51 protein-coding genes, 1 tRNA gene and 12 pseudogenes (2 of these 64 running past the window's edge) are annotated in these 55132 nt (G+C 68.5%); 41 read left to right on the top strand and 23 right to left on the bottom strand.

Annotation, left to right across the window (positions count from 1 at the left end):
• The 5 genes from K6K41_RS29125 to K6K41_RS29105 all read left to right on the top strand — a co-directional run.
• Positions 1-743, top strand: the 3' portion of a protein-coding gene (locus tag K6K41_RS29125; protein ID WP_261403414.1) for an ABC transporter permease. It extends 79 nt beyond the left edge of the window; the window shows 743 of its 822 coding nt (coding positions 80-822); its start codon lies beyond the left edge, outside the window; the stop codon is at positions 741-743.
• Positions 740-1516 carry an ABC transporter ATP-binding protein gene (locus K6K41_RS29120; protein WP_261403413.1) on the top strand — a complete coding sequence of 259 codons (777 nt, stop codon included), beginning with the start codon at positions 740-742 and terminating at the stop codon, positions 1514-1516. The genes K6K41_RS29125 and K6K41_RS29120 overlap by 4 nt, the downstream gene beginning before the upstream one ends.
• 262 nt (positions 1517-1778) lie before the next feature.
• Positions 1779-2984: an agmatinase family protein gene (locus K6K41_RS29115; protein ID WP_261403412.1), complete on the top strand. Its 1206-nt coding sequence runs from the start codon at positions 1779-1781 to the stop codon at positions 2982-2984.
• Between the two features lie 182 nt (positions 2985-3166).
• Entirely contained in the window at positions 3167-3688 is a 522-nt protein-coding gene (locus tag K6K41_RS29110) for a hypothetical protein (protein WP_261403411.1), read from the top strand.
• Between the two features lie 12 nt (positions 3689-3700).
• Positions 3701-4300, top strand: a complete 600-nt coding sequence (locus K6K41_RS29105; protein ID WP_261403410.1) for a HupE/UreJ family protein — start codon at positions 3701-3703, stop codon at positions 4298-4300.
• A gap of 34 nt (positions 4301-4334) precedes the next feature.
• On the opposite strand, the gene K6K41_RS29100 is transcribed toward K6K41_RS29105, so the two are convergent.
• Positions 4335-4778 (bottom strand): DUF3617 domain-containing protein, encoded by a 444-nt coding sequence (locus tag K6K41_RS29100; protein WP_261403409.1) that lies wholly within the window; start codon positions 4776-4778, stop codon positions 4335-4337.
• A 167-nt stretch (positions 4779-4945) separates the two neighbouring features.
• Between K6K41_RS29100 and ada the strand changes: the two genes are divergently transcribed.
• Complete coding sequence (gene ada, locus K6K41_RS29095) at positions 4946-6049, top strand: bifunctional DNA-binding transcriptional regulator/O6-methylguanine-DNA methyltransferase Ada (RefSeq protein ID WP_378148555.1); 1104 nt, start codon at positions 4946-4948, stop codon at positions 6047-6049.
• 58 nt (positions 6050-6107) lie between these two features.
• Here the strand turns inward: ada and K6K41_RS29090 are convergent, their stop codons facing one another.
• Positions 6108-7271 carry a mandelate racemase/muconate lactonizing enzyme family protein gene (locus K6K41_RS29090; protein ID WP_261403408.1) on the bottom strand — a complete coding sequence of 388 codons (1164 nt, stop codon included), beginning with the start codon at positions 7269-7271 and terminating at the stop codon, positions 6108-6110.
• A 247-nt stretch (positions 7272-7518) separates the two neighbouring features.
• Here K6K41_RS29090 and K6K41_RS29085 point away from each other — a divergent pair, with 247 nt between their 5' ends.
• The 5 genes and pseudogenes from K6K41_RS29085 to K6K41_RS29065 all read left to right on the top strand — a co-directional run bounded on the left by K6K41_RS29085 (position 7519) and on the right by K6K41_RS29065 (position 13165).
• The gene (locus K6K41_RS29085; protein WP_261403407.1) at positions 7519-8388 is read left to right on the top strand and encodes a LysR family transcriptional regulator; all 870 of its coding nucleotides are present in this window, start codon (positions 7519-7521) and stop codon (positions 8386-8388) included.
• 336 nt (positions 8389-8724) lie between these two features.
• The gene (locus K6K41_RS29080; protein ID WP_261403406.1) at positions 8725-9798 is read left to right on the top strand and encodes a tartrate dehydrogenase; all 1074 of its coding nucleotides are present in this window, start codon (positions 8725-8727) and stop codon (positions 9796-9798) included.
• A 194-nt stretch (positions 9799-9992) separates the two neighbouring features.
• Positions 9993-10961, top strand: a complete 969-nt coding sequence (locus K6K41_RS29075; protein ID WP_261403405.1) for a tripartite tricarboxylate transporter substrate-binding protein — start codon at positions 9993-9995, stop codon at positions 10959-10961.
• 194 nt (positions 10962-11155) lie between these two features.
• A pseudogene (locus K6K41_RS29070) lies at positions 11156-12237 on the top strand (tartrate dehydrogenase).
• Positions 12234-13165 (top strand): annotated as a pseudogene (locus tag K6K41_RS29065) (alpha/beta fold hydrolase). The pseudogenes K6K41_RS29070 and K6K41_RS29065 overlap by 4 nt, the downstream one beginning before the upstream one ends.
• A gap of 47 nt (positions 13166-13212) precedes the next feature.
• On the opposite strand, the gene K6K41_RS29060 reads toward K6K41_RS29065, so the two are convergent.
• Both K6K41_RS29060 and K6K41_RS29055 read right to left on the bottom strand, forming a co-directional pair.
• Positions 13213-13764: a GMC oxidoreductase gene (locus K6K41_RS29060; protein WP_261405861.1), complete on the bottom strand. Its 552-nt coding sequence runs from the start codon at positions 13762-13764 to the stop codon at positions 13213-13215.
• Positions 13765-13941: 177 nt separating this feature from the next.
• Positions 13942-14788, bottom strand: a pseudogene (locus K6K41_RS29055) (GMC family oxidoreductase); the annotation flags it as partial.
• A 110-nt stretch (positions 14789-14898) separates the two neighbouring features.
• On the opposite strand from K6K41_RS29055, the gene K6K41_RS29050 reads away from it, so the two are divergent.
• From K6K41_RS29050 to K6K41_RS30910, 13 genes and pseudogenes are all read left to right on the top strand, one after another.
• Entirely contained in the window at positions 14899-15408 is a 510-nt protein-coding gene (locus K6K41_RS29050; protein WP_261403404.1) for a MarR family winged helix-turn-helix transcriptional regulator, read from the top strand.
• Positions 15409-15699: 291 nt separating this feature from the next.
• The gene (locus K6K41_RS29045; RefSeq protein ID WP_261403403.1) at positions 15700-17421 is read left to right on the top strand and encodes an ABC transporter ATP-binding protein; all 1722 of its coding nucleotides are present in this window, start codon (positions 15700-15702) and stop codon (positions 17419-17421) included.
• A gap of 580 nt (positions 17422-18001) precedes the next feature.
• Entirely contained in the window at positions 18002-18646 is a 645-nt protein-coding gene (locus K6K41_RS29040; protein WP_261403402.1) for an ABC transporter substrate-binding protein, read from the top strand.
• Positions 18631-19362 carry an extracellular solute-binding protein gene (locus K6K41_RS29035; RefSeq protein WP_261403401.1) on the top strand — a complete coding sequence of 244 codons (732 nt, stop codon included), beginning with the start codon at positions 18631-18633 and terminating at the stop codon, positions 19360-19362. Before K6K41_RS29040 ends, K6K41_RS29035 begins: the two co-directional genes overlap by 16 nt.
• 460 nt (positions 19363-19822) lie before the next feature.
• Entirely contained in the window at positions 19823-20539 is a 717-nt protein-coding gene (locus K6K41_RS29030; RefSeq protein ID WP_261403400.1) for a carbohydrate ABC transporter permease, read from the top strand.
• Position 20540: 1 nt separating this feature from the next.
• A complete protein-coding gene (locus K6K41_RS29025; protein ID WP_261403399.1) occupies positions 20541-21332 on the top strand; it encodes a carbohydrate ABC transporter permease in 792 nt (263 codons plus the stop codon).
• A gap of 285 nt (positions 21333-21617) precedes the next feature.
• Complete coding sequence (locus tag K6K41_RS29020) at positions 21618-22220, top strand: alpha/beta fold hydrolase (protein WP_261403398.1); 603 nt, start codon at positions 21618-21620, stop codon at positions 22218-22220.
• Positions 22190-22351 carry a hypothetical protein gene (locus K6K41_RS29015; RefSeq protein WP_261403397.1) on the top strand — a complete coding sequence of 54 codons (162 nt, stop codon included), beginning with the start codon at positions 22190-22192 and terminating at the stop codon, positions 22349-22351. Before K6K41_RS29020 ends, K6K41_RS29015 begins: the two co-directional genes overlap by 31 nt.
• A gap of 36 nt (positions 22352-22387) precedes the next feature.
• Positions 22388-22600 (top strand): annotated as a pseudogene (locus tag K6K41_RS30915) (LLM class flavin-dependent oxidoreductase); the annotation flags it as partial.
• 88 nt (positions 22601-22688) lie between these two features.
• Positions 22689-23552 carry an LLM class flavin-dependent oxidoreductase gene (locus tag K6K41_RS29005; RefSeq protein WP_261403395.1) on the top strand — a complete coding sequence of 288 codons (864 nt, stop codon included), beginning with the start codon at positions 22689-22691 and terminating at the stop codon, positions 23550-23552.
• Positions 23553-23663: 111 nt separating this feature from the next.
• The gene (locus tag K6K41_RS29000) at positions 23664-23906 is read left to right on the top strand and encodes a hypothetical protein (RefSeq protein ID WP_261403394.1); all 243 of its coding nucleotides are present in this window, start codon (positions 23664-23666) and stop codon (positions 23904-23906) included.
• Positions 23876-24238: pseudogene (locus K6K41_RS28995) on the top strand (aldehyde dehydrogenase family protein); the annotation flags it as partial. The gene K6K41_RS29000 and the pseudogene K6K41_RS28995, both read left to right, overlap by 31 nt.
• A 115-nt stretch (positions 24239-24353) precedes the next feature.
• Positions 24354-25164: pseudogene (locus tag K6K41_RS30910) on the top strand (aldehyde dehydrogenase family protein).
• A gap of 44 nt (positions 25165-25208) precedes the next feature.
• Here the strand turns inward: K6K41_RS30910 and K6K41_RS28980 are convergent.
• From K6K41_RS28980 to K6K41_RS28950, 7 genes and pseudogenes are all read right to left on the bottom strand, one after another.
• A pseudogene (locus tag K6K41_RS28980) lies at positions 25209-26016 on the bottom strand (alpha/beta fold hydrolase).
• Positions 26017-26435: 419 nt separating this feature from the next.
• On the bottom strand, positions 26436-26879 hold the full coding sequence (locus tag K6K41_RS28975) for a molybdopterin cofactor-binding domain-containing protein (protein ID WP_261403392.1): 444 nt from the start codon (positions 26877-26879) through the stop codon (positions 26436-26438).
• A complete protein-coding gene (locus tag K6K41_RS28970) occupies positions 26804-27103 on the bottom strand; it encodes a molybdopterin cofactor-binding domain-containing protein (protein WP_261403391.1) in 300 nt (99 codons plus the stop codon). The genes K6K41_RS28975 and K6K41_RS28970 overlap by 76 nt, the downstream gene beginning before the upstream one ends.
• On the bottom strand, positions 27079-28527 hold the full coding sequence (locus K6K41_RS28965) for a xanthine dehydrogenase family protein molybdopterin-binding subunit (RefSeq protein WP_261403390.1): 1449 nt from the start codon (positions 28525-28527) through the stop codon (positions 27079-27081). Before K6K41_RS28965 ends, K6K41_RS28970 begins: the two co-directional genes overlap by 25 nt.
• Positions 28524-29511, bottom strand: a pseudogene (locus K6K41_RS28960) (FAD binding domain-containing protein). Before K6K41_RS28960 ends, K6K41_RS28965 begins: the two are co-directional and overlap by 4 nt.
• Positions 29508-30011, bottom strand: coding sequence for a (2Fe-2S)-binding protein (locus tag K6K41_RS28955; protein WP_261403389.1), 504 nt, complete (start codon positions 30009-30011; stop codon positions 29508-29510). Before K6K41_RS28955 ends, K6K41_RS28960 begins: the two are co-directional and overlap by 4 nt.
• Positions 30012-30083: 72 nt before the next feature.
• Positions 30084-30515, bottom strand: a complete 432-nt coding sequence (locus K6K41_RS28950) for a MarR family winged helix-turn-helix transcriptional regulator (protein WP_261403388.1) — start codon at positions 30513-30515, stop codon at positions 30084-30086.
• 365 nt (positions 30516-30880) lie between these two features.
• Between K6K41_RS28950 and K6K41_RS28945 the strand changes: the two genes are divergently transcribed.
• The gene (locus K6K41_RS28945) at positions 30881-31120 is read left to right on the top strand and encodes a DUF6894 family protein (RefSeq protein ID WP_261403387.1); all 240 of its coding nucleotides are present in this window, start codon (positions 30881-30883) and stop codon (positions 31118-31120) included.
• Positions 31121-31520: 400 nt separating this feature from the next.
• Here K6K41_RS28945 and K6K41_RS28940 read toward each other — a convergent pair whose 3' ends face one another.
• The 4 genes from K6K41_RS28940 to K6K41_RS28925 form a co-directional block, all read right to left on the bottom strand.
• Positions 31521-31658, bottom strand: coding sequence for a hypothetical protein (locus K6K41_RS28940; RefSeq protein WP_261403386.1), 138 nt, complete (start codon positions 31656-31658; stop codon positions 31521-31523).
• Between the two features lie 154 nt (positions 31659-31812).
• Positions 31813-32148 (bottom strand): hypothetical protein, encoded by a 336-nt coding sequence (locus tag K6K41_RS28935; protein WP_261403385.1) that lies wholly within the window; start codon positions 32146-32148, stop codon positions 31813-31815.
• 145 nt (positions 32149-32293) lie between these two features.
• Positions 32294-32385: transfer RNA gene (locus K6K41_RS28930), tRNA-Ser, on the bottom strand.
• 103 nt (positions 32386-32488) lie between these two features.
• Positions 32489-32728 (bottom strand): hypothetical protein, encoded by a 240-nt coding sequence (locus K6K41_RS28925; RefSeq protein WP_261403384.1) that lies wholly within the window; start codon positions 32726-32728, stop codon positions 32489-32491.
• Positions 32729-33121: 393 nt separating this feature from the next.
• Here K6K41_RS28925 and K6K41_RS28920 point away from each other — a divergent pair, with 393 nt between their 5' ends.
• Together K6K41_RS28920 and K6K41_RS28915 are read left to right on the top strand one after the other, a co-directional pair.
• A complete protein-coding gene (locus K6K41_RS28920; RefSeq protein ID WP_261403383.1) occupies positions 33122-33745 on the top strand; it encodes a DUF2147 domain-containing protein in 624 nt (207 codons plus the stop codon).
• On the top strand, positions 33742-34044 hold the full coding sequence (locus K6K41_RS28915; protein ID WP_261403382.1) for a hypothetical protein: 303 nt from the start codon (positions 33742-33744) through the stop codon (positions 34042-34044). Before K6K41_RS28920 ends, K6K41_RS28915 begins: the two co-directional genes overlap by 4 nt.
• A gap of 86 nt (positions 34045-34130) precedes the next feature.
• Here the strand turns inward: K6K41_RS28915 and K6K41_RS28910 are convergent, their stop codons facing one another.
• The 5 genes from K6K41_RS28910 to K6K41_RS28890 all read right to left on the bottom strand — a co-directional run bounded on the left by K6K41_RS28910 (position 34131) and on the right by K6K41_RS28890 (position 37247).
• Entirely contained in the window at positions 34131-34625 is a 495-nt protein-coding gene (locus K6K41_RS28910; protein WP_261403381.1) for a phage holin family protein, read from the bottom strand.
• Positions 34625-34912 (bottom strand): ElaB/YgaM/YqjD family protein, encoded by a 288-nt coding sequence (locus tag K6K41_RS28905; protein WP_261403380.1) that lies wholly within the window; start codon positions 34910-34912, stop codon positions 34625-34627. The genes K6K41_RS28910 and K6K41_RS28905 overlap by 1 nt, the downstream gene beginning before the upstream one ends.
• 117 nt (positions 34913-35029) lie before the next feature.
• A complete protein-coding gene (locus K6K41_RS28900; RefSeq protein ID WP_261403379.1) occupies positions 35030-35743 on the bottom strand; it encodes a glutathione S-transferase N-terminal domain-containing protein in 714 nt (237 codons plus the stop codon).
• A gap of 236 nt (positions 35744-35979) precedes the next feature.
• Positions 35980-36696: an anti-sigma factor gene (locus K6K41_RS28895; RefSeq protein ID WP_261403378.1), complete on the bottom strand. Its 717-nt coding sequence runs from the start codon at positions 36694-36696 to the stop codon at positions 35980-35982.
• Positions 36693-37247, bottom strand: coding sequence for a sigma-70 family RNA polymerase sigma factor (locus tag K6K41_RS28890; protein WP_261403377.1), 555 nt, complete (start codon positions 37245-37247; stop codon positions 36693-36695). The genes K6K41_RS28895 and K6K41_RS28890 overlap by 4 nt, the downstream gene beginning before the upstream one ends.
• Before the next feature lie 208 nt (positions 37248-37455).
• On the opposite strand from K6K41_RS28890, the gene K6K41_RS28885 reads away from it, so the two are divergent.
• From K6K41_RS28885 to K6K41_RS28850, 8 genes and pseudogenes are all read left to right on the top strand, one after another.
• A complete protein-coding gene (locus K6K41_RS28885) occupies positions 37456-38241 on the top strand; it encodes a DUF4394 domain-containing protein (protein WP_261403376.1) in 786 nt (261 codons plus the stop codon).
• 174 nt (positions 38242-38415) lie between these two features.
• Positions 38416-39333, top strand: coding sequence for a LysR family transcriptional regulator (locus tag K6K41_RS28880; protein WP_261403375.1), 918 nt, complete (start codon positions 38416-38418; stop codon positions 39331-39333).
• Positions 39334-39446: 113 nt separating this feature from the next.
• Positions 39447-39953, top strand: a complete 507-nt coding sequence (locus tag K6K41_RS28875) for a formate dehydrogenase subunit gamma (RefSeq protein ID WP_261403374.1) — start codon at positions 39447-39449, stop codon at positions 39951-39953.
• Positions 39950-41508, top strand: a pseudogene (locus tag K6K41_RS28870) (formate dehydrogenase beta subunit). The gene K6K41_RS28875 and the pseudogene K6K41_RS28870 overlap by 4 nt, the downstream one beginning before the upstream one ends.
• Positions 41509-41519: 11 nt before the next feature.
• Positions 41520-44355 (top strand): annotated as a pseudogene (gene fdhF / locus K6K41_RS28865) (formate dehydrogenase subunit alpha).
• A 216-nt stretch (positions 44356-44571) separates the two neighbouring features.
• Positions 44572-45409, top strand: a pseudogene (fdhD, locus tag K6K41_RS28860) (formate dehydrogenase accessory sulfurtransferase FdhD).
• 3 nt (positions 45410-45412) lie between these two features.
• On the top strand, positions 45413-45778 hold the full coding sequence (locus K6K41_RS28855; protein ID WP_315855111.1) for a formate dehydrogenase subunit delta: 366 nt from the start codon (positions 45413-45415) through the stop codon (positions 45776-45778).
• 81 nt (positions 45779-45859) lie between these two features.
• Positions 45860-46591: a phosphatase PAP2 family protein gene (locus tag K6K41_RS28850; RefSeq protein ID WP_261403373.1), complete on the top strand. Its 732-nt coding sequence runs from the start codon at positions 45860-45862 to the stop codon at positions 46589-46591.
• 33 nt (positions 46592-46624) lie between these two features.
• Here the strand turns inward: K6K41_RS28850 and K6K41_RS28845 are convergent, their stop codons facing one another.
• On the bottom strand, positions 46625-47086 hold the full coding sequence (locus K6K41_RS28845) for an acyl-CoA thioesterase (protein ID WP_261403372.1): 462 nt from the start codon (positions 47084-47086) through the stop codon (positions 46625-46627).
• A 132-nt stretch (positions 47087-47218) separates the two neighbouring features.
• Between K6K41_RS28845 and K6K41_RS28840 the strand changes: the two genes are divergently transcribed.
• The 3 genes from K6K41_RS28840 (at position 47219) to K6K41_RS28830 (ending at position 49699) form a co-directional block, all read left to right on the top strand.
• Complete coding sequence (locus K6K41_RS28840) at positions 47219-48163, top strand: DMT family transporter (RefSeq protein ID WP_261403371.1); 945 nt, start codon at positions 47219-47221, stop codon at positions 48161-48163.
• A gap of 31 nt (positions 48164-48194) precedes the next feature.
• The gene (thiD, locus tag K6K41_RS28835) at positions 48195-49007 is read left to right on the top strand and encodes a bifunctional hydroxymethylpyrimidine kinase/phosphomethylpyrimidine kinase (protein WP_261403370.1); all 813 of its coding nucleotides are present in this window, start codon (positions 48195-48197) and stop codon (positions 49005-49007) included.
• Between the two features lie 83 nt (positions 49008-49090).
• Positions 49091-49699, top strand: coding sequence for a helix-turn-helix domain-containing protein (locus K6K41_RS28830; protein ID WP_261403369.1), 609 nt, complete (start codon positions 49091-49093; stop codon positions 49697-49699).
• A 25-nt stretch (positions 49700-49724) separates the two neighbouring features.
• Here K6K41_RS28830 and K6K41_RS28825 read toward each other — a convergent pair whose 3' ends face one another.
• Both K6K41_RS28825 and K6K41_RS28820 read right to left on the bottom strand, forming a co-directional pair.
• A complete protein-coding gene (locus K6K41_RS28825; RefSeq protein ID WP_261403368.1) occupies positions 49725-50204 on the bottom strand; it encodes an NIL domain-containing protein in 480 nt (159 codons plus the stop codon).
• Between the two features lie 169 nt (positions 50205-50373).
• Positions 50374-50799: pseudogene (locus K6K41_RS28820) on the bottom strand (ATP-binding cassette domain-containing protein); the annotation flags it as partial.
• A gap of 436 nt (positions 50800-51235) precedes the next feature.
• Between K6K41_RS28820 and K6K41_RS28815 the strand changes: the two are divergent.
• The 3 genes from K6K41_RS28815 to K6K41_RS28805 all read left to right on the top strand — a co-directional run.
• The gene (locus K6K41_RS28815) at positions 51236-52387 is read left to right on the top strand and encodes an aminotransferase (protein ID WP_261403367.1); all 1152 of its coding nucleotides are present in this window, start codon (positions 51236-51238) and stop codon (positions 52385-52387) included.
• 72 nt (positions 52388-52459) lie between these two features.
• Positions 52460-54181 (top strand): adenine deaminase, encoded by a 1722-nt coding sequence (gene ade / locus K6K41_RS28810; RefSeq protein WP_261403366.1) that lies wholly within the window; start codon positions 52460-52462, stop codon positions 54179-54181.
• 123 nt (positions 54182-54304) lie between these two features.
• Positions 54305-55132, top strand: partial view of a glycosyltransferase family protein gene (locus K6K41_RS28805; RefSeq protein WP_261403365.1) — the 5' portion only. Its footprint extends 186 nt past the window's final position; the window shows 828 of its 1014 coding nt (coding positions 1-828); it begins with the start codon at positions 54305-54307; the stop codon falls past the right edge of the window.

Genomic DNA, 55132 nt, shown 5'->3' with positions numbered 1-55132 from the left:
CCGTCTACGTGATCGGCTCGGCCGAGCGGCGCGCCGAAAACCCGAACGACAAGCTGCTGCCGCCGGTCTCGGAGATGGCCGCGACCACCTCGCGGCTCGCCTTCGAGCCCGACCGGCGCACCGGCGAGATCACGATGCTCGCCGACACGCTCTCGAGCCTGCAGCGCCTGGCGCTGGGCTTGGGCTTCGCGACGGTGGTCGGCCTCGTGCTCGGGATCGCGCTCGGCATCCTGCCGGTGGCGAACGCCGGCGGCGGGGCGCTCGTCGCGGTGATCTCCATGATCCCGCCCATGGCGATCCTGCCCATCCTCTTCATCATCTTCGGGCTGGGGGAGCTCTCGAAGGTGATCCTCATCGTCATCGGGGTCGCGCCGCCGATCGTGCGCGACATCGCCATGACGGTTCAGGCGATCCCGACCGAGCAACTGGTGAAGGCGCAGACGCTCGGCGCCTCCACATGGACGACGGTCGTTCGCGTGGTGCTCCCGCAGATCACGCCTCGGCTGATCGAAGTCGTGCGCCTGCAGCTCGGCCCGGCGTTCCTGTTCCTGATCGCCGCCGAAGCCATCGCCTCGGATTCAGGGCTCGGCTACCGCATCTTCCTCGTGCGCCGCTATCTCGCGATGGACGTCATCCTGCCTTACGTCGCCTGGATCACGCTGATCGCCTTCACGCTCGACCTGCTGCTCGCAAAGCTCTCGCGAAAAGCCTTCCCATGGGCCTATGTGGGGGAACGCCGATGAGCACGATCACGGTCGAGAACGTCTGGGCCGAGTTCGGCGACCAGATCGTCATCGAGAACCTCGATTTCGAGGTGAAGTCCGGCGCGTTCCTGTCGGTCGTCGGCCCCTCGGGCTGCGGCAAGAGCACGTTCCTGCGCATGGTGCTCGGCCAGGACCGCCCAAGCCGCGGCCGCCTGCTGCTCGACGGCAAGCCGCTGCCCGACGAGCCCGACGCCGACCGCGGCGTCGTGTTCCAGCGTTACTCGGTGTTCCCGCACCTCACCGTGCTCGGCAACGTCGTGCTGGCCTATGAGCTCGGCCAGTCGCGGTTCCTCGGCAAGCTGTTCGGGGCGGCCAAGCGCCGGGCGAAGGAGCGCGCCGAGGAGCTGATCGTGGCCGTCGGGCTCGGGGCCCATCGCGACAAGCATCCGAGCGCGCTCTCGGGCGGCATGCAGCAACGGCTGGCAATCGCTCAAGCCTTGGCGAAAGATCCGAAGGTGCTATTGCTCGACGAGCCGTTCGGCGCGCTCGATCCCGGCACGAGGGCGCAGATGCACGCGCTCATCAAGCCGCTGTGGGAGCAGGCCGGCATGACGGTGATCATGGTGACGCACGACCTCAAGGAGGCGTTCAACCTCGGCACACGGGTGGTGGCCTTCGACAAGGTGCGCCACGACCCGCAGGCGCCGGGCCGCTACGGCGCGCGCGTCACCTACGATCTCGATCTCACGCGCGAGGGCGCGGTGCCGGTGCTGGGCTTTGCGAGGCCCATTCCGCTGATGGCCGCGCAGTGAGCATGCGGCTCGCGCCCCTCGTCCCGGACTTGATCCGGGACCCAGAACCGACAGCGTATCCGGAAACGCGCTTCGAGCGCCGCTCTCTCTTTGGGAGCCGCATCGGTTCTGGGTCCCGGATCAAGTCCGGGACAAGGGCGCGGCGTTTCCCGCGCATGGTCCCGGCGCCTGTTGGGACGACGCCTCATCACAAGTTCTACCCGCTGATGACGTTCCCGAATTGGCTCGGGAAGACGGCCAGCCTTACCCAAGGAGAAGCCGAATGATCCCGTCACGCGCCAGCCGCGGCCGCGCGGCAGGTCTTGCGCCCTCGCGCGAGCGTCTGCGTCGCCACCATCCCGATTTCTCGAAGATGGAGACCCAAGGCTGGAAGGCGCTCGACGCCGAGAGCCGCCTGCCCGAGACCATGTGGCGGAAAGAGCAGCAATGGGCGCTCGACATGGGCCTGCCCGGCGCCGACTCGATCACCGACAAGTCGATTCCGACCTTCGCGCGCGGCGAGCTTCCGCATTTCGCCGGCATCAACACCTTCATGAAGGCGCCTTACGTCGAGAACGTGCGCGACGTCGGCAAATACGACGCCGCGGTGCTCGGCATCCCGTTCGACTCCGGCACCACCTATCGCCCCGGCACCCGCTTCGGGCCGCAGGGCGTGCGGCGCATCTCGGCGCTCTACACGCCCTACAATTACGAGCTCGGCGTCGATCTCCGCGAGCAGATGACGCTCTGCGACGCCGGCGACGTGTTCACGATCCCCGCCAACCTCGAGAAGTCGTTCGACCAGATCACCCGCGGCGTCTCCCATGTCGCCTCGTCGGGCGCGCTGCCGATCATGATCGGCGGCGACCATTCGATCGGCTTCCCCTGCGTGCGCGGCATCGCCGAATGCACGTCGAAGCGCATCGGCATCATCCACTTCGACCGCCACATCGACATCCAGGAGAAGGATCTCGACGAGCGGATGCACACCACGCCGTGGTTCTGGGCGACCAATCTGCCGAACGTTTCGCCGAAAAACCTCGTGCAGCTCGGCATCGGCGGCTGGCAGGTGCCGCGCTACGGCGTCTCCGAGGCGCGTCGGCGCGACACCAACGTGCTGACGATCGAGGACATCGAGAAGTTCGGCCTGGAAAAGACCGCCGAGATCGCGCTGGAGCTCGCCTGGAAGGACGCCGACGCGGTCTACATCTCGTTCGACGTGGACTCGATCGACTGCGGCTTCGTGCCGGGCACCGGCTGGCCGGAGCCGGGCGGCTTCCTGCCGCGCGAGGCGCTCAAGATCCTCGGCCTCGTCACCGCGCCGGGCATCTGCGGCCTCGAGGTCGTGGAGGTCTCGCCGCCCTACGACACATCGGACATCACGGCGCTGTTCGGCACCCGCGTGATCGTCGAGGCGCTCGGCTCGATGGTGTCGAACGGCACTCTCGGCAAGCACAAGTCGATCATCGACAAGCCGGTGACGTTCTGATGCGCGCGCGGAGATCGACTGCGTGCTTCGAGACGCCCGGCTGCGCCGGGCTCCTCAGCATGAGGGACGTGGAGAATTGCGGAAGCACGCGTGACGGAGGTCTCGTCCCTCCTCATGCTGAGGAGGCGCGAAGCGCCGTCTCGAAGCACGCGCTTGCGCTCGTCCGAGGGAGGATCTGAGCCATGCACAACGGCCACGATCACCATCACGACCATAGCGGCGGCGGGCATAGCCACAGCCATTCGCACTCTCACGGCCACGGCCACAACCAGCCAGCCGCGAAATCCGTGCAGTGGCAGACGCCGCATCTGCCGCACGGACACGCTCATCCGGACGTGGATCCGCGCAAGACCGACCTCGACCTCGTCGAGGCGGCCTTCGTCGAGGCCTTCATGCACGCTTCCGACGTGACGAGCTTCCTGCGCGTCGCGGGCGTGCCGTTTGTGGGCGAGGACGGCTCGGGCAAGCGCCTTCACCTCCTGCGGGTCGAGACCGAGGACCTCGTCGACGTCGGCGCGGTCGCGCCGCTCCTCGGCGGCGCGGGCGTGCGCTACGATCCGCTGCCCGCCAAGATGACCTCCCGCCGCCGGCGCCTCGCCTTCCTGTTCCACGACGGGCAGGCGATCCAGCGGCTTGATCTCGCGTCCGCCAAGTCGCTCGCCGACCGCAGCGAAGCCTCCTTCTTTGAAACCTCGAAGAGCTGAAGGGATAGACCCATGAGCTTCCGCACTCTCCGCCCGCTCCTTGCGGCCTCCGCCCTTCTCGTCCCGACCGCCGCCTTCGCCCATCCCGGCCACGGCGAGGCCGTGGGCTTCATGGCGGGTCTCGGCCATCCGGTCGGCGGCCTCGACCATGTGCTCGCCATGGTGATGGTCGGCGTCTTCGCCTACCAGCTCGGCGGCCGCGCGCTCTGGCTCGTGCCCGCGACCTTCGTGGTCGTGATGGCTGCAGGCGGCGGCCTCGGCATGGCGGGCATCGAGGTGCCGTTCGTCGAGACCGGCATCGCGCTCTCGATCGTCGCGCTCGGCGCGGCGGTCGCGTTCGGCCTCAAGGCGCCGGTCGCCGTCGCGATGGCCGCAGTCGGCGTCTTCGCGACGTTCCACGGCTACGCGCACGGCGCCGAGGCGCCTGAGACCGGAGGCGGCGCGGCCTATGCGGCTGGCTTCATGCTCGCGACCGCCGCGCTCCATGCGGCCGGCGTCGGCTTCGGCGCGCTGATTGGCCGGATCGGCGAGGCGCAGGGGCCGCTCGTCACCCGCGCGGCGGGCGGCCTCGCGGCGCTTGCGGGCGTCGCGATCCTCGCGGGCGCGCTTTGAAACGTCCGGGGGCCGCGCGTTCGGCGCGCGGCCCTCAGTTCGTCGGAGCCGCGGCCTCGCAGTCGCCGACGCGCTTGCCGCGCTGGACCTCGGTCATCGTCATGTTCTTGCCGCCCATGGTCATGGCGATCGAGCCCTGGAACCGGTCGGCCATGATCGAATAGAGCGCGAGCCCGCGCGCCGCGCCGCCGCCGGGGCAGCGGATCTCGAACGAGACGTCCGCGCCTTCGCGCTTCAGTTTGTCGGCGGGGCAGGCGGCCAGCGGATTGTTGGCGCTCAGCACCGGAAAAGCCGAGCCGCCGCCGACGTCCTTCAGGCAGACCTTTCGGGTCTGGACGTCGTGGTTCTCGAGATGCGGCAGGTCGAGGCGGTATTCGACCTCGTAGAGACCGTCCGGCACGGCCGGGTTCTGCGCGAGGACCGGCGACGCAAGCGTCGCGGACAGCGCGAAAGCGAACCCTCGTCCTAAACTGCGCATCGCTGCTCCCTCCCGTTTCCTCTTCCGATCATCGCCCGAACGGCGCTCTCGGCGCTCCGATTCTTGCGCCGGAACTCTTTCGATTGCGCCGCAAGCCGCGGAGCGCGCGGCCGGGCGGCCGCGGTTATCTCAGCGCCATGACCTTCGATCCGGCAAGGAGAGACGCCATGTACGCCGAGAAGATGCATGCTGAGACAATGACCGCCGACCCCGCCTCCACGATCGATCCGGCCGAGAGCGACCCGCGCTGGCGCGCGGTCGTCGAGCGCGACGCGGCCCAGGACGGCCGCTTCGTCTATTCGGTGCGCACGACCGGCGTCTATTGCCGCCCATCCTGCGCCTCGCGGCGGGCCAAGCGCGAGAACGTCGCCTTCCACGCCACGACCGAAGCCGCCGAGGCCGCGGGTTTTCGCGCCTGCAAGCGCTGCCGGCCGAAGGAGGCAGGCGGGCGTCACGCCGACAAGATCGCGCGCGCCTGCCGGATGATCGAACAGGCGGACGAGCCGCCGACGCTCGACCGACTGGCGGAGGCCGCCGGCTTGAGCGCCTTTCACTTCCACCGCGCCTTCAAGGCGGCGACGGGGCTGACCCCGAAGGCCTATGCCGACGCTGTGCGGGCGGGCAGGGTGCGGGAGAACCTAGGGAAGGCGCAGGAGAACGTCACCTCGACCATCTACGCCTCCGGCTTCAACTCGAACGGCCGGTTTTACGAGAGCGCCGACCGGATGCTTGGCATGACGCCCGGCGCCTATCGCGACGGCGGCCGCGACGCAGAGATCCGCTTCGCGATCGCCGAGTGTTCGCTGGGCTCCATTCTCGTCGCGGCAAGCCAGCGGGGCGTCTGCGCCATCCTGCTCGGCGACGATCCGGATGCGCTCGCCCGCGCGCTGCAGGACCGGTTTCCGAAAGCGGAGCTGATCGGCGGCGAGCCCGCGTTCGAAGCGCTGGTCGCGCAGGTGATCGGCTTCGTGGAGGCGCCGGGCGTGGGGCTCGACCTGCCGCTCGACATTCGCGGCACCGCGTTCCAGCAGCGGGTCTGGACAGCTTTGCGCGACGTTCCGATGGGCGAGACGGTCAGCTACGCCGAGCTCGCGCGGCGCATGGGCGAACCTAAAGCGGCGCGCGCGGTCGGCATGGCCTGCGGCGCCAACATGATCGCGGTGGCGATCCCCTGCCACCGCGTGGTGCGGGCCGACGGCGGCCTCTCCGGCTATCGCTGGGGCGCGGAGCGCAAGCAGGCGCTGATCGACCGGGAGAAGGCGGCGAAGTGAGAGAGCCTCCGCCGTCATGCCGCCCGAAGAGCCGGCGTGACGGGGAGGATCGGCGGTCTCAGCTGGCGAGTTCGCGCATGACCTTGATGAGGTCGGACTTGCCCTCGAAGCCGATGCCCGGAAGCTCCGGCATCGTCACATAGCTGTTCTCGACCCGCACGGTGTCCGGGAAGCCGCCATAGGGCTGGAAGAGGTCGGGATAGCTCTCGTTGCCGCCGAGCCCGAGCCCGGCCGCGATGTTGAGCGACATCTGGTGGCCGCCATGCGGGATGCAGCGGCTCCACGACCACCCGGCCACTTTAAGCGCCTCGAGCGTGCGCTGGTATTCGCACAGGCCGTAGGAGAGCGCGCAGTCGAACTGCAGCCAGTCGCGGTCCGGCCGCATGCCGCCGTAGCGCAGCAGGTTGCGCGCGTCCTGATGGGAGAACAGGTTCTCGCCCGTCGCCATCGGGCCGGGATAGAACTCTGCGAGGGCTGCCTGCAGCTGGTAGTCGAGCGGGTCGCCGATCTCCTCGTACCAGAACAGCGGATACTCCCGCAGCGCCTTGGCGTACGCGATCCCGGTCTCGAGGTCGAAGCGGCCGTTGGCGTCGACGGCGAGCTGCGCGTCCGAGCCGATCTCGGCCAGCACCGCCTCGATGCGGCGACAGTCCTCAGGCAGAGACGCGCCGCCGATCTTCATCTTCACGACCTTGTAGCCGCGGTCGAGATAGCCGCGCATTTCGCCGCGAAGCTGCGTGTCGTCCTTGCCCGGGTAGTAGTAGCCGCCCGCGGCGTAGACGAAGACCTTGGGATTCGCCTGCAAGCCGTGACGTTCGGCGAGCAGCCGGAACAGCGGCTTGCCTGCGATCTTCGCCACCGCGTCCCAGATCGCCATGTCGAGCGTGCCGACCGCCACCGAGCGCTCGCCGTGGCCGCCCGGCTTCTCGTTGGTCATCATCGCGGCCCAGCACTTGTCCGGGTCGATGTTGTCGCCGGCCTCGTTCAGCAGCGACTTCGGATCGGCCCCGGTGAGGCGGTCGGCGAAGCGTTCGCGGATCAGGCCGCCCTGGCCGTAGCGGCCGTTCGAATTGAAGCCGTAGCCGACGACCGGCTCGCCGTCCCGCACCACGTCCGTGACCACGGCCACGAGGCTCGAGGTCATCTTCGAGAAGTCGATATAGGCGTTGCGGATGGGCGAGGAGATCGGCTTGGTGACCTCGCGGACGTCGACGATGCGCATGGCATGCTCCTTCGTGTTTCGACGTCGGGTTTGGCATGGGTCCGCGCTCGAACTCCAATGCTGATGCCTGAAGAATCGATGCCGGATGCGCATAGCGCCGGAGGCGTGCTACACCTCGGCCGTCATGCCCGGCGAAGCCGGGTATCCACGACTTGGGCGTCGAGCTCGGCCGATGCAAAAGGAAGTCGTGGATACCCGCGCGAAAGCGCGGGCATGACGGCGGTGGCGGCGGAGACGGTGTCGATCGATGGAACTCGTCTGGCTCGAAGACTTCCTCGCCCTCGCCGAAGCGCGAAATTTCTCGCGCGCCGCCGACGCCCGGAACGTCACGCAGCCCGCGTTCAGCCGCCGCATAAAGTCCTTCGAGAACTGGATCGGCGCCGACATGTTCGAGCGCGGGCCGCGCGGCGTGTCGCTGACGCCCGCGGGCGCGCACGTGCTCGCCCATGCGGGCGAGATCGTCCGGCGCATCCACGACGTGAAGCGCGAGGTGAAGGCCATTTCCGGCCGCGAGGCCCACGCCGTGCGCTTCTGCTGCACCCACGCTCTGTCCTTCACGTTCTTTCCGGGATGGGTGCGGACGGCCGCGCCTGGCCTCGGCTCGATCCGGCTGATCTCCGACAACATGGCGGCGTGCGAGCAGGTGATGCGGCGCGGCGACGCCGAGTTCCTGCTCTGCCACCACGATCCGGAACTGCCGGAACTGTTCGAGGCCAACCGCTTCCCGAGCGTGGTTGTGGGGCGAGACCGCATCCTTCCCGTGTCTTCGCCCGACGGGGAGGGCCGTCCGCGCTTTCCGTGGCCCGGCGAAAAGGGGCGGCGAGTGCGGTTGCTGTCCTACGCCGAACAGTCCGGCATCGGCCGGATCGTGGCGGCGCGCTTCAATTCCCGCGACGCCGAGATCGCCTTCACGAGCCACCTCGGCGCGACGCTGCTCTCCATGGCCTGCGCCGGCGAAGGCCTCGCCTGGCTGCCGCTCGCGCTCGCCGAAGAGCCGCTGAGGGACGGGCGCCTGACAGTTGCGGCGGATATGGATGTCTCGATCGAGGTCGAATCCGTTTGTTTCGCGGGGCGGGGAGGCTCGGGCCCGCGGCGGAGGCCTTCTGGACGTCGCTGAAGGGCTGAGCGCCGCCTGTATTCAGAACCTCCCTCGATCCTCATGCTGAGGAGCCGGCCGCAGGTCGGCGTCTCGAAGCACGCAGTCGCGTTCCGAGGCGGGCGCTCCATGGGCGGACTGCGTCCTTCGAGACGCCCGCTGCGCGGGCTTCTCAGGATGAGGAGCGTCGAGGGCGCGAGACGGGGAGCTATGCCTCTTCCCATGCCGCTTCGGCATGACGCGACGCCATGTCGGCATTGGACCCTTCGGCCGCACCAGGCGGATTGTTCCCTCCGAAATCAACGGACGCGGGCCGCTTGTCATGAGCCGGCGCCAGACCTTCGGGAGACACGCCCCATGCGCGAATACGCCATCGCCAGCATTCCGGCCGACGGCATCGGCCCAGAAGTCATTGCCGCGGGCGAGACCGTGCTGAAGAGCCTTGAGAAGCGGCTCGGCGACGTGACGTTCAACTTCCAGACCTTCGACTGGGGCTCGGATCACTACAAGAAGCATGGCGTGATGATGCCGGCGGACGGTCTGACGACACTCAAAAAATTCGACGCGATCTATTTCGGCGCCGTCGGCGCGCCGGACGTGCCGGACCACATCACGCTGTGGGGCCTGCGGCTGCCGATCTGCCAGGGTTTTGACCAATACGCCAATGTCCGCCCGACCAAGATCCTGCCGGGCATCACCCCGCCGCTCAGGAATTGCGGCCCCGGCGACCTCGACTGGGTGATCATCCGCGAGAACTCCGAGGGCGAATACGCCGGCGCCGGCGGGCGGGTGCATCGCGGCCTGCCCGAAGAGGTCGGCACAGAGGTCGCGATCTTCACCCGCGTCGGCGTCACCCGCGTGATGCGCTACGCCTTCAAGCTCGCGCAGTCGCGTCCCCGCAAGCTGCTGACGGTGGTGACGAAATCCAACGCCCAGCGCCACGGCATGGTGATGTGGGACGAGATCGCGGCCGAGGTCGCGCAGGAGTTCCCGGACGTGACCTGGGACAAGATGCTGGTCGACGCCATGACGGTGCGGATGACGCTCAAACCCCAGTCGCTTGACACGATCGTGGCCACCAACCTCCACGCCGACGTGCTGTCCGACCTCGCCGGCGCGCTCGCGGGCTCGCTCGGCGTCGCGCCGACCGCAAACATCGACCCCGAGCGCCGCTTCCCCTCGATGTTCGAGCCGATCCACGGTTCTGCCTTCGACATCACGGGCAAGGGGATCGCCAACCCCGTCGCGAGCTTCTGGACCGCCGCGCAGATGCTCGACCACCTCGGCGAGACGGATGGCGCGGCGCGCCTGATGCGCGCGGTCGAGAAGGTGACGGGCGCAGGCATCCTGACGCCCGACGTCGGCGGCACGGCCAACACCAAGGAGGTCACCGACGCGGTGGTCGACGCGATCCACTCGTCGAACGTGTGAGGTCTGGCGCGGAAACAACGCCGTCATGCCCGCGTCTTCGCGGGTATCCACGACTTGGGGCAGGAGCTCCACGCCCTCAGAAAGTCGTGGATACCCGGCTCCGCCGGGCATGACGGGGAGACAAGACGGACGGGGACCACCCCGGTGAAAAACAAGAAAAGGCGGCTCGATCCGCCATCATGGGAGGAACTGACATGCGCATCATCGCCGCTCTCGCCGCGCTGTGCCTCATGGCCGGCGCAGCTCACGCCCAGGACGACTATCCGAGCCGCCCCGTCACCGTGATCGTGCCCTATGCGGCCGGCGGACCGACGGACGCCATCGCGCGAATGACCGCCGAGGGCATGGGCCGGGCGCTCGGAAAACAGTTTGTGGTCGAGAACGTCACCGGCGCGGGCGGCACGCTCGCCTCGACGCGCGTCGCGCGCTCGGATCCCGACGGCTACACGCTGATGGTCCACCACATCGGCATCTCGACCGCGCCGGCGCTCTATCGGAAGCTGTCGTTCGACACCAAGACCGCCTTCGCGCCGATCGGCCTCATCTCCGACGCGCCCTCGACGGTGATCACGCGCACCGACTTCCCGGCCAACACGCTCGAGGAGCTGGTGGCCAAGATCAAGGCCGACGGCGACAAGCTGACTTACGCCCATGCCGGTCTCGGGGCGTCGTCGCATCTCTGCGGGGTGCTGTTCCAGTCCGCCATCGGCGCGCAGATGACGACGGTGCCCTACAAGGGCAACGGCCCGATCATGACCGACCTCATGGGCAAGCAGATCGACATGACCTGCGACCAGGCGACGAACACCACCGGTCCGATCACCGAGGGCAAGGTGAAGGCCTTCGCGGTGACTGCGCCCAAGCGCCTGACGCAGCTTCCGAACGTGCCGACCACCGGGGAGGCGGGCCTCAAGGGGTTCGAAATGTCGACCTGGCACGGCATCTACGCGCCGGCCGGGACGCCGGACGCGATCATCCAGAAGCTCTCCGGCGCGCTGCAGACGACGCTCGCAGATCCGGCGCTGCAGGAGAAGTTCGCCAAGATCGCGACGACGGCCGCAACCAAGGATCAGGCGACGCCTGCCGCGCTTAAGGCGCGGCTGATCTCCGAGATCGATCGCTGGGGCCCGGTGATCAAGGCCGCGGGCCAGTTCGCGGACTGACGTCGTGACCTGATAGAAGCCAACAGCGTGCTTCGAGACGCCCGCCCGACCGGGCGGGCTCCTCAGCATGAGGATCGTTTCGGTCTCGATCCTCCACGCTCCTCATGCTGAGGAGGCTGCGCGAGCAGCCGTCTCGAAGCACGCACTCCCTCTCGGCCGCCCGACGGCCACTGAACGAGCAGGATGTGAAGACAATGCCCGACACCAACCGCGTCTACACCATCGCCAACATTCCCGGGGACGGCATCGGCAAGGAGACGGTTCCGGAGGGCGTCCGGGTGCTCGAGGCGGCGGCCAAGAAATTCGGCTTCGAGATCCGCGGCTCCGACTACGACTACGCCTCGGCCGATTACTGGCTAAAGCACAAGCGGATGATGCCGGAGAACTGGAAGGAGGACATCGCGCCCAAGGACGCGATCTTCTTCGGCGCGGTCGGCTGGCCGGCGGTTCTGCCCGACCATGAATCGCTCTGGGGATCGCTGATCCAGTTCCGTCGCGAGTTCGACCAGTACGCCTCGGTGCGCCCCGCGCGGCTGATGCCTGGAGTGAAGTGTCCCCTTGCGGGCCGCAAGGTCGGCGACATCGATTTTTACGTCGTGCGCGAGAACACGGAAGGGGAGTATTCGGCGATCGGCGGGCGCATGTTCCCCGGCACCGAGCGCGAGGCGGTCATCCAGGAGACGGTCTTCACGCGCACCGGCGTCGACCGCATCATGAAATACGCCTTCGAGCTGGCCCGCACCCGGCCGCGCAAGAAGGTCACCTCGGCGACCAAGTCCAACGGCATCGCGATCACGATGCCCTATTGGGATGAGCGCTTCGAGGAGATGCGGGCGCAGTATCCCGACATCGAGACCGACAAGTACCACATCGACATCCTGACCGCCTTCTTCGTGCTGCGACCGGAAAAGTTCGACGTCGTGGTGGCCTCGAACCTGTTCGGCGACATCCTCTCCGACCTCGGCCCCGCCTGCACCGGCACGATCGGCATCGCGCCGTCGGGCAACATCAATCCGGAGCGCAAGCACCCCTCGCTGTTCGAGCCCGTGCACGGCTCGGCGCCCGACATCGCGGGTCAGGGGATCGCGAACCCGATCGGCCAGATCTGGTCGGCGGCCATGATGCTGGAGCATCTCGGCGAAGTCGAAGCCGGCAAGGCGATCGTCACGGCGATCGAGACCGTGCTGGCGGACGAGCGGCTGCGCACCCGCGACCTCGGCGGCAAGGCCGACACACGGTCACCTGCGGCAAGGCGGTGGCGGACGCGCTGTCGTGAGCGAGCTCCGCGAGATCGGGCCGGATCCCTTCCTCGAAGGGTTCCGGCTGGTCGACGTCGAGCTCGGCGACGGCGTCACGATCCGCGCGGCGATGGCGGGCGAGGGTCCGCCGCTCGTGCTGCTGCACGGCCACCCCCAGACGCATATCACCTGGCGCAAGATCGCGCCCGAGCTCGCGCGGCGCTTCACGGTCGTCTGCCCGGACCTGCGCGGCTATGGCGACAGCCCAAGCCCGAGGGCGGCGAGGGCCACGTCAACTATTCCAAGCGCGCCATGGCCGCGGATGTCGTGGCGACCATGCGGGCGCTGGGCCACGAGCGCTTCGCGATGGTCGGCCACGACCGGGGAGGGCGGGTCGGCCACCGGCTCGCGCTCGACCATCCGGAAAGCCTGACGAAGCTCTGCGTGATCGACATCGCGCCGACCGCGACGATGTACGCCCGCACCGACAAGGATTTCGCCAGCCGCTATTTCTGGTGGTTCTTCCTGATCCAGCCCGCGCCGCTGCCCGAGCGCATGATCCTGGCCGACGTCGAGTTCTTTCTGCGCGAGCACGTCGAGCGCCAGAACAAGATCCCTGGCGCGACCGAGGAGGCGGCGTTCCAGGAATATCTGCGCTGCTACCGCTCGCCCGAGGGCGTCCACGCGGTCTGCGAAGACTATCGCGCCGCCGCGACCATCGACCTCGAGCACGATGCGGCCGACGCGGAAAGCCGCGTCGCATGCCCGCTCCTTGCCCTGTGGGGCGCGCGCGGCGTGGTCGGCCGGACGTATGACGTCCTCGAAACCTGGCGCGAGAAGGCGGTCGACGTCACCGGCCGCCCGCTCGACTGCGGCCACACGCTGCAGGAGGAGCTGCCCAAAGAGACGCTTCGGGCTTTGCTCGACTTCCTGTCGTCCGAGGGCGCGTCCCCGCGATCGGCCTGAGCGGTCGCCGATCGTCCGGCCGCGACGGCCTTGGGCGCCGCCGCCGCTCACCAGCGCGGCGCGAAGCCAAGGTCTCCCGCGATCAGGTCGGACGCGCGTTCGCCGATCAGGACGCAGGGCGCGAGCGTGTTGCCGCCCGCGATCGCCGGCATGACGGACGCGTCGGCGACGCGCAGGTTCTCGACGCCATAGACCTTCAGGCTGCCGTCGACGACGGCCATCGGATCACGCCCCATCCTGGCGGTGCAGGACTGGTGGAAGTAGGTGCCGGCCGCGTTCCGCAGGAAGGTCAGCTGCTCCGCGTCGGCCAGCGGGCCGGGCATTAGCTCGCGCTTCACGAAAGGCCGCAGCGTTTCGGAATTGCCGATCTCCCGGCAGAGCTCCAGCGCGATCCTGAGCGCCGCGACGTCCGCCGCCTCGCTCAGGAAATTGGCGTCGATGCGGACCGGGTCTTCAGGGCGCGCGCCCGTGAGCGAGACGCGGCCGCGGCTCTTGGGACGGATCAGGCCGGGCGCCAGCGTGAAGGCCAGCGACGGATCGGTCGGCAGCCCATAGGCGGGGCCGGTCACCTCGGAGCCGAAGGCCGTCTCCTCCAGCATGGGCTGGAGGTCGGGCGAGGGCAGAGAGGCGTCGCTTTTGCAGAAGAAGGTGAACTCCGCCGAGTTGTTCCGCGGCGGCTCCGGGGTCCGGTATTCGAACACGCAGCCGCCGACGAGGATGTGGTCCTGAAAATTGCCGCCGACGCCGGGCAGGCGTTGCGCGACCTCGATCCCGTGGCGCTTCAGCTCCGCCTCGTCGCCGACGCCTGACAGCATCAGCGTCTTCGGCGTGTGGATCCCGCCAAGCGACAGCACGACCTCGCGACGGGCCTCCACGAGCCGGATTTCGCCGCCGGACTCGAATTCGACGCCTGTGGCGCGGCCGCCTTCGATCCGGACCCGGCGGACGGTCGCGCCGGTCAGGACGGTCAGGTTCGGCCTTTCCATCTGCGGGGCGAGATAGGCGCGCGCGGTCGAGACGCGCGTTCCGTCCGGCGCGACGTTGACGTTGGCGATCGCGCAGCAGCCGTCGCCGGCCATGGCCTCGGCGTTGTGGTCGTCGACGCGCGGGATCCCGAGCGCCGAGGTCGCCTCCAGCAGCGCGCCGACCACCGGGACAGGATCCTTCGGCAGCGTGATGGTCATGGGCCCGGACGCGCCCCGCATCGCGGAAGGCGGTCCGTCCCAGCTCTCGATCCGCCTGTAGAGCGCCACCGCGGAATCAAAGCCCCAGCCGGCGTCGCCGGTCTCGGCCTCCCACAGATCGAAGTCCGCCTTGTGGCCGCGCCCAGACGAGCCCGTTGACGCTCGATCCGCCGCCGAGCACGCGGCCCATCGGCAGCGGCGCGCGGCGGCCGTTCAGCCCGGCGCAAGGCTCGGAGGCGAAGCGCCAGTCGCGCTCGGAGCCGATGTTGCGCATCCAGATCCTCGGATCCGTCACCTCGACCACGTCGCCCGGGCCGCCGGCCTCGAGAAGCAGCACGCTGACCTCGCCAAGCGAGGCGAGCCGCCCTGCGATCACGCAGCCGGCCGCGCCGCCGCCGCAGACGACGACGTCATAGGACTCTTTGACAGGCAGGGTCATGCGCAGGCCACCGGAGGTTCGAGGCGGAAAAGATCGCGGGGCGCGACTTTTGCAGGGTTGATCACGCCGACCCGCCATGGCGAGGTCGCGTGGAGGAGCCGACCGAGCCGATGAGCGTGACAGAGCCGGAGATCGCCGAGCCGACCGAGGAGGCCGCCGAAGGCTGGCGCCTTCGGCCCCTGCAGGCGCGGCCGGGCTTCCTGATCCGCCGGCTGCACCAGATCCATGTCGCGCTGTTTCTCGAGGAATGCGCGTCCGAGGGACTGACGCCGGTGCAGTACAGCGTGCTGACGGCGCTCGACCAGATGGGCGCGGTCGAGCAGGCGGCGCTCTCGCGCGCCGTGGGGCTCGACCGCACCAACGTCGCCGAGGTGATCGTGCGGCTGGAGCGCCGCCGCTTCGTCCGCCGCAAGCTGTCGCCCGAGGATCGCCGGATGAAGCTCGCGATGCTGACGGACATCGGACGAGCGGCGCTGAAACGCGTCGAGCAGAGCGCCTCGCGGGCTCACGAGCGCACGCTCGCGGCCCTGCCGCCGGAACGGCGCGAACGGTTCCTCGAGGATCTGGCGGCGCTCGTCGAGAACAGCAATTCGATGAGCCGCTCGCCGGTCGTCGGCTGACGGCCGCGCCGCGCGCGAAGCGCCACAGCAGGCTCTCCAGTCAAAATCATCAGTACCATGACGATTGCCTTTCGATGAGGCGCCGGGCGTGAGCAGGCGTCACGATTCTGGTCATGGCCGCCCGACAGGTTCCCGCTAGACGTCGCCGCTAGCCGGCCGCGCCCGCTGTTTCCAGCGCTTGGCATGCAACTTGATTGCCAGAATTTGTCTAAGTCGGCTTCCGGATCGGTCCGGCGTCGCCCGCCAGGCGCACGTCCGCGACTGCTCCGACGACAAATAGGACGTACACTGATGACTGTGGTGCGGTTCGAGGCGGTGACGAAACGATACGCCGGCGTGGAGACGCCGGCGGTCGCCGATCTCAACCTCGTCTGCGGCGACGGCGAGATGCTGGCGCTGCTCGGGCCGTCCGGCTGCGGCAAGAGCTCGACCCTCAAGATGGCGGCCGGGCTCGAGGATCTCTCCGAGGGCGAAATCCGCTTCGACGACGAGCCGGTGTCGCGGCTCGAGCCCGGCGCGCGCAACATCGCGATGGTGTTCGAGGACTACAGCCTCTACCCCCGCATGAGCGTGCGCGAGAACATCGCGTTTCCGCTCTCCGCCCGCGGCGTCGATCGCGAGACCGCGAAGGCGCGCGTCGACGACGCGCTCGCGCTGCTCGGCCTGACCGGCATGGCCGACCGGCCCGTTGCGGGGCTTTCGGGCGGCGCGATGCAGCGCATCTCGATCGGCCGCGCGCTGGTGCGCGACCCGCGCCTCATCCTCTTCGACGAGCCGCTCTCCCATCTCGACGGCGACCAGCGCGTCCAGCTTCGCACCGAGATCAAGCGCCTGCAGAAGACGCGCGGCGTCACCTCGATCCTCGTCACCCACGACCAGACCGAGGCGACCGCGATGGCCGACCGCATCGCGGTGATGCGCCACGGCGTGCTGCAGCAGGTGGATACGCCCGAGGCGATGTATGAGCGGCCGGCCAACGTGTTCGTCGCGAACTTCATCGGCGAACCGCCGATGAACATGCTCGCCGGCCGGCCCGCCGACGACGGCGCCGTCTTTGTCGAGGCGTTCGGCCGCTCCTTCGCCGTGTCGCCGCTGAGGGCGGCGCTCGCGCAGGCGCGCGGCGACGACCTCATCGTCGGCATGCGGCCCGAGCACCTTGCGATCACGCGATGCGACGGCGTGAAAGCCGACGCGATCGTCAGCTACCGCGAATGCCGGGGCGACGCGGACTCGCTGGTTCTCGAGCCGAGGACCGGCGCGGACGTCGACATCCTCGTCGAGATCGCAGGTCCCTCGGACGTCCGGCCCGGCGACTTCGTCTGCGTGTCGATCGCGCCCGAAGGTCCACCTGTTCCATCGCGCCAGCGAACGCAACGTGGAGCGGCTCGCATGAGCGGCCTCGCGCTCTCGGGCGTCGCCGAGCGCTTCGGCGAGACGCTCGCGCTCGACGGCGTGAGCTTGTCCGTCGGCCCCGGCGAGGTGCTGGCGCTGACCGGTCCCTCGGGCGCCGGCAAGACCACGCTCTGTCGCGTCGTCGCGGGCCTCGAAAAGCCGGACGCCGGCTCCGTGCGGCTCGGCGGGCAGTCGATGGAGGGCGTCGCGCCGGGCAAGCGCGGCGTCGCGTTCCTGTTCGAGTCCTACGCGCTCTATCCGCATCTCACCGTCCGCCAGAACGCCCTGTCGCCCCTCCAGGCTCCCGGAAGCGCGGTTCCGCGCGACCGTCATGACGCGACGGTCAAGGAGGTGCTGACGCTGCTCGAGATCGCGCATCTCGGCGATCGGCTTCCCGTCGCGCTTTCCGGCGGCCAGAAGCAGCGCGCCGCGCTCGCCCGCGCGCTCGTGCAGGCGCCGCGCGCGCTCCTGCTCGACGAGCCGATCTCGCATCTCGACGCCAAGCTCCGTCACAAGCTGCGCGGCGCGATCCGCAAGCGCCTGATGACGCGCGACAGCCGTCGATCTGGGCGACGCCGGACGGGCTCGAGGCGCTCTCGGTCGGCGACAAGGTGGCGGTGATCGACGGCGGCCGGATCGAGCAGGTGGGAACGCCCGAGGAGATCTGGCTGCGGCCCGCGAGCGTCACGGTCGCCGGCTGATCGGCGATCCGCCCATGAGCGTGCTCGGCGGCGAACTCGTCGAGGAGGCCGGCGCGACGTCGTTCCGGCGCGCAGGGCTTCAGATCGCGCTGCCGAACGGCATGGCGGCGGCGGCGCGCGGCAAAACCGTCTGGCTCGGCCTTCGCGCGTCGGAGCTTGCGCTTGCGCCTGCGGGCGCGGCCGGCGCGGTCACGGGCGGATCTACTCGCACGAGCCCTTCGGCAAGCACGAGATCGTCACCTTCAGCGCGAGCGACGGCGCGCAGATCAAGATCAAGACGCGCGACGCCGCGCAGGTCCGGATCGGCGAGGCCGCGGGCCTTTCCTGTCCGCCCGCCGCGATCGCGCTGTTCGACGGGGAAACCGGCAGGGCGATTTCGGCCTCGGCCGCGTGAGGAACTGAAACAGCCATTCGCCGACCGCAGCGGGGCTCGGCGGCCAACAGACGGGGTGGTGCCACGATGACATTCGGGAAACTTGCGACCGCGGGCCTCGGCCGCCGTGCTCGCCCTGGGGCTCGCCGGTCCGGCGGGCGCCGCGGACTTCTCCTATGCGGAAGCCGCCAAGCCCTACAAGGGCGTCTCGATCCGGGTGCTCGACGAGGTGACGCCGCTGCAGGAGGCGCTCGCCAAGCTCGTGCCGGAATTCGAGAAAGAGACCGGCATCAAGGTCGAGTACCAGCTGCTCGGCCACATGGAGGTGATCAACCGCGGCCAGGCCGACATGCTCTCGGGCCGCGGCCATTTCGACGCCGTCATGCTGCACGGCTTCCAGATGGGGCAGATGCTCGAGGCCGAGGCGCTGCTGCCGATCGACGACCTCGTCGCCGACAAGTCGATCTCCAACCCCAACCTCGACCCGCCGACTTCATCCAGAAAGCCGTTCAAGTCGGTCGCCTTCCACGACGGCAAGCAGTACGGCCTGATCAACTGGAACTACAATCAGGTCTATTGGGCCCGCGCCGACCTGCTCGGCGACGACGGCGAGAAGACCGCGTTCAAGGCCAAGTACGGCTACGACCTCGCCCCGCCCAAGACGCTCGGGCAGCTGCGCGACATCGCCGAGTTCTTCACCCGCAAGAAGGCGCGACGCTCGCCGGCAAGCCGCTCGACGGCGACTTCTACGGCATCGTGTTCGACGGCGTGAAGGGTCCGGCGTCGCTCTTCACCTTCGTCAACGACATCCTCAAGAACTATGGCGGCGACCTGATCGACGCCTCTGGCAAGCCGGCCTTCGACACGCCCGCGACGGTCGCTGCGCTCAAGACCTACGCCGAGCTCTGGAAGTTCGCGCCTCCCGGCACGGCCGAATACTCGCTGCTCGACGTGCCGACCGTCATGGGCAACGGCATCGCGGCGCAGGCGGTCGCCTTCTCCGACTTCGTGCTCGGCGTCGACAAGCCGGGGGCCTCTCCGCTCGCCGGCAAGTTCGTCTACGCGGGCATTCCGGTCAAAGAGGGCGCCGATCCGAAATTCGCCTCCGCCGAGGCCGAGCCCTCGATGATCGCGATCGCGGCCGGCAGCAAGAACCCGAAGCCGACCTTCCTGTTCATGCAGTGGCTGACCGACAAGAAGCAGCAGGCGACGCTGCTCGAAGCCGGCAAGGGCGGCGTGCCGATCCGCGAGAGCTCGTGGGCGGCGCCGGTCCTCAAGGACGCCGCGAACCCAAGCCTATTCACCGCCATGAAGGCGACGCTGGACGTCGCGGCGGCCAAGCCTCGCCTGCCGAAATACCTCGAAATGTCGGACGCGCTTTCGGGCATCGTCCAGCAGGTCGGCCTCGGCAAGCTGACGCCCGAACAGGGCGCGGCCGAAGGCCAGAAGGCGCTCGTCCGCATCTGCGGCGAGAAGTGCACGCTCTGACGTGACGACGGCGAGGCTCCGGGCGGTCCGCCGTCCGGAGCCTCTCTAGACCGCTGCATCGAAGGGACTGCGTCCTTCGGGACGTCGTGCTCCGGACGGCTCCTCAGCATGAGGGAGGTTTGGGACCTGGCGTCCGCCGCGCCCCTCACGCTCAGGAGCCCGCCCGTCGGCCGGGCGTCTCGAAGCACGCAGTCCGTGCGTCCGGAACTTCTTCTTGTTTAGGGCCCCGCAGCCCAACGGAAAAAACACCGCATGTCCGTCGCAACAGAAGCATCAGCCGCGCCCGCAGCGCGCCGGAAGCCCCGAGAGCAGGGCTTCTGGTACCCGTATCTGCTGATCGCCCCGACGATGATCACGCTGGTGGTCGTCTCGCTGATCCCCTTCGCCTACGCGATCTATCTGAGCTTCCACAAGGCGAAGTACGGCCGCGTCGGCGACTTCATCGGCTTCGACAAACTACGTGAAGCTGCTGTCCGATCCGGCCTTCTGGAACTCGCTCAAGGTCGCGGGGCTTTTCGTCGGGATCGCGGTGCCGATCGAGTTCATGATCGGGCTTGGCGGCGCGCTGGTGCTGAGCGCGGGCGTGCGCGGCCGCTCGGCGCTGGTGCCGCTTCTCTTCATTCCCACCATGATGGCCCCGATCGTCGTCGGCCTGTTGTGGAAGATCATGCTGGCGGGCTCCTGGGGCCTCATCTCCTTCAACGTGTTCGAACGCTTCGGCATGCTCGGCGACCAGTCGGTCTTCGCCTCGCCGGACCTCGCGCTCTACGCGCTGATCTTCGTCGACATCTGGCAGTGGTCGCCCTTCATGATGCTGGCCTTCTTCGCCGGGCTTCAGGCGATGCCGGTCGGCCCCTACCGCGCGGCCGCGGTCGACGGCGCCTCGCCTTTGCGGGTCTTCTTCAAGATCACGCTGCCGATGATGACGCCTCTGCTCGTCGTGATCACGCTGCTTCGGCTGATCGACGCCTTCAAGGTGTTCGACACGGTCTTCATCCTGACGGGCGGGGGCCCGGGCGTCGTGACCCAGACGCCGAGCGTGCTCGCCTACAAGATGACCTTCGAGTTCTGGAACATCGGCGAGGCGTCGGCGCTCGCCGTGCTGGTCTGGGCGGCGTTCTTCATCTTCTGCAACGTCTTCTACCAGATCGCCAAGAAGAAGCTGGGGGCGTTCTGAGATGGCGAAGAAATCCAGCCTCATCTGGACGGCCGTCGCGGCGATCTACGCGCTCCTGATCCTGTTCCCCGTCCTGTGGATGGGCTCCATGATGGTCAAGCCCGCCGACGTCATGTTCGCGCGGCCGACCGAGTTCCTGTTCACGCCGACGCTCGCGAACTTCAACTACGTCGTCGCCGAAGGCTTCGCCTGGAACCTGCTGACGTCCTTCGTGCTGTGCTCGATCTCGACGGCGCTCGTGGTGCTGATCGGCACGCCCGCGGCCTACGCCTTCGCGCGCTTCGAGATGAGGGCCAAGGACGACCTGTTCCTGTTCATCCTCGCAACCCGGATGGGCCCGCCCGTCTGTCTCGTGATCCCGTTCTACCTGATCTTCGCCAAGGTCGGGCTTCTGGACACCTTCACGGGACTGACGATCGCCTATCTCACCTTCAACCTCTCGTTCTACGTCTGGGTGCTGCGAAGCTTCTGCCGCGACCTGCCGGTGGAGCTCGAGGAGGCCGCCGCTCTCGAAGGCTGGTCGCGGCTCCAGATCTTCTGGCGCGTGACGCTGCCGCTCCTGCGCAGCGGGATCGTGGCGACCTCGGTGCTCTGCTTCATCTTCGCGTGGAACGAGTTCCTGTTCGCCTTCATGCTCGGCGGCGACCGCATCCAGACGCTGCCCGTCGCGATCCCGAAGCTCATCACGGCGCGGGCGTGCGCTGGGGCGAGGTCGCGGTGGTGGGCATCGTGGCGCTCATCCCCGTGCTCACCGTCGTGCTGCTGCTCCAGCGGCACATCGTGCGCGGCCTGACCCTCGGCGCGTGAAGGGCTAAGGGCCTGCACTCATGATGGAGGTCGTCCCGATGAGGCCAAAACGCTCGAGGCCAGGAGGCGCTTGCAGCGCGATGCCTGTGCATCGCGCAAATGCGACGACGCAGCCGTCGGTCGTTTTCGCCTCACCCCGGAGGGGCGCGGCCGTTTTGGCCGTCTGGTGCGTCGCCAGACCTTGCAAACCGGGCGGTTTGCTGCGGCCCGGCTCCTGCCATACCAAAACGACACGCGTCGGGTCGGCCTCCATCATGAGTGCAGGCCCTAGATGGCGCGCTTCGTCCTCGTCCACGGCTCGTTCCACGGCCCCTGGTGCTGGGAGCGCTTCGCGCAGCTGCTCGAAGCCGTAGGCCATCAGGTGACGACCGTGGCGCTCCCCACGGCTCCCGAGGAAGCGGACCTCGCGGGCTACGCCGCCCATGTCGTCGAAGCGATCGACAGCCTCGCCGAACCCGTGATCCTCGTCGGCCATAGCATGGGCGGAATCGTTTCTGCGCAGGTGAGCGAGCTTCGCCCCGATCGGCTGCTCGCCGCCGTCTATGTCAACGGGCTGCTGTTGCGCGACGGCGAAAGCCTCGCGAGCTTTCTTGGCGACAACGCCCATCTCGACGTCGACGACCTCGTGCTGAAGAACATGCAGGTCTCCGAGGACGGTTCGACCGCGCGCTTTCCGGCCGCGAAAGCCCCGGAAGTCTTCTACGGGTCCTGCACAACTGAAGCCGCTGAATGGGCCTCCGCCCGCCTCGGCGAGCAGCGCACCAAGGTCTATGGCGACCCGCTGCGGCTGACCCGGAGCGCTTCGGCCGCGTGCGGAGGTTCTACGTCCGGGGCCTGCGCGACATGGCGGTGTCGCTCGCCTACCAGGACGTGATGCTCGCGAACACGCCCTGCGAGGCGACCCTCGACATCGACGGCGACCACTCGCCTTTCCTGTCCGCGCCCGCCGAGCTCGCCGCCGCCCTGACGGCGGTCGCGGCGGCGACGGAAAAGCTGGCCGCCTGATCCTCCCGAGACCACTCATTCCTGGAAGGCGTTGAAATGAACAAGGTCCGATTCGGCATCTTCATGCCGCCGTGGAATTCGCCTCCCACCCAGAACGTGACGGTCTCGCTCCAGCGTAATCTCGAGACGATCCAGCTGATCGACCGGCTCGCCTATGACGAGGCCTGGGTCGGCGAGCACCATTCGGCCGGCAGCGAGATCGTCGCCGATCCGATGATCTTCCTCGCTTATGTGGCGGCGCAGACCCGGCACATCCGGCTCGGCACCGGCATCGTGCCGCTGCCCTACCAGAACCCGCTGCTGACCGCCGACCGGGATGATCCTGTGCGACCATCTCATGCGCGGCCGCTTCATGGCGGGCTTCGGCCCCGGCGGCCTGCCGAGCGACGCGGCCATGTTCGGCCTCGATCCGCGCGAGCTGCGCCCGGCGCTCGACCACGACATCGGCGTGCTGATGAAGCTCCTGACGACGCGCGACCCGGTCACCGTCGAGACCAGCCGCTACAAGCTGGTCGAGGCGTTCTGCCAGGTCGCGCCCTTCACCGATCCGGTGATGGACGTCTGCGTCGCGGCGACCCGTTCCGAAGCCGGACCGCGCATCGCCGGGCGCCACGGCCTCGGCCTGCTGTCGACCGGCGTCGTCTCGCCGAAGGAAGGCATGCCCGCGCCGCCGCTCCACTGGGACGTCTACGAGGAAGAAGCGCTGAAGGCCGGCCACAAGCCCGACCGCTCGCGCTGGCGCCTCGTCGTCAACGTCCATGTGGCCGAGACGCGCGAACAGGCCATCAAGGACATGCGCTACGGCTTCGACGCCTTCTGCGATTACACGCAGCGGACCATCGCGATGCCTTCGATCGTGGCGATCGGCGACACGTTCGAGGAGCGCATCGCGGGGATGAACGAGACCGGCATCGGCGTCATCGGCACGCCCGACGACGCGGTCGACTTCCTGAAGCGGCTCGCCGCGCGCGCCGGCGACTTCGGATGCATCCTCATGCTCGCGCATGACTGGGCGAACTGGGAAGCGACGCAGCGCCATTACGAGCTGTTCGCGCGCCACGTGATCCCGCATTTCCAGCCGTCGCTGCCGCGTCTTCTGCAGGCCGAGGCCATCTCCCAGGCGCGCCACGCCGAGGATTTCAAGAAGCACGCCGCCGCGATCAACGCCTGGCTGCCGCCCGAGCAGGCGGTTGCAGGCTGACGATGACCAGGGCCTGCGCTCACAGCGCAGGCCCCGGCAGGGGCGTGGCCCGCCCCCTGCATGTGACTGTTCAGGACGCCGCGCGATCCGCCGAGCGACAAGGAAGACGACATGAACCCCGCAGCTTTCGACGTCGTCGACGGCGTCCCCCACTACAAGCTCTTCATCGACGGGGAGTGGACGAACTCGTCGCGCAACATGCTGCATGACGACATCAACCCGGCGACCGGGAAGGTGTTCGTCCGCACCCAGCTTGCGGGCGCGGCGGAAGTCGACCGCGCGATCGCGGCCGCCGACACGCCCAGAAGGCCTGGGCCGCCGCGATGGTGGCCGAGCGCGAGACGATCCTGCTGAAGACCGCCGACGTCATCGTGCGCCGCACGCCTGAGATCCGTGACCTCCTGATCGAGGAATGCGGTTCGGTGTTCTCCAAGGCCCTCTGGGAGATCGACTATGTGGTCGACGCCCTCCGCGTGGCCGCCGGCGACGCCCGCCATGTGATGGGCGAGACCATGCCCATGACCATGCCCGGTCAGATCTCGATGTCGGTGAGGAAGCCGCTCGGCGTCATCGCCGGCATTGCGCCGTTCAACTCGCCCTTCCTGCTCTCGATGAAGAAGATCGCCTACGCGCTCGCGGTCGGAAACGCCTTCATCCTGAAGCCGTCCGAGGAGACCCCTCTTTCGGGCGCGATCATCGCGGACCTGTTCGACGAGGCGGGGCTGCCGAAGGGCCTGCTCAACGTCGCCGGGCGTGCCTTCGGAGGTCGGCGACCAGCTGATCGCCGATCCGCGCGTCAAGATGATCACCTTCACGGGCTCGACCAAGACCGGGCGCCATCTCGCGGTCGAGGCCGCGAAGCACCTCAAGAAGTTCACGCTGGAGATGGGCGGGAAAAGCCCGCTGATCGTGCTCGCGGACGCCGATCTCGACTACGCGGTCGACGCCGCGGCCTTCGGCGTGTACCTGCACCAGGGACAGGTCTGCATGGCGAGCTCGAAGGTCATCGTCGAGGCTCCGCTGTTCGACGCCTTCGTCGAAAGTTCAAAATCAAGACCGCGGGCGTCAAGGTCGGGACCCGAAGGATCCCGAGACCGTCATCGGGCCGCTCATCCGCGCGCGCCAGTGCGGCTTCATCGAGGGCCAGCTCCAGGACGCGACCGCGAAGGGCGCCAAGGTGGTGGCGGGCGGGACCTATGAGGGCCACTTCTTCCAGCCGACCGTGCTGACCGGCGTCACGCCCGAGATGCGCATCTATCACGAGGAAAGCTTCGGACCCGTCGTCTCGCTCATCAAGGTCGAGGACGCCGAAGAGGCGCTCAAGGTGGCGAACGACACCGAATACGGGCTCTCGGCGGCGCTCATCACCAACGACATGCAGAAGGCGCTCGACCTTTCGCTGCGGCTCGAATCCGGCATGGTGCATGTCAACGACACCACCATCTCGGACGAGCCGCACGTGCCGTTCGGCGGCGTGAAGAATTCGGGCTTCGGCCGCGAGGGCGGGCGCTATTCGCTCGAAGAGCTCACCGAGGTGAAGTGGGTGACGCTGCAGATGGGCAAGCGCCCAGTTCCCGTTCTAAAGCCCTCCGCCCCGCGCTCGCGCCGCTGACGCGGCCGTTTGCGCGGGGCGGGAGCCTCCAGCCTCCGGCGCTGTCAGCGGGCGCCGGCGGCCTCGAGGATCAGGGGCGTTGATCGCGTCCGGCTGCGAGATCATCGAGACGTGGCTCGCCTTCACCTCGATGGTCTTGGCGCCCATGCGCTTGGCCATGAAGCGCTCGAGGTCGGGATTGATGGTGTGGTCCTCGCTCGACACCGCATAGAAGGACGGCTTCGAGCGCCACGCGGCGTTGGCGGTCTTGCCCGCAAGCAGGGCCTTGTCGAACGGCTGCTGCACCGCGTAGAGCGCCTTCGCTTGGGCGGCCGGCAGGTCGCCCGCGAAATCGCGCAGGAATGCCTCTTCGGTCAGCCGGCCCTCGTCGCCGTCGAAGACGACGCCGGCGGAGGCGGGCGGCGTGGGATAGGTCTTGGCGAGCGCCGCATAGTCCTCGCCGGCGTCCGGCGCGCGGGCCGCCACATAGACGAGCGAGGCGACCTTCTCATGCGCGCCGGCGTCCGAGATGATCATGCCGCCGAACGAATGCCCGACGAGAACGGTCGGCCCGTCCTGACGGTCGAGCGCCTTGCGCACCGAGGCGACCGCCTCGGGCAGGCTCGTCAGCGGGTTCTGCACGGACGTGACGTTGAAGCCTTTCGCCTGCAGCGGCGGGATCACTTCGCTCCAGCAGGAGCCGTCGGCGAAGAGGCCGTGCACGAGCACGATGTTGCGGACCTGCGGGGTCTCGGCCGCCGCGCCCTTGACGCCGAGCGCCGCCAGAACTCCGAGCCCGGCCAGAGCTGTCGCCACGGTCCGGCGGCTCAGCGCCGGCGTCGGGATGTCATGATGTGCGTCGTCGATGGACATGCTCGTCTCCCTTCGATGTCAGGAGTGAGGAACGACAGGGCCTGAGAGACGCCTACGAAGCCCGGTGATGCTGGGGGTTCGTCGCGAGGGCCGCGTTCGTTACGCGCGCATGGCCGGCATGCTCCGGAGACAGGGCGGCAAGTCAGCGCCATCCGAGGCCGCGCCGACCGAACGGGCTCGGAGAGCCCGCCGGCCGACGCGCCTTACGCCAGCTTGTCGAGCGTGATCGGCAGATCGCGGATCCGCTTGCCGGTGGCGTTGAACACGGCGTTGGCGACCGCCGCGCCGACGCCCACGATGCCGATCTCGCCGATCCCTCGCGCCCCGAGCGGCGTGCGCGGGTCCGGGACGCCGGTCCATCACGTCGATCTCCGGCACGTCGAGATGGACCGGCACGTGATAGTCGGCGAGCGAGGGGTTCATGATCCGCCCCGTGCGCTCGTCGAACAGCGTCTCCTCGGTGAGCGCGCGAGGCCAAGCCCCATGATCATGCCGCCTCGGAACTGGCTCGCGGCGGTCTTCGGGTTGAGGATCACGCCGCAGTCGAAGGAGCCGAGCATGCGGTCGACCCGCGTCTCGCCCGTCACCGCGCTCACGCGGACCTCGCAGAAGATCGCCGAGGTGCTGTGCATGGCGTATTTGAAGAGCTCGAGCGGCGCGCTGCCGGCGGCCGTCACCGTGATCTCGTCGCGGCCCGCGCGGGAGAGGATCGAGGCGTAGGTCTCGCGCCGCGCCGGTTCGCTGATCGACGCGACGCCTCCCTCGACGAGCCGGATCTCGCCCGCCCTCAACCCTGCGAGCGGGGTGTCGTTGCCTGCAAGCCGCAGCAGTTCGGACGCGAGCTTTTCGGCGGCCGCCGCCACCGAGCCGGCGATCGAGCGGTCTGCGACGAGCCGCCCGCGAAGGGCGATGCGGGCAGGGCGCTGTCGCCGAGCTCGAAGGTCACGGCCTCGACGGGAAGGCCAAGCCGATCGGCGGCGTGCTGGGCCTGAACCGTGGCGGTGCCCATCCCCATCTCCTGCGCGGAGCAGGCGAGGGCGGCCGAGCCGTCGCGCTTGAGCGTCAGGCGGATCGTCGCGCCGGGCATCCTCGCGTAGGGAAACTCCCCGTGGCGCAGCCCATGCCGACGAGCCATTCGCCTTCGCGCCGGGCGCCGGGCGTCGCTGTGCGCCGTTCCCAGCCGAAGCGCGCCGCGCCGTCCTCATAGGCCTGCCGCAGCGCGTGCTGCGAGAACGCCTGTCCGGTCGTCGGGTGCTTCTCGGGCAGGTTCTTGAGCCGTAGCTCGATCGGGTCGACGCCCATGGCGCAGGCGAGCTCGTCGATCGCGCTTTCGAGCGCGAAGCTGCCGATCGCCTCGCCGGGCGCGCGCATGAAGGTGTTGGGCACCACGTCGAGGTCGAGCATCCGCTGGACGATCTCGAAGCTCTTCGCCCGATAGAGCGCCCGCGCGCCGTTGGTGTAGGGCTCCGGGCAGACGCCATAGGTCGGCATCACCGAATGGCCGGTGTGAATGAGCGCCGTGAACGCGCCGTCCGCGTCCGCGCCGATCGCGACGCGCTGCTCCGACGGAGAGCGTCCGCCGACGATGCGGTAGACCCCCTCTCGGGTCAGCTGGAGACGGACCGGCCGGCCGGCGAGCCTGGCGGCCGCGATCGCGACGATCTGGTGGTCCCAGACGCCCTTGGCCCCGAAGCCGCCGCCGACGAAGGGCGAGAGCACGCGGACCTTGCCCTTCTTCAGCCCGAAGAGCTTGGCGAAGGCGCCGGCGCTCGCCGCGATCATCTGGCTGGCGTCGTGGATGATCAGCTCGTCGCCCCGCCAGGCGAGCGTGACGGCGTGGAGCTCGATCGGATTGTGGTTCTGCGGCGGCGTCCGGTAGACGGCGTCGACGCGGTGGGACGCGCGGTCAAGTTCGCGCCCGGCGTCGCCGATCTTCAGATGGTTCTTCTCGACCAGGATCGAGGCCGGCGTCCGGGCGTGGCGCTTGGCGTCCTCGAACGAGGTCCGGGCCTCTTCAACGGCGTAGTCGATCTCGATCAGCGAGGCGGCGTGGTCGGCCTGCTCCTGCGTCTCGGCCAGCACCGCCGCCACCACTTGGCCGTTGTAGCGGACGCGGTCGTCCTGCATCACCGGAAGATGGCTGTTGCCGACCGCGCCGAGGTCCGTGACGCTGATGGGCGGCAGCGGCGCGAGGCGCGGCATGGTGCGGTGGGTCATGACGAGCACGACGCCCGGCGCGGCTTCGGCCGCCGCCGTGTCGAGCCGCGCGATCCGCCCGCGCGTCGCCGTGCTGTGGACGAGCGCGGCGTAGGTCAGCCCCTCCATCGCGACTTCCGCGGCGAAGCGAGCCTTGCCTGCGACCTTCGAGGGCCCGTCGATGCGGGACGCCTGCCGGCCGACCGCCGCGTTGCGGCCGATGAGCGGATCGGGCGTGCCGCCGGGCAGCCAGCTTTCCGGCGTCCAGCCGATGGCGGTCCGCACCGAGCCGACGGCGTTCTGGATCCGGCTCATCGATCGTCTCCCGAGATCTCGGACAGGACCGCGGCGAGCGTGCGTCTCGCGAGTCCGACCTTAAACGCGTTTGCCGGGGAGGGGCGCAGCGCCTGCGAGCTCGGCTTCGGCCGCGGCCGCGAAGGCTTCTGCGGTCGGCGCCTCGCCACGCAGCGCGGCCTCCGCCTTGAACGCCCGCCAGGGCCGCGGGGCGACGCCGCCGAGCGCGATGCGGACAGCCTCGATCCTGCCGTTCCGCAGCTCGACGCCGGCGGCGACCGAGACCAGCGCGAAGGCGTAGCTCGCCCGGTCGCGCACCTTGCGATAGGCGAAACGGGCTGCGACCGACGACGGCGGCAACTCGAGCGCGACGATCGTCTCGCCGGGCGTCAGCACGGTCTCGATGTCGGGCCTGTCGTCCGGCGCGCGGTAAAACTCGACGATCGGAACGGTGCGCTCACCCTCTGCTCCGAGGACCTTCACCTGCGCGTCGAGCGCCGCGAGCGCCACGCACATGTCGGACGGGTGGGTGGCGACGCAGGCCTCCGAGGCGCCGAGGATCGCGTGATAGCGCGTGAAGCCGCCCAGCGCGTCGCAGCCCGAGCCGGGCTCGCGCTTGTTGCACCGGCTGCCGGCCGCGTCTGCGAAATAGGCGCAGCGGGTGCGCTGCATCAGGTTGCCGCCCACCGTCGCCATGTTGCGGATCTGCGCCGAGGCCCCGGCCAGGATCGCCCGCGACAGCATCGGATAATGGGCGCGGATCAGCGGATGGGCCGCGACCGCGCTGTTGCGGGCGGCTGCGCCGATCGTCACGCCGCCCTCCGGCGTCTCGGCGATCTCGCGCGACAGGCCCGTCACGTCGACGAGACGCGTCGGGCGTTCGACGCCCTTTCGCATGAGGTCGACGAGGTTCGTCCCGCCTCCGAGCAGCATCGCGCCGCTCTGTCCGGCGAGGCGGAGGGCGTCGGCCGCCGAGGCCGCGCGGCTGTAGTCGAACGGGGTCATGCCGCGCGCCTCGCGGCGACGTCGAGGATCGCGTCCACGATGCCGTTGTGCGCGCCGCAGCGGCAGAGGTTGCCGCTCATCCGCTCGCGGACCTCGTCGCGGGTGAGCGCCGTTCGCCCGGCTGAAAGATCGGCCGTCACATAGCTCGGCGCGCCGGCCTCGATCTCGCGCAGCATCGCGTCGGCCGCGCAGATCTGGCCCGGCGTGCAGTAGCCGCACTGGAAGCCGTCATGGTCAATGAAGGCGGCCTGGAGCGGATGGACGCCGTTCTCGCCGAGACCCTCGATCGTCGTCACCGAGCGCCCGTCGGCCTGGACTGCGAGAGTGAGGCAGGACAGCACCCGCTCGCCGTCGAGCTGGACCGTGCAGGCCCCGCAGGCGCCCTGGTTGCAGCCCACCTTGGTCCCGGTCAGGCCCTCGCTTTCGCGGAGCAGGTCCAGCAGCGAGACCCGCGGATCCCGCGGCGCCTCCACCGGCCGGCCATTGATCTCGATCGCCATGCGGTTCCTCCGGCTGACGCGGCGACGCTCCATCGAGCGCCGAAGCCAAAGGTACTGCGAAATTCGTACAATTCAATCTTCGTGAAGAACGATTTTCGTGATCATCGCGATGAACGCGTCGCGTTCCTCCGGCGTCAGGCGCTCCAGCATCATCCGGCACATGTCCTCGTAGCTCTTGCGGATCGAGGCGGCGCGCGCCGCGCCGTCCTCCGACAGCCCGAGCGCGACGGCGCGGCGGTCTCCCTCGGTCCGGCTGCGCTCGAGCAGCCCGCGCTTGGCGAGCCGGTCGGTCGCCGAGGAGATCGTCGTGGCCGGCAGTCCGAAGAAGCGCGCGACGTCGGTCGGCCCGCAGTCGCGATGGCCGCCGACGTAAAGCAGGATCTGCGTGTCGACTTCGTTGAGCGGGGTCTCGGCGCCGGCGGCGGCCGACAGCTTGTATCGACGCGCGAACACGTCGAATGCGGAGCCGAGGGCTGCGAGCTGATCGTCTGTCGGCGCGGTCATGGCTTTCGCATAGCGCCCGCCTCGATCGACGGCCAGCGCCAAAAGTCGTCCCGGCCGATGGCTTTGCGTCGGTTCCGGCCCGAAGAATTCCGCGCTTTCAGGAGGTAGACGGCCCATCCGAAGCCTCGGACGCAATATGAGCCCGAGGGAGGAACGGATTTTCGCCGCCAGGTTTGTGCGTTTTTGCGCCGACGCCTCAGAAACCAACTCAGCTCTCAAGCGCGCCGCCTTGGTCGCGCTTATTTGTAACTGGAACAATCCAACTCAGCGTGCGCAGACGTAGACGGCCCACAATGGCCATGCCCAGAGCGTCGGCGCGTTGAGGACATAAGCCGCGCTCCCGCTCGAGCTGAGGGGGGATGCTCATGCCGCTTTACCGCTTCAGGATTCTGGACGGCGCCGAGATCTCAGATAACGGCGACCTCGAATTTCCCGATCTCGCATCCGCCAGAGTGGAGGCGATCCGATACGCCGGCGCATTGCTTCATGACGCCGGACGAATCAACAGTCTCGGCGACAGATGGCGGATGGACGTCACGGATCCGTCCGGCGTCACCCTGGTCAGCGTAAGCTTTGACGTCGTCGATGCGCCCGGGATCAGATAAGGCCGCTCGGCCTGCCGACGATGCGCCTGAGCGAACATAGATTGCGCTCAATCAAATCGAACGTCTCATATTGGGACGCCAGATCACAGAGGCTGTATACTACTTCCTTGCACAGTCTTTGGGCAGCTGTGCGCCGCTATGCAGTGCCGGGAGGTGGCTGTGCCAGAGCGTTGTATCGCGGTCGTCACGCGCCGCGTGCTTGTTTCCGACCCCAGACACGGCGAGGAGGTTTGGGCCCCTCGCAAATTTCAGTGCTCTCACAAAGCCGTCGAAGACGGGCTGTGCTCGCTACACCTCAAAAAAGCTGAAAGCCTCGGCTTCGCGCTCCTGTTCGGTCTCTCCTCAGCCTCCGCCGGGTTGAGCGTCGCGAAGGCCGCCTTGCTCCGGAAAATGCTGCGCGTCAGCCCTGCGGCGTCACGCGCCGGAGCGCCTCGAGCAGGGCCTTGAGTTCGGCGCTGAGAGGTTCGATCGCCGGCGCCCCAGCGCGGATGATCGCGCCAATGTCCTGCATCACGTGAAGGTCGATTTCGGTACGCATAACGCTGCTCCGCCGCCAGACCCCGAACACTTTTCAACAATGTGGGGGACGGGGCTTACCGTTTCGATAACCGTCGGCCGCGGCGATGGAGCGCGCGCCCTGCCACTGCGAGGGCGGACGAAGCGCTCGGCGGCAGAATCGGGAAAGCGTGCCTTTACGGACCGGCGGGCGCGGGCGGGCCGGCGTTCGGCGCTGCGTTCTGGGGCTGCGCGCCGCCGCCCTCGGGCGCGGCCTGTTGGGAGGGGGCCTGTTTGACCCCCTGGTTTCCGCCGGCTTCTCTCGGGTCCGAGACCTGCGGCGCGACGGGCATGGCGTCCTTCGGCATCGGAGCCGTCTGCGCGCCGCCGGACTGTTGTCGGTCGGCGTCCCTGGGCGGGGTGTTGGCGTCGCCCTCGGGCGGCTGGACGGCGTCGAACGTGCGTTTATCGCCCTCCGCGGCCTGAGCGGGGACGGCGCAAACGACGAAGACGGCGAGAAGTGCGAGAGCCAAGCGCATGGCAAAGGACTTAGACCGGCTCGCCGACCCGGCAAGTGGCCTCTCGCCGGACGCCGCGGATCGCAAACGCGTCGGCGGGCGACCGCCTGACCCCGGGCTTCCGGGAACGCGTAGGAAATCAATGCGTTGAAAAGGAAAATGGCGGAGACGGAGGGATTCGAACCCTCGAGACCCGTTTCCAGGTCTGCTCATTTAGCAAACGAGTGCCTTCAGCCTCTCGGCCACGTCTCCGGAGGTCGAGAGGGTACACGCGAGGCCGCGGGCGGTCAACAAGCGGGCGCTGCGAAAGCGCTGAGCGTCCGCAGGTTTTCTGCGCCTTCCGCCCGAGGTGCCGTCAGTGCGCCGTCGCGAGGTGCTGGCGGGCGGCGCGCTGGGCGTCGGCGATCTCGTCCGAGGTCATCTCGAGCGAGAGCTCGCGGCGCATGCGGGCGGCGTCCGCGACGCCCTCGCGGGCCGCGAGGTTGAACCACTTGTGGGCCGTGACGCGGTCGACCGGACGCTGCGCCCGATCGAGTACATGAGGCCGAGCTGGAGGTAGACCGCGCCGGAAGCGACCGCGCCCAGCGCGCCGCACTCAGCGGAAGACATGTCGAAACGAGCCATGCTTGATCCTGCCTGAATTCGTCTTGCGTCGGCTTTGTTCAGCGCCGGCGTTCTGAAGACGATAATCAGTCGAGCGCGCTACCATCCGCTTAAAAGTCGAGATAAATGCAAATTGAATCAAATGAAAATGCGATCTAAATTTAGGTCTCCGTTTACCGTCGGAATCCGAGAGCGCCAACGACTCCTGGATGAACGGCGCGACAGGGCGGCGTCGGCGCGTTGACCATCGGTCAACCACGTGCGGCGAAGGCGGGACGTCTTTCGGCGACTTTCCTGCGGGCCGGAGCGGGAGCATGATCCTCTTCGACGGCTCTTCGGGGCCGACAGCCGGCCGCAAGAGCCGGCGCATGAAGGGAGATCCGCCATGATCCGCGCAGCCGCGATCGCGCCAGCGCTCTGTCTCGCGCTCGGAGTCGGAACGGCGTCCGCCGATCCCGCCGGGGTCTATACGACGCCGAAGGCCAAGGTCCGGGTCTCCGATTGCGGGTCCGGCCTCTGCGCCACCGTCATCTCGCTGAAGGAGCCCAACGACGAGAAGGGCCAGCCCAAGGTCGACAGGAACAATCCGGACGCAGCCAAGCAGACCCGCCCGATCGTCGGCGTCTCGGTGCTGAGCGGCATGAAGCCGAGCGGCGACGGATGGCAGGGACAGATCTACAACCCGGAAGACGGCCGCACATACAAGGCTTACATGACGGAAGAGGGCGCGCAGCTCACCGTCAAAGGCTGCGCGCTCGGCGGCCTTGTGTGCAAGACGCAGGTCTGGAAGCGGACTGATTTCGCTTGGAGACGTCTTCGTTTGTTCCTGCGCAAGCGGAGAGTTCGTTCCGGCCTCACATTATATTTTTTCGCAGAACGTTCGGGAGCTTGCGCGGCGCCGCGGCGTTGTGTGTCCGAATGGCTTCAGTCGAGGCCAGCCCGCTTCGCCGTCCGGGCTCAAGTCTTCACGGCGGGCGTCAGGAAAGGACGACAATGCGCAAGATCATGACCATCGCTCTCTCGGGCGCGCTCGCGGCCGTCACCTTCGCGCCGCTCGCGAACGCCCAGTCGGGCTACGACACCAACACCAATCGCGGCGGCGCGACCTCGGGCAGCGGCGAAGCGCGGCCCGACGCGACCACCGGCACGACCGGCGGCGCGCCTGCGGCGTCCAGCATGAAGGCCGCGCCGACGCAGGGCAGCACGTCCGGCAGCGGCATGTCGCGGCCTGACGCCTCGTCCGCGAGCTCGAGCGGCGCGCCGGAGGCTTCGAGCCCGAAGAAGGCGACGGGCACGCAGAACCAGTAACGGTCAGAGGCCGTCAGACAAACGAAAGGCCCGCGCGGGAGACCGGCGGGCCTTTTTGTTTGGCGCTGAGCTTGTGGACCGATCGATCAGAGCCGGCGTCCGAGGACGACGCCGGCGATGGTCGCGATCAGCACCATGTTGAGCGCCCGCTTGCGCTTGGAGCCGGGCGGTGGCGGAGGCGCGTCGTCGACCGCCACGTCGTCGGCTGTCATTCTCATGGCCGCGGCGCGGCGGGGCCGCGCGGCGCGCGCCTCGCTAAACGCCGCGCCGGCCGCCCCCACTTCGGCGCGGACGCGGTCGAAGATCGGCGCCGGCCGTTTGGGCCTCGGGTTCCAGCTGCCGATCAGCGCGATCAGTCCGGCAACGACCAGCAGGCCCGCGCCCACCGCCGCCGCCGCGCCCGCGGCGCCGAGGCGAGGCTCGAGATAGATGATCCCCGCCGCCGTCAGCGCGCCGAGGCCGAGCAGGCCGATGAGCCCCGCGATCGCGAAGGCGACCGCGAGACGCTTCATGCGGCCGATGCGGCGGCCGATGTCGAAGGTCGCGAAACCCAGGCCCGCCTGCATCAGCAGGCGGAGCATCAGCGGCGGCTCCGGCCGAGCGCGCCGACCACGTAGCCGACGCCGAGCGCGATCAGCACCGAGGTCAGCGGGTTCTCGACGATGGTCTCGCTGAGGTCCTCGGCGGCGTTCGACACCGTCTCTTTCGCGGTGTCGACGCCCTCGCGGGCCGCGTTGCGGGCGGCGGCCGTGCTGTCGGCGAGCAGCGTCTGAAGCGTGTCGGTGAGCCGCGCGACGTCGTCCTTCAGCGTGGCGATGTCGGCGTCGAGCGTCGAGGGCGCGTCGTCGCCGGGGATCGTGTCGGCCATGAAAGTCTCCTGTGGTGGACCGCGCGGACCGCGCGAGGATTCGGCGAGGACGGGAAACCCCCGTCCTTCATGAGCCGGAACGCCCGCCGGATCGCGGACGTTCCGGGGCGAACGTCGTCAGGCGCGGCGGGCGCGCTGGCCGAACAGCACCGCCTGGGCGGCCTTGTCGCTGGCGAGATCGGCCTTCGGCTGATCCACCTCCACTTTCAGGCCGCGCGCGACCGCGGGCCGGGCGAGCATCGCGTCGAGCCAGCGCTTCACGTTCGGCATGTCCTCGATCGCCTGGCCCTGCTTGTCCCAGAGCTTGGCCCAGCCGACGCAGGCGATGTCGGCGATGGAATAGTCGCCGCAGATGTACTCGCGCCCCTCGAGCCGGTCGTTCAGAACGCCGTAGAGGCGGTTCGCCTCGTTCACGTAGCGGTCGATCGCGTAAGGGATCTTTTCGGGCGCGTAGTTCCGGAAATGATGCACCTGGCCGAGCATCGGCCCGAAGCCGCCCATCTGCCAGAACAGCCACTCGTCGACTTCCGTGCGGCCTCGCTCGTCGGCGGGATAGAGCTTGCCGGTCTTGCGGCCGAGATATTGCAGGATCGCGCCGGATTCGAAGATCGAGATGGGCTCGCCGCCCGGCCCGTCGGGATCGACGATCGCCGGCATCTTGTTGTTGGGCGAGATCTTCAGGAAGTCGGGCTGGAACTGGTCCCCCTTGCCGATGTTCACGGGAACGATCCGGTAGGGCAGGCCGAGCTCCTCGAGCGCGATCGTGATCTTCCAGCCGTTCGGTGTCGGCCAGTAATAGAGGTCGATGGGGTTTTGGGCGGCTTCCGCCATGACGCGACGCTCCTCGCTTCGTTGGCTCCGAAGCTAGACAGCGAAGGCGCGGAGACAAGGCGGTCGGCCAACACGCCGCAACGAATGACGCCGCAGTGGGTCTGGCGTGGACATCTCCGTCGTGCCCGCGCGGCAGCGCGGGCATCCACCACTTACTGGGATCGTAAAGCTCTACGTCGAAGTCGTGGATACCCGGCTTCGCCGGGCATGACGGCGAGGATCGAGCGCCTCTCCGATCACCTCGGCCGTTCCGCAAATCCCTTGAACAGGATCGGGCCGGTGGGCTTGCCGGTCGGCGAGCCGCCGGAGGGTTCCAGCGTGATCTCGTAGAGCTGCTGCGGCTTCGGCGCAGGCAGCGACACCGGCTGAAGACGCGCCGAGCCATCGTCTGCGAGGAGGCCGAGCGACACCGGGCCGGTTTCGCGGTCGGGCAGGGTCCAGACCTGCATGATGCGGTCGGACGGCACGCTGACGTCGGAGAGCGGCGCGACATAGGACGAGCCGTCGGCGAACACCTCGACGATCGCGCCGGGACGGTTGTCGGAGGTGAGCAGAACGGCGATGACCTGCGGCGTCCGCTGGGCCTCTCGATAGGCGGCGCCCGCGAGGATCGCTAGCGCGACGCTTGCGGCCGCGCCTGCGAGCGCCGCTCCGCGCAGAGCTGTGACGTCGCTCCAGAGGCGCGAGAACAGCGAGGGCTTCCGCTCGAGAGCCGCCGCCGGGGTGGGCGAGGGCGTCTCGATGCCCGCCTCGATGCGCGCCCACAGACCGTCGGACGGCGCTTGAGGAGAGGCGGCGTCGTCGAGCTCGATGAGCCGGCCGCGCCAGTCCGCGACGGCTGCGGCGAGAACCGGGTCGCGCGCCGCGCGCCGCTCGACGTCGAGAGCCGCGACCGGATCCATCAGGCCGAGCGCATATTCGCCAGCGAGGGCGCGGATCTCGTCCGGGCTCACGACATGCACTCCCGAAGCGAGAGCAGCGAGCGGCGGATCCAGGCCTTCACCGTGCCGAGCGGGGTCCCGAGCCGCCCGGCGATCTCGCCATGGGTCAGTCCCTGCACATAGGCGAGCAGCACCGCGCGGCGGCGCTGGGGCTCAAGTCGGCCGAGGCAGCGGCGCAGCGCGCTCGCCTCGGCGAGGCGCTCATAGGCGTCGTCGATTTCTCCGTCGCGCGCGGCGGCGGCTTCCAGCGCCTCGTCCTCGACCGGCACGTGGCGATCGTCGCGCAGTTGGTTGAGGGCGCGGTTGCGCACGATCGCGAAAATCCACGCGCGGCCGGCTCCAAGCGCCGGATCGAAGCTGCCGGCCTTGCGCCAGATCTGGACGAAGGCGTCCTGCAGCACCTCTTCGGCGAGGTCGCGGCGGCGCACGATCCGAAGCGCCACGGCCAGCAGCTTCGGGCTTTCGCGATCGTAGATGGCGCGCAGCGCGGACCGATCTCCCTGCGCGCAGGCGGCGAGCGCGGCGGCGTTCAGGTCTTCGGATGCGGACAGGGGAGGACTCATCGCTCTCACGCTATGGACGCATGCACGAACCGGTATCGACGTGCGGTCGTGGGCACCTTACCCGGCGAGCCGGCTTCCGGATGCACGAGCGCGCGAGCATCGCCGATCAACAAAATGGGATCAAACAGACTGCATCCATCCGCAGTCGCTCCCGTGTAGCGGCGTCAGCGTCGGGGAATCGGCGCGCCGTTCACACAAGGAGATCGTCATGACCTCATCGCTTCGCGCGCTCTTGCTCGCCGCCGCCACCCTGGGCTTCGCGGCCCCGGCCTCGGCCCAGATCATCGCGCTCGTCGGCGGCAAGTCCCTTGCGGTCGTCGATCCGGACAGCCTCAAGGTCGTCTCGAAGGCCGACATCACCGGCGCGTCCGACGTCGTCGGCATCGACGTGCGTCCCGCCGACGGCATGCTCTACGGCGTCACCGCCGGCGGCGACATCGTCACGATCGACGCCACGTCCGGAGCCGCCACCAAGAAGAGCACGCTGTCGGAGAAGATCCCCGCCGGCGCCAAGGTGACCGTGGACTTCAACCCGATGGCCGACCGCCTGCGCATCATGACCGACGGCGGCGTGAGCCTCCGCGTCAACGTCGACGACGGCAAGGCGACGGTCGACGGCTCCCACAAGTTCGCCGAGACCGACATGCACAAGGGCGAGAAGCCGAACGTGGTGGCGGGCGCCTACACCAACTCGGTCGTGGGCAAGAAGGCGGAGAAGACGGAGCTCTTCAACATCGACGCCACCATCCCGGCGCTCGTGAAGCAGGCTCCGCCGAACGACGGCGTGCTGAACGCGATCGGCAAGATCGGCGTGAAGATCTCTGGTCCGGCCGCCTTCGAGATCTCGTCCGGCGCCGACGGCAAGAACGCCGGCTGGCTGCTGACCGGCGGCGAGCTCTACTCCGTCGACCTCACCAGTGGCGCGACCAAGAAGGCCGGCGCGATCGAGGGCGCGGCCGAGGCGACCGACATCGCTTGGAAGCCCGCCTCGTAACGACTTCCGCCCGACGTCAACGACGACTTGCGGACGGCCCTGGCCAGGGCCGTCCGCCTCGCCATGCGGGCGCGATCCCCAACAAACTCCTGAAAGGGTTCCCCAAGTCGATTAAGCTAGGCTATTGAGCGGTGGCCAATTTTCTATGATGCGGCGCAAGCCGGCGGATGAATCATGCTCGACAAGCTCGATTTCCTTCTCGCGCTCGCCAAGGAGCGCCATTTCGGGCGGGCGGCCGAGGATTGCGGCGTCACCCAGCCGACCCTCTCCGCAGGCGTGAAGCAACTCGAGGACATGCTGGGCGTGCGGCTCGTCGAGCGCGGCTCGCGGTTTCACGGTTTTACGCCCGAGGGCGAGCGCACGCTCGAATGGGCGCGGCGCATCGTCGGCGACGCCCGCGCCATGCGCCAGGACATCGACGCGCTGAAGCGCGGCGTCGTCGGGCACTTGCGGATCGCCTGCATCCCGACCGCGCTGCCGCTGGTCGCGCAATTGACGACGCCGTTCCGCGCCCGCCATCCGGACGTCCGCTTCACGGTGCTGTCCTCGACCTCGCTCGGCATCGGCATCGCGCTCGACAATCTCGAGATCGACGCCGGCGTCACCTATCTCGACAACGAGCCTTTGGGCCGCGTCTCCGCGGTCCCGATCTGGCGCGAGGGCTATCGTCTGCTCACCTCGGCGGACGGCGAACTCGGCTTCCGCGAGACCGTGACTTGGCGCGACGTCGGCCGGGTGCCGCTCTGCCTTCTGACCCCCGACATGCAGAACCGCCGCATCGTCGAGGGCCTGCTGCGCGAGGCAGGGTCAGCGCCGTCGCCGACGCTCGAATCGAACTCGACCGTCGCTCTGTTCGCCCATGTGCGCACCGGCGCCTGGGCGAGCGTGCTGCCCCAGACATTCGCCGAGACGATGGGGTTGCCCGCCAACGTCCGATCGATTCCGATCGTCGAGCCGGAAGTGGTGCATACGGTCGGCCTCGTGGTGCCCCATCGGGATCCCATGACTCCGGCCACCAAGGCATTGGTTTCGGAAGCGAAATCGCTGGCCGCGCGGCTGGAGACACAGAGTTCGGCGTCCGGCGGCCATTGATAGAATTGTTCTATTGCGCCACGGCGATGCGCCATTGATTTGGAGATAAGGTCGGCTCACTCTCTGGGATAAGAAAAACTATAAGACTGCGATATCCCGGAGGAATGCTAGCCATGAGCACCGGCTACGCCGTAAGCGGCGGTGCAAGAGGGCGGTACGAGGCATGGACGCCCAACCGCGGCACTGAAATCATTTCCGACCATCTCGCGATGGAAGGCGCCACGCTGCCCATCCTGCACGCGATGCAGGAGGCCTTCGGCTACGTGCCGCAGGACGCCGTTCCGCTGATCGCCGACGCGCTGAACCTGTCGCGCGCGGAAGTCCATGGCACGATGACGTTCTACCACGACTTCCGGCACGAGCCGGCGGGCAAGCACGTCGTGAAGGTCTGCGTGGCGGAAGCCTGTCAGGCGGCGGGCGGCCACGTCACCTCCGAGAAGGTCTCGAAGGCGCTCGACTGCGCCTTTGGCGAGACCCGTCCCGACGGCCAGGTGACGCTCGAGCCGATCTACTGCCTCGGCCTTTGCTCCTGCGCGCCCTCCGCCATGGTCGACGGTCGGCTGATCGGCCGGCTCGACGACGAGGAGATCGAAGAGATCGCCGCGGAGTGCCGGGCATGAGCGCGTTCAAGCTTTACGTTCCCGGCGACGCCGCGGCGGTGGCTCTCGGCGCCGACCGCGTCGCGAAGGCGTTCGAAAAAGCCTTCGCCGAGAAGGGAATGGACGTCGAGATCGTCCGCAACGGTTCGCGCGGCATGCACTGGCTGGAGCCGTTGGTCGAAGCCGTGACGCCGCAGGGGCGCGTCGGCTATGGGCCGGTCAAGGCCAAGCACGTCGCCGGCCTCATCGACGCCGGCCTGTTCGAGGGCGGCGAGCATGAGCTGCGTCTCGGCGACGTCGAAAAGATCCCGTTCTTCGCGCGCCAGCAGCGCTTCACCTTCGCGCGCGTCGGTCTCGTCGACCCGGCTTCGCTCGAGGATTACGTGGCGCATGACGGCTACAAGGGCCTGAAGCGCGCCGTCGAGCTCGGCGGTCCGGCGACTGTCGAAGAAGTGTTCGAATCCGGGCTTCGCGGCCGCGGCGGCGCAGGCTTCCCGACCGGCATCAAGTGGCGCACCGTCGCCCAGTGCCCCCCGGGCCAGAAATACATCGTCTGCAACGCCGACGAGGGCGACAGCGGCACCTTCGCCGACCGGATGATCATGGAGGGCGACCCCTTCACGCTCATCGAGGGCATGACGATCGCGGGCCTCGCGGTCGGGGCGACCAAGGGTTACGTCTACTGCCGATCCGAATATCCTCACGCCATCAAGGCGATGAACGTCGCAATTAAGGCAGCGCGCAAGGCGGGTTATCTCGGGAAGCAGATCGCTGGCTCCGACTATGACTTCGACATGGAGGTCCGCGAGGGCGCGGGCGCCTATGTCTGCGGGGAAGAAACCTCGCTGCTCGAGAGCATCGAAGGCAAGCGCGGTCTCGTGCGCGCCAAGCCGCCGCTGCCGGCCCACAAGGGCCTGTTCGGCAAGCCGACCGTGATCAACAACGTGATCTCGCTCTGCTCGGTGCCCTTCATCCTCGCGAACGGCGCCAAGGCCTACGCCGACGTCGGCTTCGGCCGCTCGCGCGGCACCATGCCGATCCAGCTCGCCGGCAACGTGAAGTACGGCGGCCTCTATGAGATCGCCTTCGGGGTGACGCTGCGGGAGTTGGTCGAGGACGTCGCGGGCGGCACCTTCACGGGCAAGCCGATCCGCGCCTGCCAGGTCGGCGGCCCGCTCGGCGCCTATCTGCCCGAGCACCAGTTCGACACGCCGTTCGACTACGAGGCCTTCACCAAGATCGACGCGCTCATCGGGCACGGCGGCGTGGTGATTTTCGACGAGGACGTCGACATGGCCCGCATGGCGCTTCGCCATGGAGTTCTGCGCGGTCGAAAGCTGCGGGGAAATGCACGCCCTGCCGAATTGGATCCACCCGCGGGGTGGAGACGTTGGACAAGGTGATCGCGAACAAGGATCGCGAACGGAATCTGCAGGTCGTCGAAGACCTCTGCCACACGATGAAGCTCGGCTCGCTGTGCGCTCTGGGCGGCTTCACTCCCTATCCCGTCCTGAGCGCCATCAAACACTTCCCCGAAGATTTCGGACGGGGCCACCTGTCCGTCGCGGCGGAGTGAGGAGAAAGCACATGGCTCTCATCCAGGAAATCGACTACGGCACGCCCGCTTCGAAAGCGGAGAAGCGCGTCACGCTGACCATCGACGGCCAGAAGGTCTCGGTGCCGGAAGGCACCTCGATCATGCGCGCCGCGATGGAGCTCAACAACGAGATCCCGAAGCTCTGCGCCACCGACTCGGTCGAGGCCTACGGCTCCTGCCGCCTGTGCCTCGTCGAGATCGAGGGCCGCAACGGCACGCCGGCCTCCTGCACCACGCCGGTCGCCGACGGCATCGTGGTCAAGACCCAGACCCCGCGGCTGAAGCAGCTGCGCAAGGGCGTCATGGAGCTCTACATCTCCGACCACCCGCTCGACTGCCTGACCTGCTCGGCCAACGGCGACTGCGAGCTGCAGGACATGGCGGGCGTCGTGGGCCTGCGCGAAGTTCGCTACGGCTACGAAGGCGACAACCACATCGTCTCCAAGAAGGACGAGTCGAACCCTTACTTCACCTATGATCCGGCCAAGTGCATCGTCTGCTCGCGCTGCGTCCGCGCCTGCGAAGAGGTGCAGGGCACCTTCGGCTGACGATCTCGGGCCGCGGCTTCGAGAGCCGCGTGTCGCCGGGCATGGACGAACCGTTCCTGACCTCCGAATGCGTGTCCTGCGGCGCCTGCGTGCAGGCCTGCCCGACCGCGACGCTGATGGAGAAGTCCGTCACCGAGATCGGCACGCCCGAGCATTCGGTCGTCACCACCTGCGCCTATTGCGGCGTGGGCTGCACCTTCAAGGCCGAGATGCGCGGCGACGAGCTCGTGCGCATGGTGCCGTGGAAGGACGGCAAGGCGAACCACGGCCATTCCTGCGTGAAAGGCCGCTTCGCCTACGGATACGCCACCCACAAGGAGCGCATCCTCAAGCCGATGATCCGCTCCAACATCAGCGATCCGTGGCGTGAGGTCTCCTGGGAGGAGGCGATCGAGTATTCCGCCTCCGAGATGAAGCGCATTCAGGCGAAATACGGCCGCTCCTCGATCGGCGGCATCACCTCGTCGCGCTGCACCAACGAAGAGACCTACCTCGTCCAGAAGCTGGTCCGCGCCGGCTTCGGCACCAACAACGTCGACACCTGCGCTCGCGTCTGCCACTCGCCGACCGGCTATGGCCTGAAGACCGCGTTCGGCACCTCGGCCGGCACGCAGGACTTCGACTCGGTCGAGCAGTCCGACGTCATTCTCGTGATCGGCTGCAATCCGACCGACGGCCACCCGGTGTTCGGCAGCCGCATGAAGAAGCGTCTGCGCCAGGGCGCCAAGCTCATCGTGATCGATCCGCGCCGGATCGACCTCGTGAAGAGCCCGCACATCCGCGCCGACTATCACCTGCCGCTGAAGCCCGGCACCAACGTCGCGATGGTGACGGCCCTCGCGCACGTCATCGTCACTGAGGGCCTGATCGACGAGAAGTTCGTCCAGGAGCAGGGCGACCTCGAGACCTTCTACGCCTGGGCCGAGTTCGTGGCGCAGGACCGGAATTCTCCGGAAGCGACCGAGCTCGTCACCGGCGTGCCCGCGAACCTCGTGCGCGACGCCGCCCGGCTCTACGCCACCGGCGGCAACGCGGCGATCTATTACGGCCTCGGCGTCACCGAGCATTCCCAGGGCTCGACCACGGTTCTGGGCATCGCCAACCTCGCCATGGCGACCGGCAACATCGGCCGCGAAGGCGTGGGCGTGAACCCGCTGCGCGGGCAGAACAACGTGCAGGGTTCGTGCGACATGGGCTCGTTCCCGCACGAGTTCCCGGGTTATCGCCACGTCTCCGACGACGCCACCCGCGAGATGTTCGAGCAGCTCTGGGGCGTCCCGCTCGACAGCGAGCCCGGCCTGCGCATCCCGAACATGCTCGACGCGGCGATGGACGGCACCTTCAAGGGCCTCTACGTGCAGGGCGAGGACATCGCGCAGTCCGACCCTGACGCCAAGCACGTCATCGGCGGCCTCAAGGCGATGGAATGCGTCATCGTGCAGGACCTGTTCCTGAACGAGACCGCCAACTACGCCCATGTGTTCCTGCCGGGCTGCTCCTTCCTCGAGAAGGACGGCACCTTCACCAACGCCGAGCGCCGCATCCAGCTCGTCCGCAAGGTGATGGCGCCCAAGAACGGCTACGCCGACTGGGAGGTCACGCTCCTGCTCGCCAAGGCCATGGGCTACGAGATGACCTACGAGCATCCCTCGCAGATCATGGACGAGATCGCAGGCTCCACCCCGAGCTTCGCCGGCGTGTCCTTCGACCGGCTGGCGGAACTGGGTTCGATCCAGTGGCCCTGCAACGAGAAGGCGCCGGAAGGCACGCCCACGATGCACATCGGCGGCTTCGTGCGCGGCAAGGGCAACTTCGTCATCACCGAATATGTCGGCACCGACGAGAAAGTCGGCCCGCGCTTCCCGCTGCTGCTCACCACGGGCCGTATTCTCAGCCAGTACAATGTCGGCGCGCAGACCCGCCGCACCGAGAACTCGCGCTGGCACGAGGAGGATCGCCTCGAGATCCATCCCGTCGACAGGACCGCGGCGTGCGTGAAGGCGACTGGGTGACCCTGCGCAGCCGCGCGGGCGAGACCAGCCTGCGCGCGCTCATCACCGACCGCGTGGCTCCGGGCGTCGTCTACACGACGTTCCACCACCCGACGACGCAGGCCAACGTCATCACGACCGACTTCTCCGACTGGGCGACCAACTGCCCGGAGTACAAGGTCACGGCCGTGCAGGTGGCGCCGTCCAACGGTCCGTCGGCCTGGCAGCAGGAATACGAGGAGCACTCGCAGCTCTCGCGCCGCATCACGGCGCAGGCCGCGGAGTAAGCCTGACAAGCGTCATCCCGGACGGCGTGAGAGCGCCGTCCGGGATCGCATTCCTGAGAAGGCGTGAGAACTTCGCCTTGTCCCGGACTTGATCCGGGACCCAGAACTGAAACGATGCGGGATCGCGCGGCGCTTCAGTTGTGACGCGTCGCGGGTCTGGGTCCCGGATCAAGTCCGGGACGAGCGGTTTTGCTTCCTGCGCATTATCTTGGATCCATGACCGATCTCCCGTCCCCCGTCGCCCGTCTCACCCGCGCCGTCTGGCGCGCGGGGACGTTGCGCGACGCCTCCGAGCGGGCGACGCCCGAGGAGACGCCGGTCGCGATCGTCTATGACGGCTCCACGCAGGCCGTGATGATGGCGAGCCCGACCGACGTCGAGGATTTCGCCGTCGGCTTCAGCCTGACCGAAGGCATCGTCCGGAGCGTCGGCGAGATCGAAAGCCTCGAGATCGTGCCGCACGAGCTCGGCCTGGAGGCGCGGATGTGGCTCGCGAAGGACCCGGCGCGCCAACTCGGCGCGCGCCGCCGCGCCATCGCCGGGCCGACCGGTTGCGGGCTCTGCGGCGTCGACAGTCTCGCCGAGGCGGTGAAGCCCGCGCGGCTGGTTTCTGCCGACACGATCGTCACTTCCGCCGATGTCCACGAGGCGCTCGAAGCGCTGTCGCGGGCGCAGGCGCTTAATTTCGAGACCCGCGCGGTCCACGGCGCGGGCTTCTTCCGGCCGGGGCATGGGCTTCTTGCGGTCCGAGGACGTCGGCCGCCACAACGCGCTCGACAAGCTCGCGGGCCATCTCGCCCGAACCGGCGAAGACGCCTCGACGGGCTTCGTCGTGCTGACGAGCCGCGTCTCGGTTGAGATGATCCAGAAGGCCGCGGTCATCGGGACCGGCCTCGTGGTCGCCGTTTCCGCCCCGACCGCGCTCGGCGTGCGCCTCGCCGCCGAGGCCGGGATCACGCTCGCGGCCATCGCGCGCGGCGACGGCTTTGAAGTCTTCACCCATCCGCATCGCATCATCGAGGGCGCGCAAGACGCCCGCACGGGAGCCGCCTGAACCATGAGCCGGGAAGCAGAACTCGCACATGAAGGCGAAGAGCATCACAAGTCGACGCTCGACCGCCTGATCTACATGGGCAACCAGATCGGCTGGTTCTTCAACAGCCAGCCGGAGGGACTGCGCATCCCCGGCATTTTGGACCACATCCAGCATTTCTGGGATCCGCGCATGCGCGCCGAGATCTTCCGTCACATCGACGAGGGCGGCGGCGCTGGCCTCGACGCCAACGTGCTCGAGGCGCTGACCCAGCTGAAGCTCGCGGAAGCCGGCCAGATCAAGACGCGCGGCGAGGCCGGCAAGATCGACACCGGCCAGCAGCGCGCAGGCGAGGCGCCGCCGGAAGTCACGAAGCAGGGGCTCGGCTGAGTTCGGCCGGCGCTTAAGTCTCGTCCATCGCCAAGAGCCGCCTATCTTCCCGTGGCGAGATCCATTCCCCGGGGAGGGCGCGTGAGCGTCGATCACAAGCCGCTGTTCTCGATTTTGCGATGGACGCCGTCCTGGCGGCTGCCGGAATTCGCCCCGCTCGTCGGTTTCATGAGCTGCGCGGCGCTCGCCTTCTGCTTCGTGCGCATCGCCGACGAAATGGTCGAGGGCGAGACGCGCGCCTTCGACGAGCGCATCCTGCTCGCGCTGCGCGATCCCGCAGACCTGAAGCGCCCAATAGGCCCGGCCTGGCTCGAGACCGCCATGGTGGATCTCACGGGCCTCGGCGGCGTGCCGACGCTCACGCTCATCACCGCGCTCGTGGTGATCTACCTTCTGGTGGCGCGCCGCTTCGGCAACGCGGCGCTCGTCGCGCTGTCGATTTCGGGCGGCGCCATTCTCACCAGCGTGCTCAAGATCGGCTTCGCGCGCCCACGTCCGGAAGTCGTCGACCACCTGGTGGCCGTGCAGTCGCTGAGCTTTCCGAGCGGACACGCGATGGCGTCTGCTGTCGTCTATCTCACGCTCGGGGCCCTGCTTGCGCGCACCGAACGGCGGCGCGCTGTCCGCGGCTACATCTTTGCGGTCGCTGGCTTCCTGACGCTTCTGATCGGCGTCACGCGGGTGTTTCTGGGCGTCCATTACCCGACCGACGTGCTGGCCGGCTGGACGCTCGGCGCCGCATGGGCGCTGCTCTGCTGGCTGGTCGCCCGCTGGCTCAGGCCGCGCGACAACGAGACGGAACAGCCGGCCTAGGCGCAAGCTGAAGAGCGGCGTCTCAGCCTTCGACTACGCCTCGGTCGAGATGACGCCTGGGGCCGCCAGAATCGTTTCGAACGTCTCGCGCCAAGCTGCCGGCCATTCGCAAGGGCGACGGGTGTCGCGATCGACGCACGCGTGCACGAACCGCCCTTGCGCGCGCGGCGCGTCCTCGCCCTCGCCGAAGAGGCCGATGCGCCACGTGACCGACTTGGCCCCGATCTCGGCGACCGCGAGCCCGCTCTCGATCGTTTCGGGAAACGAGAAGCCGCGGAAATAGGCGCAATCGCTTGCGACGACGAAGAACATCGGATCGCGCTCGGCGTCGGCCATCACCCTGGCGGCGATCAGGAACGACGTGATGGTGGTGTCGAAGAACGAATAATAGAGCGCGTTGTTGACGTGCCCGTAGACGTCATTGTCGGCCCAGCGGGTCGTGATCCGATGAGCGAACCGATAGGCGCCGCGGGGCAGGGGGACTGGTCGCGACATCGAAACTCCGACGCTCGGATGGGTGCGGCGCGCTAACAGGGTCATAGCGGAATTCTGCTGGCATGTTAGACAGCGCACGCGCTGCGCGCCGCCCGGGCCGCGCCGGTTCCTGCGCTCTTCCCTACGCCTGTCATGACCCTCGGCATTCTCTTCAAGCTCGCATCCGCGTTCCTCTTCACCGTCATGGCCGCCCTGATCCGAAGCGTCGGGCTGGACGTGCCGCTCGGCGAGATCGTGTTCGCGCGCTCGTTCTTCGCGTTGATCCCGATCATGATCTGGCTCCGGTGGCGCGGCGTCGCCCGTCGCGCGCTCGTCACCGACCGCCATGTCGGCCACATGCTGCGCGGGATGATCGGCGTGTCGTCCATGTTCCTCATGTTCGCGGGCCTTGCGCGTCTGCCGCTGCCCGACGCGACCGCGCTCGGCTACGCCTCCCCGATTTTCGTGGTGATCTTCGCCGCGGTGCTTTTGCGCGAGAAGATCCATGCGATGCGCTGGACCGCGGTCGCGGTCGGGCTTTGCGGCGTCGTGGTGATGCTATGGCCGCAGCTCTCGACGGGGGCGCTCGCGAAGGTGCTCCACGACGGTCCGCAGGCCGACGAGACGGCGCTCGGCGTGGCTTTCGCGCTCGGCGCGACGGTTCTGACCGCCGCGGCCATGATCCAGATCCGCCGCCTGACCGAGTCGGAGGGAACCGGGACCATCGTGTTCTATTTCTCGGTGTGGTCCGCGGTCGCGGGTCTCGCCAGCGCGCCGATCCTCGGCTGGGAATGGCCCGACGTCGCCACCGGGCTGACGCTTGTCGCGATCGGCTGCGTCGGCGGGGTCGCGCAGATCCTGCTGACCGAGAGCTACCGCCGCGCCGACGCATCCCTGATCGCGCCGTTCGAATATTCCACGATCCTCTGGGCGCTCGCGATCGGTTACCTCGCCTTCGGCGACCTGCCGTCGGGCTGGACGGCGATCGGCGGAGCGATCGTCGTGGCGTCGGGCGTCGCGGTCGCGCTGCGCGAGCGTCAGCTCGGCATCAAGCGCGCGCGGGTGCGCAAGGCGACGCCGCCGCCGCCCGCCGCGTGACGTGGAGGCGAAGGCCCGCTATCTCAGGTCGATGACGCCGATCGCCCTCACCATCGCAGGCTCCGATTCCTCCGGCGGCGCCGGAATCCAGGCGGACCTCAAGACCTTCTCCGCGCTCGGCGTCTATGGCGCTTCGGCGATCGTCGCGCTCACCGCCCAGAACACGCTCGGCGTCACCGCGATCCACGATGCGCCGCCTGAGTTCATCGCCGCCGAGATTGACGCGGTGATGGACGATCTCGACGTCCGCGCCGTGAAGATCGGCATGGTGTCGCGCGTCGAGACCATCGAGGCGATCGCCGACGCGCTCATCCGCCACAAGGTCGAGCGCATCGTGCTCGATCCGGTGATGGTGGCGTCGTCCGGCGCGCGCCTGCTCGCCCCGGACGCGATCGCGGCGGTGCGCGACCGGCTGGTGCCGCTCGCGCTCGTGGTCACGCCCAACCTGCCTGAAGCCGCGGAGCTGCTGGGCGCCGAGATCGCGCGCGACGAGGTCGACATGGCCGAGCAGGCGAGGGCGCTGCGCCGGCTCGGCGCGCGGGCCGCGCTCGTTAAGGGCGGTCACGGCGAGGGAGCGGAAGCCGCCGACGTGCTCGTCGGCGAGGACGGCGCGGCGAGCCGCTTCGCCGCACCGAGAATCGCGACGCGCAACACCCATGGAACCGGCTGCACCCTGTCCTCGGCGATCGCCGCCGAGCTCGCCAAGGGACGCGGGCTCGTCGACGCGGTGTCGACCGCAAAAGCCTATGTGGCGGCTGCGATCGCCGCCGCCGACCGCCTCACGATCGGCCGAGGCCACGGGCCGGTGCACCACTTCCACGGATGGTGGGACGCGGACCTCTGAGCCGCCTTGTGCGCCAGGCCGCAGGCGGCTAGCGTCGTCCGTCCTGCCGGACGCTCGTTCGGCTCTTCAAACGAGATCCTGTGATGGCCTGGCGTCCCCGGAGCGAGCTCGAGACCGGCGCGCAGATTGTCTCCGGCCAGCTCGGCAAGACGGTTCAAAGGCTGCGCAAGGCCTACAACCTCTCGCTGTCGGAGCTCGCCGAACAGTCGGGCGTCGCCAAATCGATCATCAGCCAGATCGAGCGCAACGAGACCAATCCGACGCTCGCCACCATCTGGCGGCTGAGCCAGGCGCTCGACGTTTCGATCGAGCGCGTGCTCGCCTCGGCCGAAGACGAGCCTTTCGTCGAGAAGCTCGGCCGCGCCGAGACCCCGATGCTCGTTTCCGACGACGGCAAGGTCCGGCTCGCCATCATCGGCTGGATCCGCACCGTCGAATGGCTGCAGTGGTACGATTTGAAGGCCGAAGCCGGCGGCGCGCTCGAATCTGACGCGCACCAGCGCGGTTCGCTCGAGTGCCTGTCGGTGCTGTCGGGAGAGGCCGAAGTCGAGATCGCCGGCCATGTCGAGGCTGCGCGGGCGGGTGAGACCCTGCGCTACCGCTGCGACCGGCCGCACGTCATCCGCGCGGTCGGGCGCGAACCGCTTCACGCCACCATGGTGTGCATCATGAAGGCTGCGGTGATGGAGTGAGGGTCGGCGCGCGAAAGCCCGAACCTCATCCCATGAACCCCAGAACCTCGACGCCGACCCCGGCGTCCTCCAGCCGCTCGACCGAGGCCGTGAAGTACGGCTCGTCCGAGGGCGCCGCGATGATCAGCACGCCATAGGGCGCGCCGCCGGCGGCGCCGAGCGAGCCGGCAACGATGCCGAAGTCGAAGCCGAGATCGCGGGCGACAGAAGTCAGAACCGGCCGCGTCGCGGCTTCGCCCTCGAAGGCGAGGCGGATCAGCGCCCGGCCGTTGGGTCTCGGCGCTTCGATCAGGCGTCCGGCGATGAAGGGCGGAAGCGTCGCGCCGGTGGCGGCGGCCGCGAAGCGCCGGCTGACCGGATGCTCCGGCCGCGCGAAGACGCGGGCGGTCGGGCCCTCCTCGACGATCCGTCCGTCGTCGAGCACGATCACGCGCGGCGCGAGCGTGGTGACGGGTCCCATGTCGTGGGAGATCACGATGATCGAGATGCGCGTCTCCGCGTTCACCCGCGACAGCGTGGCGAGGAACGTCTCGACGATCGCCGGATCGAGCGCCGATGTCGCCTCGTCGAGGATCAGGAGCCGCGGCGAGCAGGCGAGGGCGCGGCCGAGAGCTGCGGCGCCGGCCGCCGTCGGACAGCTCTTCGGCGTCCCGGTCGGCGTCGTCGGAGAGATCGAGCAGGTCGATCAGCCGGTCGACGGCGGCGGCGGTCGGTTGTCCCGCCGCGCAGGACGCCTCGTGGCGCTCGCTCAGGATCTGTCGCACCGTCCGGTCGTCCGGGAGATCGGGATCTGCGCCGAGCACGGCGACGCCGCGGCGCACTCGCGCGCCGGCCGCCTCGTAATCCGCCCCGCCGAACGCCACGGTCCCGCCGCAGGGAGCCTCGAGGCCCGCCGCGAGTTGCGCCACGGTCGACTTGCCGGATCCCGACGGGCCGATGATGGCGAGGATCTCTCCTCGGCGAGGTCGAAGCTCACGCCGTCGAGCGCGACGCGCGTCGCGCCGGCGCGGCTCATAGGTCTTACGGACGTCGGAAAAGCGAACGAGCGGCGCGACTTCGGCGGCCGCGGGAGCTGGGGACAGTCTCAGGGGAGCGTTCATGAGCGGCCTCCGGGAAATCAGGCCTGACGGCGAGGGGACGAGGACTACGAGACGCGGGCCGGCTTGCGCCGCGCCCAGAGGCGGGGCTTCAACAGCCGGTGCGTTTCGATACCATCGTCATTACGCTGCTCCTGGCGGCTGCGGCCGGACGACCGCTGATCGACATGTCCGGGGCGATCCAATCTCTGGTGGCGCCGGGGTCCGCGCGGGCGTGAAGCCAGCGTCTCGGCGCAAGGTGAGTCTCGTTCGGATTAGCGAACGTGTCAAGCCGCGAGACGCCCACCTTGCTGAATGGCGCTGTCCACTGAGAGTGATGAAACAGTCTAAAATGAAGCCAGATAACGAAAGGATCGCGCCGAAGCTCGCGTTTGCAACAATGCGTCTCGCCGCCGCGAAAACCGACCAAATCGTTCTTTAATTCGAACAGTTCGGGTTCATGATCCTCAATTCCGTCTATTCCGCGCTGCCCGTGACGGTGTTCGAGCGCATGTCGCAACTCGCGCGTGAATGCGGCGCGGTGAACCTCGGACAGGGCTTTCCCGACGATCCGGGCCCCGAAGACGTGCGCCGAAAAGCGGCCGAGGCCGTCGTCAGCGGATCGAATCAATATCCCCCGATGATGGGTCTTCCGGAGCTGCGCCGAGCGGTCGCTGCGCATTACGGGCGCTGGCAGGGCCTCGAGCTCGATCCGGACGCCGAGGTCATGGTGACGTCCGGCGCGACCGAGGCGATCGCCTGCGCTTTGTTCGGCCTCGTGGAGCCTGGCGACGAGGTGGTTCTGCTCCAGCCGCTCTACGACGCCTATCTGCCGCTGGTGTGTCGCGCCGGCGCGGTCCCCCGTTTCGTGAGCCTGGCTCCCCCCGACTGGCGGATCGACGAGGACGCGCTGCGCGCCGTCGTGGGGCCGAAGACCAAGGCGGTGCTGCTCAACAACCCGCTCAATCCCAGCGGCGCGGTCTATTCGCGCGAAGATCTGGAGACCGTGGCGCGGGCGATTCAGGATTCGAACGCGCTCGTGATCGCCGACGAGGTCTGGGAGCACGTGGTGTTCGACGGCCGCGCACATGTGTCGGCGATGGCCGTCGAGGGGCTCGCCGACCGGACCGTGAAGATCGGCTCGGCCGGAAAGATGTTCGGCATGACGGGCTGGAAGGTCGGTTTTCTCTGCGCGCGACCCGACATTCTGAAGGTGCTGGCCAAGGCTCACCAGTTCCTGACCTTCACGACGCCACCGAACCTTCAGAGCGCGGTCGCCTACGGACTTGGGAAGGAGCGGGCCTGGTTCGAAGGGATGCGAGCAGGGCTGCAGGCGAAGCGCGACCGTTTCGCGGCCGGCCTCGCCAGGGTCGGCCTCGCGCCGCTCGAAAGCGCCGGCACCTATTTCCTCAACGTCGACCTCTCCTCGATCGGCGTCGCCGACGACGTCGCGTTCTGCGAACGCCTGGTGCGCGAGGCGCGCGTCGCGTCGATCCCGGTGTCGGCCTTCTATGCGGAAAACGCCGTGAGGACGGTCGCGCGCTTCTGCTTCGCCAAGGACGACGCGACGCTCGACGAGGCAGTGGCGAGGATCGCGGCCTTTCGCCCTTGAAGCGGCGGGCGGCTTGAGACGGGGCCGTCTCCGCCCGATGATCCCTCCACCAGAGCGAGCCCGGAGACGACCATGACGCAGACGCCCGCAGGAGCCGAGGCCGTCATCGCCCGCCGGATCGAGCAGGGACGGGGGCTCGAACTCGCGGATCTCGTCATCAAGGGCGCGCGCGTCCTCGACATCGTGACCACGAAATTCTTCGAAGGCGACGTCGCGATCTGCGGCGACACCATCGTCGGGGTCTTCGAGGCCTATGAGGGCGTCGAGACGATCGACGGGCGCGGGCTGACGGTCGTGCCCGGCTTCATCGACGCCCATCTCCACATCGAATCCTCGCTGCTCGCCCCGCCCGAGTTCGAGCGCTGCGTGCTGCCCCACGGCGTCACGACCGCGATCTGGGATCCGCACGAGATCGTCAACGTCCTCGGGACGCACGGCATCGACTACGCGCTCGCCTGCGCCGAGACGGCGGTGATGGACATCCGCGTGAACCTGTCGTCCTGCGTTCCGGCCTCTCCGCTGGAGACGTCCGGCGCGCGGCTCGAGGTCGAGGATCTCGAGCCCTATCGTGGCCATCCGAAGGTCATCGGTCTCGCGGAGTTCATGAATTTCCCCGGCGTGCTGGCCCGTGATCCAGGGTGCCTGGCCAAGCTCGCCGCCTTCCAGTCCGGCCACATCGACGGCCACGCCCCGCTTGTCCGCGGAAAGGACCTCAACGGCTATCTCTCGGCGGGCATCCGCACCGACCACGAGGCCAACAACTACGAGGAGGCGTTCGAGAAGCTCCGCAAGGGCATGAGCGTGCTGATCCGCGAGAGCTCCATCGCCAAGGATCTCCATGCGCTCTGGCCGCTCATCACCCCCGAGACCTCGGCCTTTCTCGGTTTCTGCACCGACGACCGCAATCCGGTCGAAATCGCGGAAGAGGGCCACATCGACCACATGATCCGCTGGACCATCGCGCAGGGCGTCGACCCCGCGCATGTCTATCGCGTCGCGAGCTGGTCGGCCGCGAACGTGTTCGGCCTGCGCGATCGCGGCGTCGTCGCGCCGGGCAGGCGCGCCGACCTCGTGCTGTTGTCGGATTTCGAGACCTGCCGGATTAAGACGGTGATCGCGGGCGGCAAGATCGTCGGACCGCAGACCTTCGAGGGCCGCCAGGTTCCTCAGCCCGTCGGCCTCGAAAGCATGAAGGCGGAGCCGGTCGAGGCCGCTGACCTCGCGGTGAAGGGCGAGGCCGGCCCGCGCGCGGTGATCGGGGTCGTGCCGGGCAAGATCGTGACGGAGCGCCTGGAGATCGAGCTGCAGGCCTCCGGCGGCGGCGTCGCGCCCGATCTTTCACAGGACGCGCTCGGCGTGGCGGTCGTCGCGCGCCATGGCGTGAACCGCAACATCGGCCGCGGTTTCGTGAAGGGGTTCGGCCTTCGCGAGGGCGCGATCGCCTCGTCGGTCGGGCACGACAGCCACAACATCTGCGTCGTAGGGACGGACGCTTCCGAGATGGCCGCGGCGGCGAACCGGGTGATCGAACTCGGCGGCGGCTTCGTGGTGACGGCGGGCGGGGCCGTGAAGGCCGAGCTCGCCTTGCCGCTCGCCGGCCTCATGAGCCTCGAGCCGCACGAGGCGGTGCGCGAGAGTCTCCTCAAGCTGAGGGCCGCCGCGAAGGCGCTGGGCTGCCCTTTGGCCGAACCGTTCCTTCAGGTCGCGTTCCTTCCGCTCGCCGTGATCCCCCATCTCAAGATCACCGACTTTGGCATGGTGGACGTCGACCGGTTCGAGCTGGAGCCGGTCTGAGACATCCCCGCATAAGTTGAGTCAGACACTTGCGCCGGGCGTCGGCCGGCGTGCTAAAGGGGCGGTGCGGCGTTCGGTATCAGGGGCGAGGACGGCGGCCGCGGGGTTTCGGCAGGTCGGGCGATGAGCGCAGGCGAACTGGGACGGATCGTGGCCGGCGTCGGCCCGCGCCCCGTCGTCGTCCTGTCGGACCGCTACCCCCCGGACACAGCCGGCGGCGCCGAGCTGAGTCTTCACCTTCTGTTGCGCGAGGCCCCGCTCCGGGACCGCGTTCTCGTCGTGACCTTCGACAAGTCGCTCGCCCAGCCGACGCGGCGAAACCTCGACGGCGTCGAGGTCTTGGCGCTTCCGGCGAACGCGGCCTGGCCGCTCCATCGCCTGTCTCAGGACGAGGTCGAGCGGCTTAAGCGTCTGCCCTATGGGCTGAAGTGGCTGGCGTTTGCGCGGGAGACGCTCGTCGGCGCCTGCCGCGATCCGCGCACCCACGCGCCGGCCGTCGCCCTCCAACTCGCTGGTCCTCCGCCCGGAGGGGTGCGGATGGCGCACGCCACGGTGCCCGAGGGGCGCGCCCAGGCGGACATCCGCGAGATCCTCGATCGCCTTCAGCCGAGCCTCGTCCACGCCGACAACGCGCGCTCCATCATGATGGCGGCCGACGTGTTGAAGGACAGGCCCGAGCCGCTCGTCGCGCTGGTGCGCGACCATCGGTTCACGAGCTTCAAGTTCGACCAGACGCTCGCGCCGCTGGAGCCCGGACGCCTGAGCCTGAGGGGGCGGCTGGAAGCGATCTGCGCCCGCGCCGCGCTCGCCTACCGCCAGACCTGCCTTCGACGGGCGGGCGTCGTGATCGCGACGAGCGCCCATCTCGCCTCGACGCTGGAGGCGGTGGCGGAGCCCGAACGTCTGAGGCGCGTCCCGCTCGAGCCGGTCGAGCTCGAGGAGCCGTGGCCG

Source organism: Chenggangzhangella methanolivorans (genome assembly GCF_019797865.1).
In the GTDB taxonomy this organism is placed as follows: domain Bacteria; phylum Pseudomonadota; class Alphaproteobacteria; order Rhizobiales; family Methylopilaceae; genus Methylopila; species Methylopila methanolivorans.
Note: the sequence above shows the minus strand (reverse complement) of the source record. Positions and strands in the feature narration are given on the sequence as shown.

What these genes read in the sequence shown, in the direction of transcription:
- K6K41_RS29120 (WP_261403413.1), top strand. Translation starts at nt 740, where the DNA reads ATGAGCACGATCACGGTCGAGAACGTCTGGGCCGAGTTCGGCGACCAG.
- K6K41_RS29115 (WP_261403412.1), top strand. Translation starts at nt 1,779, where the DNA reads ATGATCCCGTCACGCGCCAGCCGCGGCCGCGCGGCAGGTCTTGCGCCC.
- K6K41_RS29110 (WP_261403411.1), top strand. Translation starts at nt 3,167, where the DNA reads ATGCACAACGGCCACGATCACCATCACGACCATAGCGGCGGCGGGCAT.
- K6K41_RS29105 (WP_261403410.1), top strand. Translation starts at nt 3,701, where the DNA reads ATGAGCTTCCGCACTCTCCGCCCGCTCCTTGCGGCCTCCGCCCTTCTC.
- K6K41_RS29100 (WP_261403409.1), bottom strand. Translation starts at nt 4,778, where the DNA reads ATGCGCAGTTTAGGACGAGGGTTCGCTTTCGCGCTGTCCGCGACGCTT.
- ada (WP_378148555.1), top strand. Translation starts at nt 4,946, where the DNA reads ATGTACGCCGAGAAGATGCATGCTGAGACAATGACCGCCGACCCCGCC.
- K6K41_RS29090 (WP_261403408.1), bottom strand. Translation starts at nt 7,271, where the DNA reads ATGCGCATCGTCGACGTCCGCGAGGTCACCAAGCCGATCTCCTCGCCC.
- K6K41_RS29085 (WP_261403407.1), top strand. Translation starts at nt 7,519, where the DNA reads ATGGAACTCGTCTGGCTCGAAGACTTCCTCGCCCTCGCCGAAGCGCGA.
- K6K41_RS29080 (WP_261403406.1), top strand. Translation starts at nt 8,725, where the DNA reads ATGCGCGAATACGCCATCGCCAGCATTCCGGCCGACGGCATCGGCCCA.
- K6K41_RS29075 (WP_261403405.1), top strand. Translation starts at nt 9,993, where the DNA reads ATGCGCATCATCGCCGCTCTCGCCGCGCTGTGCCTCATGGCCGGCGCA.
- K6K41_RS29060 (WP_261405861.1), bottom strand. Translation starts at nt 13,764, where the DNA reads ATGCTGGAGGAGACGGCCTTCGGCTCCGAGGTGACCGGCCCCGCCTAT.
- K6K41_RS29050 (WP_261403404.1), top strand. Translation starts at nt 14,899, where the DNA reads ATGAGCGTGACAGAGCCGGAGATCGCCGAGCCGACCGAGGAGGCCGCC.
- K6K41_RS29045 (WP_261403403.1), top strand. Translation starts at nt 15,700, where the DNA reads ATGACTGTGGTGCGGTTCGAGGCGGTGACGAAACGATACGCCGGCGTG.
- K6K41_RS29025 (WP_261403399.1), top strand. Translation starts at nt 20,541, where the DNA reads ATGGCGAAGAAATCCAGCCTCATCTGGACGGCCGTCGCGGCGATCTAC.
- K6K41_RS29020 (WP_261403398.1), top strand. Translation starts at nt 21,618, where the DNA reads ATGGCGCGCTTCGTCCTCGTCCACGGCTCGTTCCACGGCCCCTGGTGC.
- K6K41_RS29015 (WP_261403397.1), top strand. Translation starts at nt 22,190, where the DNA reads ATGGCGGTGTCGCTCGCCTACCAGGACGTGATGCTCGCGAACACGCCC.
- K6K41_RS29005 (WP_261403395.1), top strand. Translation starts at nt 22,689, where the DNA reads ATGCGCGGCCGCTTCATGGCGGGCTTCGGCCCCGGCGGCCTGCCGAGC.
- K6K41_RS29000 (WP_261403394.1), top strand. Translation starts at nt 23,664, where the DNA reads ATGAACCCCGCAGCTTTCGACGTCGTCGACGGCGTCCCCCACTACAAG.
- K6K41_RS28970 (WP_261403391.1), bottom strand. Translation starts at nt 27,103, where the DNA reads ATGCCCGGCGCGACGATCCGCCTGACGCTCAAGCGCGACGGCTCGGCC.
- K6K41_RS28965 (WP_261403390.1), bottom strand. Translation starts at nt 28,527, where the DNA reads ATGAGCCGGATCCAGAACGCCGTCGGCTCGGTGCGGACCGCCATCGGC.
- K6K41_RS28955 (WP_261403389.1), bottom strand. Translation starts at nt 30,011, where the DNA reads ATGGCGATCGAGATCAATGGCCGGCCGGTGGAGGCGCCGCGGGATCCG.
- K6K41_RS28950 (WP_261403388.1), bottom strand. Translation starts at nt 30,515, where the DNA reads ATGACCGCGCCGACAGACGATCAGCTCGCAGCCCTCGGCTCCGCATTC.
- K6K41_RS28945 (WP_261403387.1), top strand. Translation starts at nt 30,881, where the DNA reads ATGCCGCTTTACCGCTTCAGGATTCTGGACGGCGCCGAGATCTCAGAT.
- K6K41_RS28940 (WP_261403386.1), bottom strand. Translation starts at nt 31,658, where the DNA reads ATGCGTACCGAAATCGACCTTCACGTGATGCAGGACATTGGCGCGATC.
- K6K41_RS28920 (WP_261403383.1), top strand. Translation starts at nt 33,122, where the DNA reads ATGATCCGCGCAGCCGCGATCGCGCCAGCGCTCTGTCTCGCGCTCGGA.
- K6K41_RS28915 (WP_261403382.1), top strand. Translation starts at nt 33,742, where the DNA reads ATGACCATCGCTCTCTCGGGCGCGCTCGCGGCCGTCACCTTCGCGCCG.
- K6K41_RS28910 (WP_261403381.1), bottom strand. Translation starts at nt 34,625, where the DNA reads ATGCTCCGCCTGCTGATGCAGGCGGGCCTGGGTTTCGCGACCTTCGAC.
- K6K41_RS28905 (WP_261403380.1), bottom strand. Translation starts at nt 34,912, where the DNA reads ATGGCCGACACGATCCCCGGCGACGACGCGCCCTCGACGCTCGACGCC.
- K6K41_RS28900 (WP_261403379.1), bottom strand. Translation starts at nt 35,743, where the DNA reads ATGGCGGAAGCCGCCCAAAACCCCATCGACCTCTATTACTGGCCGACA.
- K6K41_RS28890 (WP_261403377.1), bottom strand. Translation starts at nt 37,247, where the DNA reads ATGAGTCCTCCCCTGTCCGCATCCGAAGACCTGAACGCCGCCGCGCTC.
- K6K41_RS28885 (WP_261403376.1), top strand. Translation starts at nt 37,456, where the DNA reads ATGACCTCATCGCTTCGCGCGCTCTTGCTCGCCGCCGCCACCCTGGGC.
- K6K41_RS28880 (WP_261403375.1), top strand. Translation starts at nt 38,416, where the DNA reads ATGCTCGACAAGCTCGATTTCCTTCTCGCGCTCGCCAAGGAGCGCCAT.
- K6K41_RS28875 (WP_261403374.1), top strand. Translation starts at nt 39,447, where the DNA reads ATGAGCACCGGCTACGCCGTAAGCGGCGGTGCAAGAGGGCGGTACGAG.
- K6K41_RS28855 (WP_315855111.1), top strand. Translation starts at nt 45,413, where the DNA reads ATGAGCCGGGAAGCAGAACTCGCACATGAAGGCGAAGAGCATCACAAG.
- K6K41_RS28845 (WP_261403372.1), bottom strand. Translation starts at nt 47,086, where the DNA reads ATGTCGCGACCAGTCCCCCTGCCCCGCGGCGCCTATCGGTTCGCTCAT.
- K6K41_RS28840 (WP_261403371.1), top strand. Translation starts at nt 47,219, where the DNA reads ATGACCCTCGGCATTCTCTTCAAGCTCGCATCCGCGTTCCTCTTCACC.
- thiD (WP_261403370.1), top strand. Translation starts at nt 48,195, where the DNA reads ATGACGCCGATCGCCCTCACCATCGCAGGCTCCGATTCCTCCGGCGGC.
- K6K41_RS28830 (WP_261403369.1), top strand. Translation starts at nt 49,091, where the DNA reads ATGGCCTGGCGTCCCCGGAGCGAGCTCGAGACCGGCGCGCAGATTGTC.
- K6K41_RS28815 (WP_261403367.1), top strand. Translation starts at nt 51,236, where the DNA reads ATGATCCTCAATTCCGTCTATTCCGCGCTGCCCGTGACGGTGTTCGAG.
- ade (WP_261403366.1), top strand. Translation starts at nt 52,460, where the DNA reads ATGACGCAGACGCCCGCAGGAGCCGAGGCCGTCATCGCCCGCCGGATC.